Source organism: Acidaminococcus sp. HCP3S3_H5 (assembly GCF_052122235.1).
GTDB lineage: Bacteria > Bacillota > Negativicutes > Acidaminococcales > Acidaminococcaceae > Acidaminococcus.
Genome location: NZ_JBQKCS010000007.1, coordinates 57672 through 113689, shown reverse-complemented (window position 1 = coordinate 113689; position 56018 = coordinate 57672). Strand labels below are relative to the sequence as shown.

General features: G+C 58.3%; 55 protein-coding genes, 4 tRNA genes, 1 other RNA gene and 1 other annotated feature (2 of these 61 cut by a window edge). Of the genes, 10 read left to right on the top strand and 50 right to left on the bottom strand.

Annotated features, from left to right (window positions below):
- The 6 genes from ACTQY5_RS09655 to ACTQY5_RS09630 form a co-directional block, all read right to left on the bottom strand.
- Positions 1–43: the 5' portion of an acetyl-CoA C-acetyltransferase gene (locus tag ACTQY5_RS09655; protein ID WP_022487217.1), read on the bottom strand. Its footprint begins 1139 nt before the window's first position; 43 of the gene's 1182 nt are visible here — the first part of the coding sequence; its start codon is at positions 41–43; the stop codon falls past the left edge of the window.
- Positions 44–238: 195 nt separating this feature from the next.
- Positions 239–640, bottom strand: coding sequence for a zinc ribbon domain-containing protein (locus tag ACTQY5_RS09650; RefSeq protein ID WP_022487216.1), 402 nt, complete (start codon positions 638–640; stop codon positions 239–241).
- A 12-nt stretch (positions 641–652) separates the two neighbouring features.
- Positions 653–2179, bottom strand: a complete 1527-nt coding sequence (locus ACTQY5_RS09645; RefSeq protein WP_022487215.1) for a hypothetical protein — start codon at positions 2177–2179, stop codon at positions 653–655.
- A gap of 57 nt (positions 2180–2236) precedes the next feature.
- Complete coding sequence (nth, locus tag ACTQY5_RS09640; protein WP_022487214.1) at positions 2237–2866, bottom strand: endonuclease III; 630 nt, start codon at positions 2864–2866, stop codon at positions 2237–2239.
- Positions 2866–4227, bottom strand: coding sequence for a PFL family protein (locus ACTQY5_RS09635; protein ID WP_022487213.1), 1362 nt, complete (start codon positions 4225–4227; stop codon positions 2866–2868). The genes nth and ACTQY5_RS09635 overlap by 1 nt, the downstream gene beginning before the upstream one ends.
- A gap of 12 nt (positions 4228–4239) precedes the next feature.
- Positions 4240–4509, bottom strand: a complete 270-nt coding sequence (locus ACTQY5_RS09630; protein WP_022487212.1) for an ACT domain-containing protein — start codon at positions 4507–4509, stop codon at positions 4240–4242.
- Between the two features lie 592 nt (positions 4510–5101).
- On the opposite strand from ACTQY5_RS09630, the gene ACTQY5_RS09625 reads away from it, so the two are divergent.
- Positions 5102–5977: a phosphoribosylaminoimidazolesuccinocarboxamide synthase gene (locus ACTQY5_RS09625; RefSeq protein WP_022488227.1), complete on the top strand. Its 876-nt coding sequence runs from the start codon at positions 5102–5104 to the stop codon at positions 5975–5977.
- A 476-nt stretch (positions 5978–6453) separates the two neighbouring features.
- On the opposite strand, the gene ACTQY5_RS09620 is transcribed toward ACTQY5_RS09625, so the two are convergent.
- The 14 genes from ACTQY5_RS09620 to ACTQY5_RS09555 form a co-directional block, all read right to left on the bottom strand.
- Entirely contained in the window at positions 6454–7218 is a 765-nt protein-coding gene (locus tag ACTQY5_RS09620) for a 5'-methylthioadenosine/S-adenosylhomocysteine nucleosidase (RefSeq protein ID WP_441369133.1), read from the bottom strand.
- 4 nt (positions 7219–7222) lie between these two features.
- Positions 7223–7945: an SIMPL domain-containing protein gene (locus ACTQY5_RS09615; protein ID WP_308664642.1), complete on the bottom strand. Its 723-nt coding sequence runs from the start codon at positions 7943–7945 to the stop codon at positions 7223–7225.
- A 66-nt stretch (positions 7946–8011) separates the two neighbouring features.
- Positions 8012–8542 carry an RrF2 family transcriptional regulator gene (locus ACTQY5_RS09610; RefSeq protein WP_022487273.1) on the bottom strand — a complete coding sequence of 177 codons (531 nt, stop codon included), beginning with the start codon at positions 8540–8542 and terminating at the stop codon, positions 8012–8014.
- Positions 8543–8599: 57 nt separating this feature from the next.
- Positions 8600–9517 carry a thioredoxin-disulfide reductase gene (gene trxB, locus ACTQY5_RS09605; protein ID WP_022487272.1) on the bottom strand — a complete coding sequence of 306 codons (918 nt, stop codon included), beginning with the start codon at positions 9515–9517 and terminating at the stop codon, positions 8600–8602.
- The gene (locus ACTQY5_RS09600) at positions 9514–9840 is read right to left on the bottom strand and encodes a thioredoxin family protein (protein WP_022487271.1); all 327 of its coding nucleotides are present in this window, start codon (positions 9838–9840) and stop codon (positions 9514–9516) included. Before ACTQY5_RS09600 ends, trxB begins: the two co-directional genes overlap by 4 nt.
- Before the next feature lie 453 nt (positions 9841–10293).
- The gene (locus tag ACTQY5_RS09595) at positions 10294–11604 is read right to left on the bottom strand and encodes a Na+/H+ antiporter NhaC family protein (protein WP_022487270.1); all 1311 of its coding nucleotides are present in this window, start codon (positions 11602–11604) and stop codon (positions 10294–10296) included.
- A 60-nt stretch (positions 11605–11664) separates the two neighbouring features.
- A complete protein-coding gene (locus ACTQY5_RS09590) occupies positions 11665–12099 on the bottom strand; it encodes an OmpH family outer membrane protein (RefSeq protein ID WP_022487269.1) in 435 nt (144 codons plus the stop codon).
- 134 nt (positions 12100–12233) lie between these two features.
- Complete coding sequence (locus tag ACTQY5_RS09585; RefSeq protein ID WP_022487268.1) at positions 12234–12434, bottom strand: heavy-metal-associated domain-containing protein; 201 nt, start codon at positions 12432–12434, stop codon at positions 12234–12236.
- Between the two features lie 42 nt (positions 12435–12476).
- On the bottom strand, positions 12477–12767 hold the full coding sequence (locus ACTQY5_RS09580) for a metal-sensing transcriptional repressor (protein WP_022487267.1): 291 nt from the start codon (positions 12765–12767) through the stop codon (positions 12477–12479).
- Positions 12768–13211: 444 nt separating this feature from the next.
- Entirely contained in the window at positions 13212–15956 is a 2745-nt protein-coding gene (gene ileS, locus ACTQY5_RS09575) for an isoleucine--tRNA ligase (protein WP_229778394.1), read from the bottom strand.
- Between the two features lie 96 nt (positions 15957–16052).
- Positions 16053–16265: a binding site (T-box leader), on the bottom strand.
- 42 nt (positions 16266–16307) lie between these two features.
- Positions 16308–17090, bottom strand: coding sequence for a TrmH family RNA methyltransferase (locus ACTQY5_RS09570; protein WP_154487384.1), 783 nt, complete (start codon positions 17088–17090; stop codon positions 16308–16310).
- A complete protein-coding gene (locus tag ACTQY5_RS09565) occupies positions 17087–17746 on the bottom strand; it encodes a potassium channel family protein (protein ID WP_022487264.1) in 660 nt (219 codons plus the stop codon). The genes ACTQY5_RS09570 and ACTQY5_RS09565 overlap by 4 nt, the downstream gene beginning before the upstream one ends.
- Positions 17747–17762: 16 nt before the next feature.
- Positions 17763–19091: a TrkH family potassium uptake protein gene (locus ACTQY5_RS09560; RefSeq protein WP_154487386.1), complete on the bottom strand. Its 1329-nt coding sequence runs from the start codon at positions 19089–19091 to the stop codon at positions 17763–17765.
- 12 nt (positions 19092–19103) lie between these two features.
- Positions 19104–20117, bottom strand: coding sequence for an alpha-hydroxy-acid oxidizing protein (locus tag ACTQY5_RS09555; RefSeq protein WP_154487388.1), 1014 nt, complete (start codon positions 20115–20117; stop codon positions 19104–19106).
- 231 nt (positions 20118–20348) lie between these two features.
- Here ACTQY5_RS09555 and ACTQY5_RS09550 point away from each other — a divergent pair, with 231 nt between their 5' ends.
- Positions 20349–21500 (top strand): sodium ion-translocating decarboxylase subunit beta, encoded by a 1152-nt coding sequence (locus ACTQY5_RS09550; RefSeq protein ID WP_022487261.1) that lies wholly within the window; start codon positions 20349–20351, stop codon positions 21498–21500.
- Between the two features lie 13 nt (positions 21501–21513).
- Complete coding sequence (locus ACTQY5_RS09545) at positions 21514–21636, top strand: hypothetical protein (RefSeq protein ID WP_268234256.1); 123 nt, start codon at positions 21514–21516, stop codon at positions 21634–21636.
- An 89-nt stretch (positions 21637–21725) separates the two neighbouring features.
- Here ACTQY5_RS09545 and ACTQY5_RS09540 read toward each other — a convergent pair whose 3' ends face one another.
- The 7 genes from ACTQY5_RS09540 to ACTQY5_RS09510 are packed head-to-tail and all read right to left on the bottom strand — an operon-like array spanning position 21726 to position 27759.
- Positions 21726–22211 carry a GNAT family N-acetyltransferase gene (locus tag ACTQY5_RS09540; protein WP_022487259.1) on the bottom strand — a complete coding sequence of 162 codons (486 nt, stop codon included), beginning with the start codon at positions 22209–22211 and terminating at the stop codon, positions 21726–21728.
- The gene (locus ACTQY5_RS09535; RefSeq protein ID WP_441369132.1) at positions 22190–22999 is read right to left on the bottom strand and encodes an amino acid ABC transporter ATP-binding protein; all 810 of its coding nucleotides are present in this window, start codon (positions 22997–22999) and stop codon (positions 22190–22192) included. The genes ACTQY5_RS09540 and ACTQY5_RS09535 overlap by 22 nt, the downstream gene beginning before the upstream one ends.
- On the bottom strand, positions 22996–23715 hold the full coding sequence (locus ACTQY5_RS09530) for an amino acid ABC transporter permease (RefSeq protein WP_441369131.1): 720 nt from the start codon (positions 23713–23715) through the stop codon (positions 22996–22998). The genes ACTQY5_RS09535 and ACTQY5_RS09530 overlap by 4 nt, the downstream gene beginning before the upstream one ends.
- The gene (locus tag ACTQY5_RS09525; protein ID WP_022487256.1) at positions 23708–24433 is read right to left on the bottom strand and encodes an amino acid ABC transporter permease; all 726 of its coding nucleotides are present in this window, start codon (positions 24431–24433) and stop codon (positions 23708–23710) included. The genes ACTQY5_RS09530 and ACTQY5_RS09525 overlap by 8 nt, the downstream gene beginning before the upstream one ends.
- Before the next feature lie 21 nt (positions 24434–24454).
- Complete coding sequence (locus ACTQY5_RS09520) at positions 24455–25294, bottom strand: transporter substrate-binding domain-containing protein (RefSeq protein WP_441369130.1); 840 nt, start codon at positions 25292–25294, stop codon at positions 24455–24457.
- Positions 25281–26630, bottom strand: a complete 1350-nt coding sequence (locus tag ACTQY5_RS09515) for an MmgE/PrpD family protein (protein ID WP_308664264.1) — start codon at positions 26628–26630, stop codon at positions 25281–25283. Before ACTQY5_RS09515 ends, ACTQY5_RS09520 begins: the two co-directional genes overlap by 14 nt.
- A gap of 1 nt (position 26631) precedes the next feature.
- Positions 26632–27759, bottom strand: a complete 1128-nt coding sequence (locus ACTQY5_RS09510; RefSeq protein ID WP_441369129.1) for a glutathione S-transferase C-terminal domain-containing protein — start codon at positions 27757–27759, stop codon at positions 26632–26634.
- 911 nt (positions 27760–28670) lie between these two features.
- On the opposite strand from ACTQY5_RS09510, the gene ACTQY5_RS09505 reads away from it, so the two are divergent.
- From ACTQY5_RS09505 to ACTQY5_RS09495, 3 genes are all read left to right on the top strand, one after another.
- Complete coding sequence (locus ACTQY5_RS09505; protein WP_329777577.1) at positions 28671–28982, top strand: DUF4258 domain-containing protein; 312 nt, start codon at positions 28671–28673, stop codon at positions 28980–28982.
- A 6-nt stretch (positions 28983–28988) separates the two neighbouring features.
- Positions 28989–29216, top strand: coding sequence for a type II toxin-antitoxin system MqsA family antitoxin (locus ACTQY5_RS09500; RefSeq protein WP_022486611.1), 228 nt, complete (start codon positions 28989–28991; stop codon positions 29214–29216).
- A 456-nt stretch (positions 29217–29672) separates the two neighbouring features.
- Positions 29673–30446, top strand: coding sequence for an alpha/beta hydrolase family protein (locus tag ACTQY5_RS09495; RefSeq protein WP_154487392.1), 774 nt, complete (start codon positions 29673–29675; stop codon positions 30444–30446).
- Positions 30447–30452: 6 nt separating this feature from the next.
- On the opposite strand, the gene ftsY is transcribed toward ACTQY5_RS09495, so the two are convergent.
- The 7 genes from ftsY to ACTQY5_RS09460 all read right to left on the bottom strand — a co-directional run bounded on the left by ftsY (position 30453) and on the right by ACTQY5_RS09460 (position 37828).
- A complete protein-coding gene (gene ftsY / locus ACTQY5_RS09490; RefSeq protein WP_441369128.1) occupies positions 30453–31376 on the bottom strand; it encodes a signal recognition particle-docking protein FtsY in 924 nt (307 codons plus the stop codon).
- Positions 31373–34936: a chromosome segregation protein SMC gene (smc, locus tag ACTQY5_RS09485; protein WP_441369127.1), complete on the bottom strand. Its 3564-nt coding sequence runs from the start codon at positions 34934–34936 to the stop codon at positions 31373–31375. The genes ftsY and smc overlap by 4 nt, the downstream gene beginning before the upstream one ends.
- Positions 34937–34948: 12 nt before the next feature.
- Positions 34949–35500 carry a bifunctional pyr operon transcriptional regulator/uracil phosphoribosyltransferase PyrR gene (pyrR, locus tag ACTQY5_RS09480; RefSeq protein ID WP_022487722.1) on the bottom strand — a complete coding sequence of 184 codons (552 nt, stop codon included), beginning with the start codon at positions 35498–35500 and terminating at the stop codon, positions 34949–34951.
- Between the two features lie 15 nt (positions 35501–35515).
- Positions 35516–36508 (bottom strand): RluA family pseudouridine synthase, encoded by a 993-nt coding sequence (locus ACTQY5_RS09475; protein ID WP_441369126.1) that lies wholly within the window; start codon positions 36506–36508, stop codon positions 35516–35518.
- Positions 36430–36909, bottom strand: coding sequence for a signal peptidase II (gene lspA / locus ACTQY5_RS09470; RefSeq protein ID WP_441369125.1), 480 nt, complete (start codon positions 36907–36909; stop codon positions 36430–36432). The genes ACTQY5_RS09475 and lspA overlap by 79 nt, the downstream gene beginning before the upstream one ends.
- A gap of 38 nt (positions 36910–36947) precedes the next feature.
- Positions 36948–37130, bottom strand: a non-coding RNA gene (gene ssrS, locus ACTQY5_RS09465) — 6S RNA.
- A 50-nt stretch (positions 37131–37180) separates the two neighbouring features.
- Positions 37181–37828 (bottom strand): HAD family hydrolase, encoded by a 648-nt coding sequence (locus tag ACTQY5_RS09460; protein WP_441369124.1) that lies wholly within the window; start codon positions 37826–37828, stop codon positions 37181–37183.
- Positions 37829–38026: 198 nt separating this feature from the next.
- On the opposite strand from ACTQY5_RS09460, the gene ACTQY5_RS09455 reads away from it, so the two are divergent.
- Positions 38027–38581 carry a hypothetical protein gene (locus tag ACTQY5_RS09455; protein WP_308664269.1) on the top strand — a complete coding sequence of 185 codons (555 nt, stop codon included), beginning with the start codon at positions 38027–38029 and terminating at the stop codon, positions 38579–38581.
- Between the two features lie 288 nt (positions 38582–38869).
- Here the strand turns inward: ACTQY5_RS09455 and ACTQY5_RS09450 are convergent.
- The 5 genes from ACTQY5_RS09450 to ACTQY5_RS09430 all read right to left on the bottom strand — a co-directional run bounded on the left by ACTQY5_RS09450 (position 38870) and on the right by ACTQY5_RS09430 (position 39740).
- Positions 38870–38953: transfer RNA gene (locus tag ACTQY5_RS09450), tRNA-Leu, on the bottom strand.
- A 17-nt stretch (positions 38954–38970) separates the two neighbouring features.
- A tRNA-Lys gene (locus ACTQY5_RS09445) sits at positions 38971–39046 on the bottom strand.
- 3 nt (positions 39047–39049) lie between these two features.
- Positions 39050–39125: transfer RNA gene (locus ACTQY5_RS09440), tRNA-Gln, on the bottom strand.
- Between the two features lie 18 nt (positions 39126–39143).
- Positions 39144–39219 (bottom strand) — tRNA-His (locus ACTQY5_RS09435).
- Positions 39220–39311: 92 nt separating this feature from the next.
- Positions 39312–39740, bottom strand: a complete 429-nt coding sequence (locus tag ACTQY5_RS09430; protein WP_022487727.1) for a HutP family protein — start codon at positions 39738–39740, stop codon at positions 39312–39314.
- A 187-nt stretch (positions 39741–39927) separates the two neighbouring features.
- Between ACTQY5_RS09430 and ACTQY5_RS09425 the strand changes: the two genes are divergently transcribed.
- A complete protein-coding gene (locus ACTQY5_RS09425) occupies positions 39928–40158 on the top strand; it encodes a hypothetical protein (protein ID WP_022487728.1) in 231 nt (76 codons plus the stop codon).
- A gap of 279 nt (positions 40159–40437) precedes the next feature.
- On the opposite strand, the gene ACTQY5_RS09420 is transcribed toward ACTQY5_RS09425, so the two are convergent.
- The 5 genes from ACTQY5_RS09420 to cdaA form a co-directional block, all read right to left on the bottom strand.
- Positions 40438–41637, bottom strand: a complete 1200-nt coding sequence (locus ACTQY5_RS09420; RefSeq protein WP_441369123.1) for an NADP-dependent isocitrate dehydrogenase — start codon at positions 41635–41637, stop codon at positions 40438–40440.
- Positions 41638–41824: 187 nt separating this feature from the next.
- Positions 41825–42754, bottom strand: coding sequence for a manganese-dependent inorganic pyrophosphatase (locus tag ACTQY5_RS09415; RefSeq protein ID WP_308664271.1), 930 nt, complete (start codon positions 42752–42754; stop codon positions 41825–41827).
- A gap of 447 nt (positions 42755–43201) precedes the next feature.
- Entirely contained in the window at positions 43202–44836 is a 1635-nt protein-coding gene (locus tag ACTQY5_RS09410; RefSeq protein WP_154487398.1) for an NAD(P)/FAD-dependent oxidoreductase, read from the bottom strand.
- On the bottom strand, positions 44802–45773 hold the full coding sequence (locus tag ACTQY5_RS09405; RefSeq protein ID WP_154487400.1) for a CdaR family protein: 972 nt from the start codon (positions 45771–45773) through the stop codon (positions 44802–44804). The genes ACTQY5_RS09410 and ACTQY5_RS09405 overlap by 35 nt, the downstream gene beginning before the upstream one ends.
- Complete coding sequence (gene cdaA, locus ACTQY5_RS09400; protein WP_022487733.1) at positions 45760–46629, bottom strand: diadenylate cyclase CdaA; 870 nt, start codon at positions 46627–46629, stop codon at positions 45760–45762. Before cdaA ends, ACTQY5_RS09405 begins: the two co-directional genes overlap by 14 nt.
- A gap of 162 nt (positions 46630–46791) precedes the next feature.
- Here cdaA and ACTQY5_RS09395 point away from each other — a divergent pair, with 162 nt between their 5' ends.
- Positions 46792–48048: a M20 metallopeptidase family protein gene (locus ACTQY5_RS09395; protein WP_022487734.1), complete on the top strand. Its 1257-nt coding sequence runs from the start codon at positions 46792–46794 to the stop codon at positions 48046–48048.
- Between the two features lie 37 nt (positions 48049–48085).
- Here the strand turns inward: ACTQY5_RS09395 and argH are convergent, their stop codons facing one another.
- Genes argH through argB form a run of 5 tightly spaced genes read right to left on the bottom strand, consistent with a single transcriptional unit; the run spans position 48086 to position 53817 of the window.
- The gene (argH, locus tag ACTQY5_RS09390) at positions 48086–49504 is read right to left on the bottom strand and encodes an argininosuccinate lyase (protein WP_288311578.1); all 1419 of its coding nucleotides are present in this window, start codon (positions 49502–49504) and stop codon (positions 48086–48088) included.
- A complete protein-coding gene (locus tag ACTQY5_RS09385; RefSeq protein ID WP_022487736.1) occupies positions 49504–50724 on the bottom strand; it encodes an argininosuccinate synthase in 1221 nt (406 codons plus the stop codon). The genes argH and ACTQY5_RS09385 overlap by 1 nt, the downstream gene beginning before the upstream one ends.
- Before the next feature lie 36 nt (positions 50725–50760).
- Entirely contained in the window at positions 50761–51702 is a 942-nt protein-coding gene (gene argF / locus ACTQY5_RS09380; protein WP_022487737.1) for an ornithine carbamoyltransferase, read from the bottom strand.
- Between the two features lie 18 nt (positions 51703–51720).
- Entirely contained in the window at positions 51721–52911 is a 1191-nt protein-coding gene (locus ACTQY5_RS09375) for an aspartate aminotransferase family protein (protein ID WP_441369122.1), read from the bottom strand.
- 18 nt (positions 52912–52929) lie between these two features.
- Positions 52930–53817 carry an acetylglutamate kinase gene (gene argB, locus ACTQY5_RS09370; protein WP_022487739.1) on the bottom strand — a complete coding sequence of 296 codons (888 nt, stop codon included), beginning with the start codon at positions 53815–53817 and terminating at the stop codon, positions 52930–52932.
- 324 nt (positions 53818–54141) lie between these two features.
- Here argB and ACTQY5_RS09365 point away from each other — a divergent pair, with 324 nt between their 5' ends.
- Complete coding sequence (locus ACTQY5_RS09365; RefSeq protein WP_022487740.1) at positions 54142–54936, top strand: transglycosylase domain-containing protein; 795 nt, start codon at positions 54142–54144, stop codon at positions 54934–54936.
- Positions 54937–54966: 30 nt separating this feature from the next.
- Here ACTQY5_RS09365 and ACTQY5_RS09360 read toward each other — a convergent pair whose 3' ends face one another.
- Positions 54967–56018: the 3' portion of a glucose-6-phosphate isomerase gene (locus tag ACTQY5_RS09360; protein ID WP_441369121.1), read on the bottom strand. It continues 385 nt past the right edge of the window; 1052 of the gene's 1437 nt are visible here — the last part of the coding sequence; its start codon lies off the right edge, out of view — the gene reads right to left on this strand; the stop codon is at positions 54967–54969.

Genomic DNA, 56018 nt, shown 5'->3' with positions numbered 1-56018 from the left:
CGATAGCCGTTCTTACAGCACTTACAATGACAACTTCACGCATTTTCAAACCATCCCTTCTAGTTTTGAAATTGAAGCAAACAGTGTCAATCAGCCCGGCAGGACCATGAGGTAAGGGTTCCAGGACCCTGCCGGACTGGTTGGATCAGGAAAAATGCATTCAGGGTTTACTTATGGACTTGATTATACACTAATTATAGCGCAAAGGGAAGCCCCCGGTTTTCTGAAAATTGGCTTTTTACCATCGGATGAAAAAATTTCGAAAAAATGTCCATACCAGCAAAGCCCCCAGTCCCACCAGCAGGAAGCCCACCAGGGTGGGCAAAAGCAGCACCACGGCCAGGATCACCGCCGCTGCCGCCAGTACCAGCCGGCCGTTCAGCTTCACCAGTTCCCAGAGGGACCGCCATTTTTCCTTTTTGGCGGCTTTTTCCTGCTGCCGCCGGATATCCTCCTGGTCGTACACCTTCCAGTCTCCCCGGGGTTCTTCTTCGGTGCCCGTTTCAATGGTCATCCCGTCGAAGGCATCCCGTTCTTCCGCACTCATCACCTGGGCTTCCACATCCTCGTTGGGGGTGCCGCAGCCTGGACAGGCTTCCAGGTCATCGGGATATTCCAATCCGCAGTGTTTACAGATCATGGTCTACTACTCCTACGCATATCTTGAAAACATCATCAGGAACCCCATCTCGTTGAGATACCGGGGATCCGAAGGCTCCAGCTGCAGCCGGTCCCGGATTTCCGTATAGGCACGGGTCAGATCCCGGTGGGGCACTCCCCCGATTTCCGCCAGGAAAGGCAGTTTCCGGGCCGCCCGCTTCTCGTTGATCTCCAGGAAATTCTCCACCAGGGCCGCCGCCCACACCTGGGGCTCGTACTGGTACAGGGCAGGATACCCTTCCCGGAAATCCTCCCACATGTGCCGGACCAGCCTTACGTCGTTCTGGCCCCGGTCTCCCACCAGGAGGATCTCCTGGGCCAGGCACTCCACCATGTCCATGTCTTCCGCCAGAGGGCCGGGGATATAGCCCTGCTGCCTGGTTTCATAGGGGAACCGGCAGGCTGCCGGGTTCCGGGCCATTTTCAGCAGCAGGCTCCGGCACACCAGTCCGTGGCGGGCCATGAACTGGGGCCAGTCCGCCCCCGGGCACTGGACATCGTACCACCGGAGACATTCCTCCAGGAGTTCCCGGAGCCGTTTCCGGGCCAGGGGACGCAGGGTGCGGCTCTGGAGGCAATTCATGCCCATGCTCCGGTTGTAGAACACATGGCCCAGGATCACCCGGTCCCCCACCGGATCATCCCCGGTGAGATGGAAATTCAGGTTGTACATATCCCCGGTAAGGAAATCCCGGCACAGGAACCGGCTGTTGTCCATCATGTCCTCCACGGTGAACAGGGCCAAAAAGCCGGTGCTCAGTTCGTTGACCATCTGGGGATGGTCCGTGTCTCCCCACTGGCGGAACATTTCCAGGGGAGTCAGGTCGTTGCCTGTCAGGTGGTAATCCATCAGGAAATAATCCCAGAACCCCTGCCAGAAGTCCTCGCCCGGGTCGTTTTCCAGGTCCAGCATGCCCAGGGCCTGTTCATACAGGGTCAGGGCCCGCTGGAAATCCCCGTCGAATTCCTCCTTCTGGTAGAACCGGCGGAGCTCTTCCATGATCCCCCGGACCGCTTCCCAGGCGTTCAGGAACACCTGGCCTTCCGGAGGCGGGGCGCTTCTGGCCTCCCGGTCCTCTTCTCCCGGCAGGTAGTCCCCGTACTGGTCGATGATCCCCAGGGTGCCGTCGTCCCGGAGCAGCAGCTGGGCCGCCAGACGGGGGGCCAGGGCGCTGGCGATCCGTCCCTCCTGTTTCAGGAACAGGTAGAAGGACCCCAGGGTATCCAGAAAGTCCCGGACGGATTCACAGGACACCTGGAAATCCACCACGTTCCGGCCGCACCAGGCCACCAGATCCACAATGTCATCTTCTGTCATTTCATACAGATTGATTTCTCCGTTCTCTGCGTAGATGCACAGCATCAGCAGCTGGTTCCACTGATGCTGCATGGCGGCATCGGTGCTGCCCTGCCAGGCCAGATGGCGGAAATAGGCTTCCGCATCGGTCCGGGCCAGCACCTGGTCCCAGCCAGGGTCGTTGTTGTAAAAGGCTGCTATTGCGTCGTAGACATTTGCCATTGCTTCTCACCTTACTCCATCAAGATTTCCGTCGCTTTTCCGTCCGCGTTCCCCCGGTCAGAGGACACGGGAAGGACACAGGTCCACTACAGGGCACTGGGTGCACTGGGGCTTCCGGGCTTTGCACACCTTCCGGCCGTGCCAGATGAACCAGTGGTGGGCTTCCCCCCATTGGGCCCGGGGGATCAGTTCCATCAGGTCCTGTTCCACTGCCAGGGGTTCCTTGCCCTCTGACAGTCCCAGCCGGTGGGCCACCCGGAACACATGGGTATCCACGGCGATGGCCGGCTGGCCGAAAGCCACGCTGAGCATCACGTCGGCGGTCTTCCGGCCCACACCCGGCAGGCTCAGGAGACTTTTCATATCCTGGGGCACTTCCGAATGGAAGTCTTCCACCAGCTTCCGGCACAGACCCAGGATATTCCGGGCCTTGGACCGGAACAGGCCGCAGTCCCGGATCCTGTCTTCCAGCTGTTCCTGGGTCAGGGCCCCCAGTTTTTCCGGGGTGTCCAGTTCCGGGAACAGCCGGGCGGTGACCTTGTTCACCCGTTCATCGGTGCACTGGGCGGAGAGTACCACCGCCACCAGCAGTTCAAAGGGGGTCCGGTAATGGAGGGCCGTGCCCTGGCCCCGGTAGGTCTCCTCCAGTTTCTGGAGGATGGCCCGGACCCGTTCTTTCTTTCTCATCAGTTGGTCAGGCTCCGTACCGGTGCCGGGATCCGGCCGCCCCGATGGATAAACACATCAGGCTTGAAGGAATTCACGGCAATGATGGGAGCATAGCCCAGGAGACCGCCGAATTCCACCTTGTCCCCTACCTTCTTGCCGGGCACAGGGATCAGCCGGACGGCGGTGGTCTTGTTGTTGATCATGCCCACAGCTGCTTCGTCGGCAATGACGGCGGAGATGGTTTCCGCGGTGGTGTCACCGGGGACGGCGATCATATCCAGGCCCACGGAGCACACGCAGGTCATGGCTTCCAGTTTTTCGATGGTGAGAGACCCTTTTTCCACTGCCGCGATCATGCCCGCATCTTCAGACACAGGGATGAAGGCGCCGCTGAGGCCGCCCACGTAGCTGGAGGCCATCAGGCCGCCTTTTTTCACCGCGTCGTTGAGCATGGCCAGGGCCGCCGTAGTGCCCGGGCAGCCGCAGGATTCCAGGCCGATCTCTTCCAGGATGTGGGCTACGGAATCCCCTACCGCCGGGGTGGGGGCCAGGGACAGGTCGATGATCCCGAACTGGGTGTTCAGCCGTTTGGCCGCTTCCTGGGCCACCAGCTGGCCCACCCGAGTGATCTTGAAGGCAGTCTTCTTGATGGTTTCCGCCACCACCCCGATGTCTTCTCCCCGGACCGCTTCCAGGGCGTGCTTCACTACCCCGGGGCCGGATACCCCTACGTTAATGACGGTTTCCGGTTCGGTGACCCCGTGGAAGGCCCCGGCCATAAAGGGGTTGTCCTGGACCGGGTTGCAGAAGATCACCAGTTTGGCGCAGCCCAGGGCATCCTGGTCCGCGGTGAGACGGGCAGTTTCCTTCACCACCTGACCCATTTCCCGGACCGCGTCCATGTTGATGCCGGCCTTGGTGGAGCCGATGGCCACGGAAGAGCACACGATGTCCGTGGTGGACAGGGCTTCCGGGATGGATTTGATCAGAGTCCGGTCCCCGTGGGTATAGCCTTTTTCCACCAGGGCGCTGAAGCCGCCGATGAAGTTGACCCCTACGGCTTTGGCCGCGTCATCCAGGGCCTTGGCCAGAGGCACGTAGCTGTCGGTTTGGCAGGCTTCCCCCACCAGGGAAATGGGAGTGACGGAGATCCGCTTGTGGATAATGGGCACCCCCAGTTCCCCTTCCAGCTGTTCCCCCACCTTCACCAAGTCTTTAGCCTTGGTGGTGATCTTGTCATAGATCTTTTGGGCGCAGACCTTCACATCCGGATCCGCGCAGTCCCGGAGGCTGATCCCCATGGTGATGGTCCGCACGTCCAGGTTGTTCTGGGTGATCATCCGGGTGGTTTCCAGTACGTCTTTGATTTCGTAGAACATGGATGGGCCTCCTTAGATCCGGTGCATGGCCGTAAAGATCTGTTCGCTCTGGACCCGGATTTCCAGACCCAGTTCTTTGCCCAGGGCGGTGGCCTTTTCCTTCAGGTCTTCCACAGAAACCTGCGCGTTGTCCAGGTCACCGATCAGAACCATATTGAAGAATCCGTCATCAATGTTCTGGTTGATGTTCAGGATGTTCACATTGTTGTCAGCCAGCAGGGTGCTTGCCTTGGCGATGATCCCCACTTTGTCCACACCGACGATAGTCATAACAATACGCATAAATAACAACCTTCCTCTCTTAGAGACTCCGGAATTGCTTGATCAGCTGGAGTTTACAATTTATTATACGATAAATTTTCACCGGCTTCAATGTTACTGAAGGAATCCACAAGGATTTCACGATTTTCCGCGGAGGGTGGAGTAAAGAGGGGAAGAGGGGGGACGGTCGGCTTCCGTCCCACGGCAAAGGAGACCATTTGCCGGAGGCAAATGGTCTTGAACAGAAACGCAGCCCTCGCTGCTAACCCACCACCATTGCGCAGGCGCAACGGTCCCCCGCCCTTGTAAAGGGCGGATATACGCTCGGGCTGACGCCCCTTGCTTTATTTAATAAGAAAGTACAAGGGCATATGCCCGCGTGCTTTCTATCCGCCCTTTTCAAGGGCGGGGGACCAGCCGCAAGGCTGGTGGTGGGTTAGCAGCGCCAGCTGCGTTTCCATTCCATTCCACTTACCCACCTACCCACTCCCCATTCCGTACCATATGAAACAAACATTCCCACCTATAATGAGAAAATTATTCGACGAAATCCCCTGGCTGTGATATGATAGGGATACAGGATTTTACTGTCTATATTCAAGGAGGATGGATCATGCAGGAATACAAACCCGTTAAATCTGGGAAAGTTCGTGAAATCTACGATCTGGGCGACAGCCTGATCATGGTGGCTTCTGACCGGATCTCCGCGTTCGACCACATTCTGAAAAACACCATTACCGACAAAGGGGCCGTCCTGACCCAGATGTCCAAATTCTGGTTCGACTATACCAAAGACATCATCCCCAACCACATGATCAGTGTGGACCCGGCGGATATGCCTGAATTCTTCCGGACTCCGGAATTTGCCGGCAAGAGCATGAAATGCCGGAAACTGAACATGATCCCTGTGGAATGCATCGTCCGGGGCTACATCACCGGCAGCGGCTGGGAATCCTACAAGGAAAACGGCACCGTCTGCGGCATCAAAATGCCCGAAGGGCTGAAGGAATGCCAGAAGCTCCCTGAACCTCTCTTCACCCCCAGCACCAAAGCAGAACTGGGCGACCATGACGAAAACATCACCGAAGAACAGTGCGTCACCTACCTGGAAAAGATCTTCCCGGGGAAAGGGGCCGAATACACCAAGGCCATCAAGGACGCCACCATCGCCCTGTACAAGAAATGCGCCGACTATGCCTATGAAAGAGGCATCATCATCGCCGACACCAAATTCGAATTCGGCCTGAACGAAAAAGGCGAAGTGGTCCTGGGTGACGAAATGCTCACTCCCGACAGCTCCCGGTTCTGGCCCCTGGCAGGCTACGAAGCCGGCAAGAGCCAGCCTTCCTACGACAAACAGTTCGTCCGTGACTGGCTGAAGGCCCATCCCAACAGCGACTACCTGCTGCCCCAGGATGTAATCGACAAGACCATCGCCAAATACAAAGAAGCCTACGAAATGCTCACCGGAAAGAAGTTCGGGGAGTAATTGGAAAAAAGGCGCTGCGGAAGCAGCGTCTTTTTTTGTCAGCATTCAATGGCCGAAGGAAACCATCTGCCAAGGGCAGATGCTGCTGAATGGAAACGCAGCCTTCGGCTGCTAACCCACCACCATTGCGCAGGCGCAACGGTCCCCCGCCCTTGTAAAGGGCGGATAAAAACCCGGGACATAAAGTCCCTCGTTTTGGAGTACACCAAGTTCTTCGTTTTAGAGTACACGGATTTATTGGGCTTGGTGCCCTGAGCAATGGGCGTCAGCCAGAGCGTATATCCGCAAGAAGGCCGGAATACTGGTCGAAAGCTGTAGGCTGCAATGGGCCCCAGGCCCGAGCATATATCCGCCCTTTTCAAGGGCGGGGGACCAGCCATCAGGCTGGTGGTGGGTTAGCAGCGCCAGCTGCGTTTCCATTCAAAAAATTTGCCTGCAAATTTTTCCTTCGGCCCGCGGCCCCTGCTCTTCCCTCTTCACTCTGCACTCTTCACTACCCTTACCACCCACTCCTGCACCGCCCGGGCGGTTTCCGGGTCGAAGGGGCGCCTGGTGCGGTTGTTGTTGGAGATCACCCGCAGGGCGGCAAAGGGAATTCCCATCCTTCCGGCGGTATCCCCGGCTCCGGCAGTTTCCATCTCTTCGCACAGAGCCCCGGTGTTCGCCTCCAGGTCCCGGATAGTGTCCGGGCAGTCGTTCCACCGGTCTGCAGAGGCAATGGTCCCCAGCACCACCCGGCCCCGGGTGTAGGCCGTGCCCCAGCTGTCCAGCCACCGGACCGCCTCCCGGTCACAGGGATGGAAAAAGGGCCGGTCCCCGGTGAACTCACTTTCCTTGCTTTCCCCTTCCAGGGCCGCCAGGTCCAGGTAATAATCCTTCCCGTACCGGGACTGGAACAGGGCGTTCCCGTTGAACCACCGTTCCCCCACCACCAGGTCAAAAGGCTCCAGGTCCACCGGATATCCCCCGGCAGTCCCCTGGTTCAGCACCAGGGCAGGCTGGAACAGGGTGCAGCCAAGGGCCGTGGCAGCAGCTGCGGCGGCGGTGCCGATCCCGGTCCGGCTCACCACTGCCTGTTGCTTCCCCAGTTTCCCGGTCCAAAAAAGGAAATCCCCCTGACGGACTTCCTGGACGTTTTCCAGGGCCTCCCGGAGCACTGCCACTTCCAGCTCCATGGCCCCCTGCAATAAAACCGGCTTTTCCTGTTGGAGAAAAGCCGGTTTTTTGTTGCTCCCTGCCATCCTGTTACTCCAGGGTCAGGGCGAACAGGGTGTCCACCTGCACGGTCACCGTCAGCGCTTTGGGCGCCAGCTGGGTGGAAGCGGCGGCACTGTCCGCCATTTCCATTTTGTTCATCCGGGCCAGGAGCACCGGCTGGGCTGCCGCTATGGAACTGGAGGGAATGCTGGCCTGCCGGAGCACGCCGAGACCTCTGCCCCCGGCATTGGCCACAGCCTGGGCGGTATACCGGGCGTTTTCCACGGCCTGGCCCAGCAGCTGCCGTTTGATCAGGTCCTCATTCTGGAGGCCGAACCGGACTCCGTTCAGCCGGTTGGCGCTTTCCAGCCCCTTGTCGATCAGGTTCCCCAGCTGGTCCAGGTTCTTTTCCTTCACTTCCCAGGCCCCGTACACCTGGTAGCCGGCCAGTTTCTGGCCGCCGTTTTTCGGATATTCATACCGGGGAGACACATTGTAGCTGATGGTGGCAATATCGTCCCGGGCCACCCCCTGGGCCAGCATGCTGTTGATGAATTTCCGGCTGGCTTCTGCCCCTGCCTGCCGGACTTCTTCCAGGGTGGCGCCCTGTTTTTCAAAGGCGAAGTTCACCGTGGCCATGTCCGGATCCACGGTTTTGCTGGCGGTGCCAGTGATCTGGATGGTGTCCAGAGGCTGGTCCGCAAAGGCCGGTGCTGCATGGAGACTGAAAGCCAGGACAGCTGCTGCCAGGAATGCTCCGATTTTTTTCATAGGATCACCTCATAAGAAAATTGTGAACATCGATATTATACCACACTTTTGCAGAAAAATGACCGGTCAGTCACAAGTTTCCTGTTGTTTTTGTTTTTCTCCGGCGGACTCCTCCTCCAGAGCCTTCTGCCAGGCCGGGCAGTCCCCGCTGATGGCCCCGTGGCATTCCTTCTGGCTGTGGCGCTGGGTTTCCACGATTTCTTCCGTTACATCCCCCAGGGTGATCCCCTTCAGATGATCCATGCACAGCCGGTCCAGTTCCCGGTACAGGGAATCGAACACGGAAGACATGCCGCTGGAGATGAAGCAGTTGTTCTCCTCGTTGCCGCTGCGCCATTTGGTATCCACGAACACCGTGCCCATGCCTTGGGCGATTTCATACAGGGAGACCTTTTCCAGTCCTTCGCAGGGGCAGTAGCCCCCCACATGGCCTTCCCGGGTGGTGATGATCCCCATTTTCTTCAGTTTGCCCATGATCTTCCGGACCCGGGCCGGATTGGTGCAGATGTTTTCGGCCAGTTCCTCGCTGGACGCCAGGCACCCCCGGTGGGACAGGTAGACCAGCGCATGGACGGCCACAATAAAATCACTTTTCATAATTGCTCGCAAAGCAGGCCGGACTGTGCCAGCCTGCTTCCCTCCTCTTGTATTCCTTTATTTTTCGTTGAGATATTCCTCGGCGAAATGGACGGCCACGGCCCCATCCGCTGCTGCGGTGATGATCTGGCGCACGGCCTTGGTCCGCACATCCCCTACGGCGAACACCCCGGGGACGGAGGTTTTGGTGTCTTCCCCCGCCACAATGTAGCCGTTTCTGTCCGTTTCCACCTGGCCCTTCACCAGGTCGTTTTCCGGCAGCTGGCCGATGGCCACAAAGAGCCCGTCCACCGGCAGGACGGATGTTTCTCCGGTCTTCACGTTCTTCAGTTTCAGCCCGGTAAGCTTCTTGTCCGCCTGGAGCCCGGCAACCACACTGTTCCAGATAATCTCCACCCCGGCATCCTTCAGCCGCTGGAGATAGACGGGAGTGGCCCGGAGGGTATCCCGGCGGTGGATCAGGTATACCTTGCTGGCCAGTTTGGCCAGGTACAGGGCGTCCCCTACGGCCGTATTGCCCCCGCCGTTCACCGCCACCACCTTGTCCTTGTAGAAGCTGCCGTCACAGGTGGCGCAGTAGGCCACACCCCGGTTCACCAGGCCGTCCTCCTGGGGGATCCCCAGTTTCCGGGGATGGGCCCCGGTAGCCAGGATCACCGTCCGGCCCAGGAAAGTGCCTTCGGAAGTTTCTGCCACTTTGGGGTTGGCGGAAAGGTCCAGCTTGGTCACTTCCGCATACACCGTTTCCGCACCGGCCTTTTCCGCCCCTTCCTGCATCCGTTCTCCCAGTTCGAAGCCGTCCACCACTCCCGGGAATCCGGGATAGTTTTCCACATCGCTGGTGGTGGCCATCTGGCCTCCGGGAGAGAGTTTTTCCAGCACGGCGGTGGAAAAGCCGCTCCGGGCCCCGTAAAGAGCCGCCGTATAGCCTGCAGGGCCCCCGCCGATGATCAGGATGTCATAGATTTTGCTCATAATACCCCTTTCTCCTGGAGCCAGGTCTTCACCGCCGCCTTGGAAGGCGGGTTCACCAGCAGTTCGCTGCACTGGCCTTCCTTCACCAGCATCAGGCTGGGGATGGTTTCGATCTTGAACTGTTCCGCCAGTTCCCGTTCTTCGTCGATGTTCACGGCCCCGAAAGAAACCTTGTCGGCGATTTCCATGGCCAGCTGGCCCAGAGCCGGTTTCAGCCGTTTGCAGTAGCCGCACCAGGGGGCGGAAAAGCCCACCACCATGGGTTTGCTGCTGTGGAGCACCTCTTTGTCAAAATTGTCTTTGGTAATATGTAAGAAATCCATAAAAATAACCTCCTTGAAGGACCCGTTGGGATCTGTGATACTGTAATTTTAGCAAATACAGTTAAGAAAGTCAAGAGGGGGATGTTGCACATAACGTGCAACATCCCCCTGGTCGGAAGTCAACAGTCATCGGACGAAGGAAGGAATCTGCAACTGCAGGTTCCTGTGAATGGAAACGCCGCCTCCGGCGGCTAACCCACCACCATTGCGCAAGCGCAACGGTCCCCCGCCCTTGTAAAGGGCGGATAATGAGTACTCGGGATTATGCACTTGTACTGAAAAAGCAATGGGCGTCAGCCCGAGCGTATATCCGCCCTTTTCAAGGGCGGGGGACCAGCCGCCAGGCTGGTGGTGGGTTAGCAGCGTTAGGCTGCGTTTCCCTTCCAGGAACCCGTTCCCGGGTTCCTTCCTTCGTCCGCTGACCGCTGACAGGCTGCAGCCCCCGGCAGCCTTTTATTTCCCCTCATGGGTCCCCAGCTGGATGGTCACGCAGGCGGCGATCAGCAGGGCGTACACGTAGTAGCAGTACTTCATCACGTCCAGAGGCGAAGTGCCTGCTAGCTGGGTGACGATGAGCATGCCTCCGTCGTGGGGCATGACGCACAGAAAGCTGCAGGCGAAAATATCCACCAGGCTGGCCAGCCGTTTGGGCGCGATGTCATACTTCTTCCCGATCACCTTGGCAATGGGACAGGTGACGATAATGGCAATGGTGTTGTTCACCATGGCAGCGGACAGGAGCCCGCTCAAAAGCCCGATGCCGTATTCCGCCCCTTTCCGGCCGTGGATCCAGCCGGTGATCTTCCCCACCAGCCATTCCACGCCCCCGTAGTACCGGACCAGGCCGATGATCCCGGACACCAGGATGGCCACCATGCTGATGGAGAACATGTCCGCCATGCCATCTCCCAGCCCCTTGGCCCAGCCGAAAATGTCCACGGTGCCCTGAAGGAGCCCGATGCACCCGGTAAGGAGGATCCCCCCGAAGAGCACCAAAGCCACGTTGATCCCCATCAGGGCCAGCACCAGCACCACCACATAGGGCAGCACCTGGAGCAGGTTGTAATCCCCCACCTGGATGCCTCCCTGGACCTGGCCGCTGACCAGGTAGAACAGCACCAGGCTCACCAGGGCTGCCGGCAGGGCAATGGCAAAGTTCATCCGGAACTTGTCCTTCATTTTGGATCCGCACCCTTCCGCCGCCGCAATGGTGGTGTCAGAGATCATGGACAGGTTGTCCCCGAAATAAGAGCCGCAGATCACCGCAGCGCACACGGCGGCCGCGTTGAGTCCCGCCCCCTGGGCCACCCCGATGGCCACCGGAGCCATGGCGGCAATGGTGCCCATGCTGGTGCCGATGGCAGTGGAAATGAAGCAGCACATCAGGAACACCCCGGGAATCAGGAAGGACGGCGGCACGAACTGGAGACAGAAATTCACCACGGAAGTCTTCCCCCCGATGGCAGCCGCTGCCCCCTGGAACCCCCCGGCCAGGAGATAGATCAGTACGATCATCATCACCCCGGAATCTCCCATGCCGGTGCAGAAGACTTTCAGTTTTTCATCGATGGGGCCCTTTTTCCACAGCATAAAGGCCACCAGGGTCCCGGCCAGAAGGGCCACGTGCCGGGGCAGGAAGCTGAAGGGCTTGGGGATCCCCAGCAGGGTAAAGGCCAGCCCGCAGCCGATGTACAAAGCCAGGAAGACAATGAGGGGCAGGAAGGCCACACCCCCCAGGTTGCGGCTGTCGTCATTTTGGTTCATTGTTTTTTCCTTTCCAAATGCAAAAAAGGTGCTGCCAGGCAGCACCTTTCCGTGTCCGATTTATTTTGCTCCTACGGCCTTCATCACATCGTTGGTGATGTCCACGCCGCCGTCAACTACGGCACCGGCGCTGAGAACCGTGTTGATGCCCTTTTCCTTGGCCACTTTGTGGACTGCGGTCAGGATCTTCTTCCGGATAGGATCGAACAGATCCTGTTCTCTCTTGGCAATCCGTTCGGTCAGGGTGTTGTCCAGGGCCCGTTTGCCGTTATCGTCCAGGCTGGGGGCCTTTTCCTGGAATTCCTTCTGGGCGTTCTGCTGTTCCAGGCTCATGGCAGCCCGGGCAGAGGCGAAATCAGGATGGTGGGAGAATACGGTATTTAAATCCACATAACCGATGGTTTCGGCAGCATAGGCCGTAGCCGGAACCAGGGCGCCAGAGCAGCCAACGCACACCAGCAGGGCCATAACCAGGGCCATCAATTGCTTTTTCACTGAAAATCATCCTTTCTTCTGTAAGAATCCTTCTAAAGCAACAGCGAATCTAACAGGAGTCATTATATCATGAGTGGTTTTCGGACGCAAGCGAAAAAGGGGGTGTGGATTTTCCACACCCCCGGCCCCGGCTCTCACGCCAATTCATACCCTGCTTCTTCGATGACCTTCTTGAATTCATCCTGGGGGATGTCCCGGTCAGCGGTCACTTTGGCAGTGCCTTTTTCCAGGTTGACGTCCACACTGGATACGCCGGCCATGGCGGCCAGGGCATCATGGACGTGTTTCTGGCAGTTGACGCACATCATTCCATTGACTTTCAGTTCTTTTTCCATTACAGTTCCTCCTTCAATTTCCACAGGCAGTACGCCGTTTTTTCATTTCATCAGTTTCTGCAGGGTTTCGCACAGTTCGTCCACTACAGAATCGTCCCCGGCCCGGATGTCGTTGACCACACAGCTTTTGATGTGGTTGGCCAGGAGCTTTTTGTTGAAGGCATTGAGGCCGCAGGTGATGGCACTGACCTGGGTCAGGATGTCCACACAGTACCGGTCTTCTTCCAGCATTTTTTTCACTCCCCGCACCTGGCCTTCAATCCGGTTCAAACGGGTGATCAGGTCCTGATAATCCTTCCCATTCTTGTCCCGCATTGTCTTCAGATGTTCCATGGTACTATACCTCCGTTACGTATATTGTAGCCATGGAAAAAGGGATTGTCAAGTGACAATCCCTTTTTGGTCAGCAACCGATGGAAGCCAAACGCAAATGCGTTTGGCCACGATGGGAAACGCCGCCAAGGCGGCTAACCCACCACCATTGCGCCAGCGCAACGGTCCCCCGCCCTTGTAAAGGGCGGATAAAAACTCGGGACATAAAGTCCCTCGTTTTGAGGTACGCGCAATCCTTCATTTCAGGGTATGCAGACTTGCTGCCCTGGTGCCCCAAGCAATGGGCCGGAGGCCCGAGCGTATATCCGCCCTTTTCAAGGGCGGGGGACCAGCCGCAAGGCTGGTGGTGGGTTAGCAGCCCCCGGCTGCGTTTCCCTTCAACGCCAAACGCCTGCCGCGTTTGGCCTCATCCGGCCATTGACCATTGACTATTGACAACCAGTGTCACTCCACCGCCTCACAGCACTTGGCACACAGGGTGGGATGCTTGGGATCCTGGCCTACGGTCTTGCTGTAGCACCAGCACCGTTCACATTTCTCCCCTTCGGCAGCTTCCACCAGCACCTTCAGGTCGTCCCGGCCGGTGGCTTCCCCGGCATCGGTGAGCCCTTCGTGGACTTCCGCCTGGGACACGATCAGGAGCGCCGGCAGATCCTTTTCCACGGCCTTCAGTTCCGCCAGGGCATCCCCGGTGGCGAACAGTTCCACCTTGGCATCCAGGGAATGGCCGATGGTCTTGGCCCGGCGAGCCCCTTCCAGCACCTTGGTGATTTCACCCCGGATGGCGATGAAGGCATCCCATTTGGCCTTCAGGTCTTCCTTCACATATTCCGGATGAGCCTGGGGCCAAGGCAGCATCTGCACGCTCTTGGGCGCGTCAGCCGGCTTGTTCATATATTGGTACACTTCTTCCATGGTGAAGCTCAGCACAGGCATCAGCATCACCATCAGTTCCCGGAGGATCTGGGTCATGGCAGTCTGGGCGGACCGGCGGGCCTTGCTGTCCTTCCGGCTGGTGTACAGACGGTCTTTGATGATGTCCAGATAGAAGGAGCTCATGTCCACGGTGCAGAAATCGTGGATGGCATGGAACAGCACGTGGAAATCGTAGGTTTCATAGGCTTCGGTCACGTCCTTCTTCAGGGCTTCGAAGCGCATGAGGGCCCACTGGTCCAGTTCTTCCATGTTGGCAAAGGCCACCTTCTGGGTTTCGTAATCGAAATCATGGGTGTTCCCCAGGATGTACCGGATGGTGTTCCGGACTTTCCGGTAGGCTTCCGCCAGCTGCTTCAGGATTACCGGGGAGATCCGCACATCCTGCTTGTAGTCGGAAGAAGCCGCCCACAGCCGGACGATATCCGCCCCGTACTGGTCGATGACTTCCTGGGGCACCACCACGTTCCCCAGGGATTTGGACATTTTCCGGCCTTCCCCGTCCAGCACATAGCCGTGGGTCAGCACGCTCCGGTAGGGAGCCTTGCCGGTGACGGCCACACTGGTCAGAAGAGAGCTCTGGAACCAGCCTCTGTGCTGGTCACTGCCTTCCAGGTACATGTCTGCCGGCCAGCTCAGTTCCGGACGGCGCTTGCATACCCCCATGTGGGAGGAGCCGCTGTCGAACCACACGTCCATGATGTCCTTTTCCTTCCGGAAGTGGGTGCCCCCGCATTTGGGGCATTTGGTCCCTTCCGGCAGCAGTTCTTCAGCGGTGTGGTTCCACCAGGCGTCGCTGCCTTCTTTATCGAAAATGGTGGCGATTTTTTCCACCGTGTCTTCGTCGATCAGAGGTTCCCCGCAGTCTTCGCAGTAGAAGATGGGGATGGGCACGCCCCAGACTCTCTGCCGGGAAATGCACCAGTCATGCCGGTCGGCCACCATGTTGTGGATCCGGGATTCGCCCCAGCTGGGGATCCACTGGACGTCTTCGGAGATGGCTTTCAGGGCCTTGTCCCGGAACCCGTCCACGGAAGCGAACCACTGCTCGGAAGCCCGGAAGATGATGGGGTTCTTGCAGCGCCAGCAGTGGGCATACTGGTGATGGATGGTCTTTTTGCCCAGGATGGCGTTCTGTTCCGCCAGATGTTTGATCACCAGGCCGTTGCTGTCAAAGACGAACTTGCCCTGGAACAGTTCCCCGGCTTCTGCGGTGAAGCAGCCCTTCTGGTCCACCGGGCACAGGATGGGCAGCTTGTATTTCAGACCGGTGAGATAGTCCACGTCCCCATGGCCGGGAGCCGTATGGACGCAGCCGGAACCGGCTTCCTTGTCCACATAGTCCGCCAGCACCACCAGGGATTTCCGGTGGTTGTATTCCGGGAAGGGATGTTCGCATTCCGCATATTCAAAGGCACGGCCTTTGGTGGTCCCCAGCACAGGGCCGAATTCCACCCCGCATTCCTGGGCCACTTTGTCCACCATGTCGGCGGCCATGATCAGCACTTCCCCGTTGTATTCCACCCAGGCATAGTCAAAGTCCGGGTTCAGGGCCACAGCCACGTTGGCAGGAATGGTCCAGGGGGTGGTGGTCCAAATCACCATATAAGCTTTTTTGCCCTTGGCGGCTTCCGGAGTCAGCCCGTTGTCTTTTACCAGGGGCATCTTCACGAAAATGGTAGGCGTCTTCTGGTCGGCGTATTCGATTTCCGCCTCGGCCAGGGCAGTTTCGCAGTGAGGGCACCAGTATACGGTCTTCTTCCCTTTATAGATGTAGCCCTTGTTGGCCATGGTGCCGAACACCCGGATCTGTTCCGCTTCGAAATGAGGATCCAGGGTTACATAGGGATGGTCCCAGTCACCCAGCACGCCCAGCCGTTTGAAGTCCTTCCGCTGGGTGTCGATCCACTGAAGGGCATATTCCCGGCACATTTTCCGCAGTTCCACCGGGGACAGCTTGTGACGGTCCACCCCGGTGGCCTTCAGGCAGGCATGTTCGATGGGCATGCCGTGGGTATCCCAGCCGGGGACGTAGGGGGTGTCATAGCCCTGGGCGTATTTGTATTTGATGATGATGTCCTTCAGGACCTTGTTCAGAGCATGGCCCATGTGGATCTTGCCGTTGGCGTAGGGAGGTCCGTCGTGGAGGACGAACTTCTTGTGGCCTGCATGGAGTTTCTGTTTCTCTCCATAGATATCATTTTTGTACCAGAAATCCAGGAAATCCGGTTCCCGTTTGGGCAGCCCTGCCCGCATGGGGAATTCCGTTTCCGGAAGATTCAGGGTTGCTGCGTACTTGTCGTCTTTCTTGCTCACTCTTGCACACCTCCAAAAAAATAAATCCCGTCCCCCGAAAGGGACGGGACAAAAGGGCCCGTGGTACCACCCTCATGACAGCTTTGCTGCCACTCTTGTATGGGATAACGGTCATAACCCGGGTCCCCTACTGCTGGTTCAAAGACCGGCTCCAGAGTGATCTTCCGCAAAAGGCCTCCTGTCCGGGCTCCCACCCTCCCCGGATCGCTGTACCAGCCAGAAGCGTACTGTCTCTGTCATCGCCTGTTGGTTTGAAATTCGTGTTTATTATACACTTCTTAGACCCGGTGGTCAACTGGAAAAGGAGCGGGCCGCCTGGAACATTACGATGCCCCCGGCTACAGCCACGTTCAGGCTTTCCGCCTGGCCGGCCATGGGGATCTTCACCTTCTGGTCCGCGGCTTTGAGGAGCTCTGGGGACACCCCTTCCGCCTCGCTGCCCAGCACCAGGGCGGTCTTGGCCGGCCACTGGAGCTTCGTCATGTCTTCCGCCCCTTCCAGGGCCGTGGCCCACAGGGCGTATCCGTTTTTCCGGCACCAGGTTTCCAGGTCCGCCGGCTCCACCCCGGTAAGCACCGGCAGGTGGAACAGGGACCCCATGGTGGACCGGACCACCTTGGGATTGTACAGGTCCGCCGTATCCTTCAGCAGCACCACCCCGGCGGCCCCCAGGGCATCGGCAGTGCGGATCAACGTCCCCAGGTTCCCCGGGTCCCGGATCTGGTCCAGCACCAGCACGAATCCCCGGTCCGGGGCAAAATCCCCCAGGTCCCGGGGCCGGATCTCCACCAGGGCCGCCACACTCTGAGGGTCTTCGGTGGCGGTGATCTTCTGGAGCACCGGCAGGGGCACTTCATACCAGGGCAGGCTGCTTTCTTCCGCCTTTTGTTCCCAGCCTTCCGGCAGCCGGGTAAAGAACAGGGCCCGGATATTCCATTGGGAAGCCAGGGCTTCTTCCACTGCCCGTTTCCCTTCCAGCAGGAACAGGCCTTCCTTCTGGCGGTATTTTTTCATTTTCAGGGAAGCCGCCCGCTTCACCAGCTCATTTTTCAGCGAAGTGATGGTACTGATCATATGCCGTCCTCCAGGGCTTCCACACTTTTCCGGCTGCCGATGACCACCAAAAGGTCCCCTTCCGCAAGGGGCTTGGTGGGTTCCAGGGTCATTTCCGTGGAGCCGTCCTGGTGTTTGATGGCCACCACGTTCACCTGGTACTTCCGGCGCACGTCCATTTCCGCCAGGCTTTTCCCAGCCATTTTGGGGCTCAGGTTCACTTCCATCAGGCAGATGTTGTCGGACAGTTCCACAAAATCCAGGATATTGGTGTAGGCCAGGTTGTGGCCCACCCGGCGTCCCATGTCCCGTTCCGGATAGATGATCTTGGTGGCTCCCAGCTTCTTCAGCATCTTCCCGTGGATGGGATTGGAGGCCTTGGCCACAATGGTCTTCAGCCCCGCTTCCCGGAGCAGCATGGTGGCCAGCAGGCTGGGTTCCAGGGTGCCGATGGCCACGATCCCCACGTCGAAATTCCGGATTCCCAGGCTGTTCACCGTCTTTTCGTCGATCACGTCGCAGACCACCGCATGGGTCAGTTTGTCCGCCATGTTTTCCACCACATCTTCATTGTTGTCCACGCCCAGGACCTCGTGACCCAGGGCAGTGAGGGTTTCCGCCACACTGCTGCCGAACCGGCCCAATCCCCAGACGATAAATTGCTGTTTGTTTTTCATGATATCCCCATAACTCCTAACCGATGATGATATGTTCCTTGGGATAATGGATGTGTCCCGAAGGTTTGTTGGCCGCCAGAGCCAGGGCGAAGGTCATGAACCCTACCCGGCCTGCATACATGGACAAAATCAGGATGATCTTGCTGGCGGTGCCGATATGCTGGCTGAGCCCGGTGGACAGTCCCACCGTGGCATAGGCGGACACCACTTCGAAAGCCGCCGCCAGAAAGCTGGTGTCCTCCAGGCAGGTGAGAGCCAGGGTGGCAAAGGCCACCCACAAAAGGGACAGGCTGGTGATGGCGAAGGCCTGGAACAGGGTCTCCTCCCCGATCCGCCGTCCGAAGATTTCACATTCGCTTTTGCCCCGGACCACCTGCCAGATGTTCAGCAGCAGCAGGGCAAAGGTGGTGGTCTTGATGCCGCCCCCGGTGGATGCCGGGGATGCCCCGATGAACATGAGGAAAATGGTGAAGATCATGGTGGGCACCCGGAGGCTGTTCAGGTCCACAGAATTGAACCCGGCGGTCCGGGGGCTCACCGACTGCATGAAGCTGGCCCAGAAGGCATCCCCGGTGCTGAGGCTGCCCAGGGTGGCAGGATTCCGGCTTTCCAGCAGAGCGAACCCGATCATCCCGATGCCGATCAGAAGCCCGGTCACTGTCAGCACCATTTTGCTGTGGAGTTTCAGCCGCTGGAAGCACCGTTTCTGGAGCACATCCCGCATCACCGCGAACCCCAGGCCCCCCAGGATGATCAGCAGACCGATGGACAGGTTCACCACCGGATCCCCCACAAAAGCCGTCAGGCTCTGGTAGTGGCCGAACAGGTCGAACCCGGCGTTGCAGAAGGCAGACACCGCGTGCCAGTAGCCGTAGTAGATCCCCCGGAGGCCGTACTGGGGCCAGAACCGGAAGGCCAGCACCGTGCCGAAGAACCCTTCGATCACCGCCGTGTATTTGGCGATCCGCAGGCTCATCCGCACCACCCCATCCAGTTCGTCCTGGTTCAGGGAAGCCTGGATGTTCAGCCGGGATTGCAGGTCGATCTTTTTCCGCAGCAATACGGAAAACAACGTGGCGAACAGCACCAGTCCCAGGCCCCCCAGCTGGATCAGGGCGATGATCACCAATTGGCCGAAGGTGGAAAAATACGTCCCTGTATCCACCACCACAAGGCCGGTGACGCAGGAGGCGGAAGTGGCGGTGAAGAGAGCGTCCACAAAGGACAGCCCTGCCCCTTCCCGGCCGGCAAAGGGCAGCATCAGCAGCAGGGCCCCGGCCAGGATCAGCCCGGCGAAAGTCAGGGCGATCAGCTGGGAAGGGGAAAAATGTCTAATCTGGTTCAAAGCCCCTCCACCTTATTTCCGGACCATTTCCGAAGAGATTTCCTTCAGGGAAGCGGCGCCGCACATTTCCATGGTGTCCGCCAGTTCCGCCCCCAGTTTGTCCGCCAGGAGTCTGGCGCCTTCCTTGCCGCCCCCATAGACCGCGTTTACGAAGGGACGGGCAATGAGCACCGCGTCAGCCCCCAGGGCCAGGGCCTTGAACACATCCACCCCGCTGCGGATGCCCCCGTCCACAAAGATCTTCATGGTGCCGCCTACGGCTACGGCGATTTCTTCCAGGACTTCCGCCGTTGCCGGGCTCTGGTCCAGCACCCGGCCCCCATGGTTGGACACCACGATGGCAGAAGCACCGGCTTCCCGGGCCTTCAGGGCCCCCTTCACGCTCATGATCCCCTTGATGATGAAGGGCAGACCCGCGTCTTTGATGATGGCTTGCATTTCTTCCACGGATTTGCTGCCCGCAGGGGGGACGAAATTCTTCAGGAAGGGCAGCCCGGCCGCATCCACGTCCATGGCCACGGCAAAGGCCCCGGATTGTTTCACCAGGTCCATTTTTTCAGCGATCATCTGGGCGTTCCAGGGTTTCACCGTAGGCACCCCCACGCCTCCGCAGGCCTTGATGGCAGCGGTGGCTCCCTGCATCACCTGGGGATCCATCCCGTCCCCGGTAAAGGCGGCGATGCCCGCTTCCGCGCACCCGGGCACCAGTTCCGCATTGTAGGTCACATCATTGTATTTGTCGCTGTAGTGCATGGCCACAGCTCCCACCGGCCCGGCGAAAATAGGATATTTGAAGGTCCGTCCGAACAGTTCGATGGAAGTGTCCACCGGCCGTTTTTCGCAAAGGGTATCCATCACCACACGGATGTCCTGCCATTTGGCATAGTTCCGAATGGCCGTATCCCCCACTCCTTTGGCCCCGGGGCCGGGAATGGTGTTCCGGCAGGCAACCCCGTTGCACACCGGGCAGCCCTTGCATTTACCCAGACATTTTCTGGCATTTTCCATAACTTCCTTGAAATCCATTTCTGTCACTCCCCTGTAGTAGGAGGCACCGCCTCCAGATTCGAATCCTATTATACCACACTTCCCCCTTGCGCTCCCCCTCAAAATACGCTATAATACCCACATACAAATGGATAAAACCTTCCTGCGTATGGCACAGGGGCAGGAGGGATCATGAGGACCTGGCATTGAAAAATGTCCGGTCCTCTTTTTTGGTGTTCTACCTGGCACATTCTACAATGAGGTGATTGTATGTCAAACGCAAGCCAAGTACTGCAGGAACTGTTTTCCGGGGTCTTCGCCATGGGCGACTGGACCATCTGGGTCATGCTGGCCATCGGGGCCATCCTGATCTGGCTGGGGGTCCGGAAGGGCTACGAGCCGGTGCTCCTTTTCCCCATGGGGGTGGGCTGCATCCTGGCCAACATCCCCGGCCATTTTGCCGTCATGCCCACCGGGGGCGGTGAACCGGGCTTCCTTACCGTCCTGTACAACATGGGTATCGCCAACGAACTGTTCCCGGTGCTGATCTTCATCGGCATCGGCGCCATGTGCGACTTCACTCCCCTGATCCGGGCTCCCTACATGATGCTGTTCGCAGCCGCCGCCCACCTGGGGATTTTCGCCGCCACCCTCTGTGCCACCCTGGTGGGCTTCCCCTTCAACGAAGCCGCTTCCATCGGGATCATCGGCGCCGCTGACGGCCCCACCACCATTTTCGTGGCCCAGAAATTCGCCACCGAGATGCTGGCTCCCCTTACCGTCACCGCCTTCTGCTACATGTCCCTGGTGCCCATTATCCAGCCTCCTGTGGTGAAGCTGCTGACCACCAAAGAAGAACGGCGGATCCGGATGCCCTATCACGAAGAAAAGCCCGTATCCCAGACAGCCCTGTTCCTGTTCCCGCTTATGGTCACCCTGATCGCCGGGATCATCGCTCCCATTTCCGTACCCCTCATCGGGGCCCTGATGTTCGGGAACCTGCTGAAAGTGTCCGGCTGCTGCGACAGCCTGTCCAACTGTGCCCAGAATGAACTGACCAACCTGGTGACCCTGCTCCTGGGGATCACCGTAGGAGCCACCATGACCGCGGAAAACATCCTGACCCTCCAGGTGCTGAAGATCCTGGCCCTGGGTGCGGTGGCCTTCATCTTCGACACGGTGGGTGGCCTGCTGTTCGCCAAAATAGCCAACCTGTTCCTGAAAAAGAAGATCAATCCCATGATCGGGGCCTGCGGCATTTCCGCCTTCCCCATCTCCGGCCGGGTCATCGCCCGGATGGCCCTGAAGGAAGATCCCACCAACTTCATCATCCAGTCCGCCATCGGAGTGAACGTGGCCGGACAGGTGGCCAGCGTGGTAGCCGGCGGCCTGGCCATGGCCCTGATCCCGGTGTTAATGTAAAGGAGGCAGAAACATGGATTCCGTAACCGCAGCCCTGCAGCTTCTCGTCATCGCCTACCCCACCCTGTTCGTGGTCATGGCCCTGTTCGCCGGCCTGACATGGGGCCTGACGAAACTGTTTCCGGCGAAAGAATAAGGTGTGCTGCGAAGCAGCACACCGGTCGCGGATCGCGGCCTCAAAAAGGAGGCTGCTGTACGTTCTGTGCAGCAGCCTCCTTTTTCTTCTCACATCTTCTTTTCCAAATACACCGTCTTGTGCTTCTTCCCGGGCAGCTGCTTTTCCCCGATCACCTGGAACCCCAGGTGCAGGTACATGGCTTTCAGCCAGGGATGGGTATCCGCCGTGCCCAGGGTTACCGCCGGGGCCTTCAGCTGCTTTTTCAGCACCTCTTCCTCCACCCAGTGGAGGATTTTTTTTGCGTACCCCCGATGGGCATAATCCGGGTCCGTAATGAACTGGCCGATATGGGGCAGTGCCTTGGGCCCCGGGTGCCCTCCCCAGGGCATCCGCAGGGAAATGGCGCTGATCAGCTTCTCTCCCTCGAACCACCCGTAGGTGGGCTGGGTGGCCAGCCACCGTTTTTCATCCTCCAGGGTGGCGTCCATGGCGGAAAAGCTGATGGGATACTGCCGGTCCGTCTGGTAGCTCCGGTGGAGCACATCAAAATAGATTTCCGCATCCTCCACGGTCAGCTGACGCGCGTATGCCACAGCCCATCCCCTCCTTCCTGTTCCAACACATGGCAGGCCAGGCAGCTGTTGTTCAAAAACCGGTTCAGGAACTGCCGGGTCCGCTGTTCTTTCGGGTGGCTCAGCACCTGGTCCGCCGTTCCCTGTTCCACAATCAGGCCGTTTTCCATGAAGATTACCTGATCGGCGATTTCCCGGGCAAAGGCGATTTCGTGGGTGACGATGATCATGGTCACCTTCCATTCCCGGGCGATTTTTTTGATCACCGTGAGCACTTCTCCCACCAGCTCCGGGTCCAGGGCGGAGGTGGGTTCGTCAAAAAGGATCACCTTGGGATTCATGGCCAGGGCCCGGGCGATCCCCACCCGCTGCTGCTGTCCCCCGGACAGCTGGATGGGATAATAATCCTGGAACTGGTCCATATCCACCTCGTTCAGGCAGGCCAGGGCCTGTTCCCGGGCTTCCTGCCGGCTCTTTTTCTGGACGGTCACCAGCCCCTCCATGACGTTTTCCAGCACGGTCATGTGGGAAAACAGGTTGTACAGCTGGAACACCATGGCCGTGTTCCGGCGCACCTGGAGGATCTCCTTTTTGGAGGCATGGGCCATATCCACCGGCTTGTCCTCATCCAGCTGGAGGGTCCCCCCGTCCGCCTGGCCCAGAAAGTTGATAGTCCGCAAGAAAGTGGTCTTCCCGCTGCCCGAGGGCCCCAGGATCACCGTCACGCTGCCGGTGGGCACCTCCATGCTCACATCCCGGAGCACCGTCCGGTTCCCGAATTTTTTCAACACATGTTCCAACCGGATCACAATGCATTCCCCCTTCTGAACCGGCTCAGACGAAATTCCAGCCGGTCAAACACAAATTCAAAAAATACCCCCATGGCCCAGTAAATACAGGCCACTGCCATATAGGCTTCGAAATACTGGGAGTTGTCTTCACAAAACAGTTTCGCCGCTCCGAACAGTTCAATCACCGTGATCACGAACACAATGCTGGTGCTCTTCATGGTGGACAGGAACTGGTTGGCGAAAAGAGGCAGGGCGAACACCGCCGCCTGGGGCAGGATCACCCGCCGGTAGGCCTGGAGCCAGGTCATCCCGATGGACTGGGCTGCTTCCAGCTGGCCTTCCGGGATGGACTGGAGAGCCGCCCGGAAGATTTCCGTCAGATAGGCCCCGGTGTGGAGGGTAAGCCCCACCACCGCGATCTGGAGAGCCGTCACCTTCTCCACATGGAACACCACATGGCCTTTCTGGGCCAGGGCCATCAGCAGGAGAGGCACCCCGTAATACACCAGGTACAGCAGCACCATGTTGGGCAGGCTCCGGCACACCAGCACATACAGCCGGGCCAATTGGGACAGCACCGGCACCTTCCGGATCTCCACCAGGCAGCAGATGAGGCCCAGGATGGCTCCCAGGACCACACTGGCCAAAGTCATCCCCAGGGTCACCTTCACATAGGGAAGCACCGCCTGAAGGGCGGCCCAGAAATATTCTCCGTCCAAAAACGGTTCATTCATTGAGAGCCACCTCCTTCAGCTGGGTCTTCCGGGCCCTTTGGGCCACATTGAAATGACTTTCCACCTGCCGGCCCGCCACCGTCAGGGCAAAGATCAGGATGCCGTACAAAATGGCGGCGTCCACATACAATTCCAGATACCGCTGGCTGTTGCCCCCCATCAGATCCGCCTGGCGCATCATGTCCACGATCCCCACGTTAAAGATCAGGGCGGTGCTTTTCAGGGTACTGATGATTTCGTTCAAAAGGGGAGGAATGGACAGCACCAGGGCCTGGGGCAGGATCACCCGGCGGTATACCTGGCAGCTGGTCATCCCCAGGCTGGCGGCCGCTTCCTTTTCTCCCGGGGCCACTGCCAGGATGCTGGACCGGAGGATTTCCGCCCCATAGGCCCCCACATGGAGGACGAAGATCACCAGGATGAACAGCATGGGAGGCAGTTCATTCACATCCAGCCCCATTTTCTGCAGCAGTTCCGGCACACCGAAATACACCACGAACAGCTGGACCAGGAAGGGGGTGCTCCGGATAAAGGAAATGAACACCCGGGTCAGCAGGTTCAGTCCGGGAATCTTCTTCACCCGGATCACCGCCAGCCCCATCCCCAGGAAAATCCCCAGGACCCCGGACACCAGAGTAATGAACAGGGTCACCGGCAGATAACTGGCCAGTGTGGGGAACGAGTCCACCATGTACTGGACGCTGAAAAAACTTCCCATGCTTGCTTTCATCCTTTCTTCTTATTGAGGCTGGACCGTGTAGTCCTTGCCCAGGTATTTGATGGAAATCTGCTTTAAGGTTCCATCTTCCTTCATCTGTTTCAGTACCTTGTCGATTTTGTCCGCTACGGTCTGCATGGCCGGCTCCTTCCGCAGGAGGAAGTAGGTGGGCACGGACTGCATGACGCCGCCCACTGCCTGGACCGGCAGGTTCTGTTCCTTCCGGGCCACATTCACCACGTATTCATATTCCCCGGCGGCATCGGCCCGGCCGGTGGCCACCAGGTTCAGGTTTTCTGCAGCTCCCTTGTCAGAATAGATAGGATCGATTCCCGGATTGTGGGTCTTGTTGAATTCCTTCACCAGATCGTTGAATTCCGAGTTGGAGGTGACTGCCACTTTTTTCCCGGCCAGGTCGTCGAAGCTCTGGATATCCGTCCGGCCTTCCTTTACCACCAGTTTCCGGGCGGTATAGTTGTTGCTTTCTTTCGTATAGATGTATTTCTTCTCCCGGGTGGGATTCCGGCGCATCTGGTTGGCGATCATATCCACCTGCTTGGATTTCATGGCCACAAAGGCCGCATCCGGGCTCATGGGCTTGAATTCAAAATGGAGGCTGGGATCCCGCTTTTCCACTTCTTTCAGCACTTCCACGTCAAAGCCGGTCAGGTTCCCTTTATCGTCCGTAAAGGAGAAGGGCTTGGCCGTACCCCGGGTGGCCACCACAATGGCCTTTTTGTCCCCGCCGGTCTTGCTGCTGTCCTTGGCAGCCTGCTGACCGCCGCAGCCGGCCAGTCCAAGGGCCAGGAGCCCGGCAGCTGCCAGGGCCAGTACTTTTTGGAATTTCTTAGTCATGTTCATATCCCCTTTCATCATACAACAGAGGCAGGATCTCCCCCAGGTTTCCCCGGGGCCAGTCTGCCATTTTATCCAACAGTTTCCGGGTCCAGGCTTCTCCTTTGGCCCGGATCAGCTTCTCTTCCAGATCCTCTTCGGAAAATGGATGCTGGGGGCTGCCCAGAGGATCCGGCACTTCCGCTTCCACCGGCTCTCCTTCCAGGGTCACCGCGGTGACCACTGTCCGGCGGACGGTTTTCTCCACAGGAGGCAGGTCGTTGGCCCGATGGAATTTGGGGAGAGCCTGCCGGAAGGCTTCCGGCACCTGGGGCAGATTGAAGAGGCTGTCCTCTTCCCCGCCCCGGGTCAGGATCTGCCATCCCACGTATTCTATGGAAAATTTCCCTTCCTTCCCGGTTTCCGGGGCCGGATAGTGGAGGGCTTTGTCCGCTCCCGGAGGAAAATGGAAAGTCACTTCCCGGAGTTTGTCCAGGGTGTACCCCCGCCGGAACAGTTCCCGGCAGGCGGCGGCTCCTCCAATGGCGGCACTGCAGTAGGGATGGAGCTTCATCCACAGGCCCGGAGCAAGGATCTGCCCCGGGTTCAGCCATTTTTGCTCCAGTTCTTCCGGATCCAGGGTCAGGCTGCCGAACACCTGCTGCCAGCCGTTGTCGTTATTGAAAGGCCGCAGGCTGGCGGTGACCCGGGTGTACCGGATCATCTCCCAGGCAAACATCGCGTTCCGGGCGGCGAACCCGGCGTGGAGAGGCTTTCCATCGCTGCCGGCTTCCAGCCCCAGGCCCGCCGACTGGGTGGCCCCCAGGGACAGGAGATTGGCGGCAGCTTCCGGTCCCAGCTGCTTCAGGCTGGCCAGGGCCCCGGCCCCTCCGATGGAACCCAGGGTCCCGGTGGAATGCCAGCCCTGGCGCTTGTGCTGAGGATTCAAATACCCTCCCAGGATCCCTTCCAGTTCCGCCCCCACATTGTAGGCGGTGAGGAAGGCTTTCACGGGCACTTCAGGAGTACTTTCCGCCAACAGCACAGAAAACAGTACGGTGCTGAAATGACCGGCAATGCTGGACTGGGCATCGTCCAGATCCAGGTAATGAGACTGGAACCCGTTGAAAAAGGCCGCCATAAAAGGATGGCTGGTGCCTGGCAGACCCAGGAGATGGGCTCTGCCTGGAAAGGTTTCTACCCACCGGGCCATTTTCTGTACCTGGGGTTCCCGGGCCGCCTGAAGAGCGGAGGCCAGGTAATCCAGGAAAGCTATCTTGCTTTGCCGGAAAAGATCCGGACGCCGGTCCAGATCCGTCTGGCGGATCAGGTGGACCAGCGTCGCCGTTACTTCATCCATCATCTTACTTCCCAAACTTCTCCGCCCGGTCATTGGGTTCTTCCCAGATGCTCATGTCCGGGCCTTTGGGGACGATCCGGGGGAAATCTTCGTAGGGGGTGTGGTCCACATAGTAGAACCGCTTCCGCATGGAGTCGAAGTCGGTGTTCCCGCCGAAGGCCGGATTGCTGTACAGGTCCTTGGCGTAGTTCCACAGGTTGGGATAATCCACCAGGCGCTTCTTGTTCACGTAGTACTTCTGGTAGAACACCAGGTCGAACCGGCTCAGGGTCACGAACAGCCGGATGTCCGGATCGGTGATGGTGTCTCCCATGAGATACCGGCGGGTGGCCAGACGGTTTTCCAGCCAGTCCAGACGGTTGAACACCTTGTCATAGTAGAATTCGTAATCCTTCTGGCTGGTGACCAGGGCGGCCAGGTTCACCGCCAGGTTCACGTCGGCGTAGATGATGTCGTTGAGAGCATCGATGTCGTCCCGCAGGTCTTCCGGATAGATGTCGGGATCGTCGGGGCTGATGTACTTGGTCCAGGCCACGGCGATTTCCGTAGTCAGGTCGTGGTAGTCGTTGTTCACTACAGCACCGGTGGTCACGTCCACAATGGCAGGCACCGTGGAGCGCTGGTCATAGGCGGGGTTCCCTTTCCGATAGGCTTCTCCCAGGGAGTGGATCTTCAGCACCGGGTCCACATTGTCCGGATCCAGGGTGAAGAACCAGTCCCCCACCACCCCGGCGGGACGGAGAGGATCCACCACCCCTTTGGAGATCACCTTGTCCAGGCCCAAAAGGTCGATGGCAATGGCCACCCGGTTGGCCCAGGGGCAGTGCTTGGACCAGACCAGACGGTACCGGCCCGGTTCCACCGGCAGCTGGTCCGGACCATCCCCGAAGGGAGTGGTGAACTGAGGTTCCTCATCGTCGGCGTATTTCTGCCGGCGGTTGAAGTTGGAAGCGTCCTGGCCTTCATATTCCTTCTGGACCGTATGGGCCCGGGGGTTGCTGGAATGGAATTCGGAAAAGTCGATGGGGCAGGGATTCATAGCCCGTTTTACAGTAATGTCCTTCCAGGCGGCGGCGATTTCCGGATCCTTGATCCGGGCCAGTTTGGCGGCGTGGATGTCGATTTCAGTCATGATGATTCTCTCCTTTGTACAGAACCCGGGATTGCGGGGTTAATGTATAGTATTTTTATATGGATTAGGAGTAAAAAAAAGAAAGCTCCCGTCCCTATTGGGACGAAAGCTTTGGCTCCGTGGATCCACCCAGTTTCGCTGCCCTGTTGCCAAGTGCAGCCTCAGAGGCAGGACAATCCTCCTGCCTGACAGGGTAACGGCTGTCAGTCGGAAAGTCTACTGAGGGCCGGGCCCCGTTGGACTTTGCACGCTCAGAAAGGCACTTCAGATCCCGTAGTCATCCCCGCTTCCACTGTCCGGGTTCGCTGCCTGCATTCCAGGGTCCTACTCTTTTTCGTCATTGCGTTTGTTTTGAAATTATGGGAAGATGATACCATTGAATTGATAGTATGTCAATAGGAATTAAAGAAAATGTGGTTAGGTGATTAGGTGATTAGGTGGTTAAGTGGTTAAGTGATTAACGGGTCCGCGGCTGATGGATGCCAGATGCTCAAGCATCTGCCTTCGAACACGAAAAACCGGCGGCCGGGATGGGCTTCCCTTCGGGAAGCCCCTACCACGTTGGGGTCAAAGATGCAACAGAAAATCAGAGAAACGGGGTTGTCAAAAAATCCGTTCCTGTGACCGTTGTATCCAACATCCGACCCCAACGGCGTAGGGGCGAGCCCCAGGCACGCCCGTCCCGGCCGCCGTTTTTATACGTTCCCAGGAACCCGCCCCGTGGGTTCCCTCCTGCCGCTAGAGACTAGAGACTAGTGACTGTCAGCTCATGACCACCTGCCCCCGGCAGATGATTTCCATCGGCGTGAGACGTGAGACGGAAAAGCGGCCCTGTTCCCTTCTTCAGGTTACAAACTCATTCTGTTCCGATCCATGTTATAATATTAAAAATAACAGAAGGGAATAAAAAGATGCTGACCATAGAACTCATACAGTCATTATGTCATCAAGGTAAAATACAATGGACAAATCATGTAATGCAGCGTCTAATCAAACGCAACATATCTCGGGAAGATGTTAAAAATGCCATTGCCTCAGGAAAAGTGATTGAATATTACCCTGACGACTTTCCCTATCCCAGCTGTCTAATTTTAAGTCTTGCCTTGAAAAGTGGGCCTCTGCATATTGTTTGCGGAGTTGGAGATGGTATTCTCTGGATTATCACTGCCTATAGGCCTGACCCGTTGCAATGGGATGATACTTTCTCTCACAGAAAGGAGTAGTCTGAAATGAAATGTTTTTTATGCAAAGGAACCCTTGAAAATAAACTGACAACCTTCATGGTCGATTTGGGAAACTGCATTGTTATTGTCAAGAACGTACCCTCTCAAGTTTGTACACAATGTGGTGAAGTTTCTTATTCTGATGAAGTGGCCGCCCGTCTGGAACAACTTGTCGACCAGGTCAAAAATTCACTGACCGAAATTGCAGTAATCAATTATCCATCTGCTGCGTGAATAGGTTGGAAAAGGCCGCCGGAAAATCCGGCGGTCTTTTGGTTCATCGTGAGTCGTTCATCGTTTCGGATGCCAGATGTTGCCGCATCTGCCTTTGAACGTGAAACCCTCCGGCCGGGATGGGCTTCCCTTCGGGAAGCCCCTACCACGTTGGGGTCAGAGATGCAACAGAAAATCAGAGAAACGGGGTTGTCAAAAAATCCGTTCCTGTGACCGTTGTACTCAACATCCGACAGCAACGCCGTAGGGGCGAGCCGCAGGCCCGCCCATCCCGGCCTGCGGTTTTGATACGTTCCCAGGAACCCGCCCGGCAGGTTCCCTCCTGCCGCTAGAGACTAGAGACTAGTGACTGTCATCTGACCGGGGCTGTTGCCAACCAGCAGCCTCTCCCCCTTGCCCCCGTCCCCCATCTGTTCTATACTAATACCCGTGACCAATAGGAAAGGATGCCTGTCAATGGAAAAATACATCGATATCAATGAAAACGGCCTGAGCGTCCGGTGCAAGCTGTTCTACCAGAAGGACTTCCGGAACATTCCCAACCTGGCCATCTGCACCCACGGGTTCGGGGGCAACAAGGAGAACCATTCCGCCGCCAAGTTCGCCCAGCAGCTGATCACCAAGTACAAGGGATACGGGGCCCTGGTGTTCGACTGGCCCTGCCATGGGGCGGATGCCCGGAAGAAGCTGGTGCTGGAGGAATTCATGACCTACCTGACCCTGGTGGTGGACTATGCCCATAAAGAACTCCACGCCACCACCCTGTACAACTACTCCACCAGCTTCGGGGCCTACCTGACCTTGAAATACATGGCGGAAGTGGGGAATCCCTTTAAAAAGGTGGCTCTCCGGTGCCCGGGGATCCACATGGCCCAGCTGGTAAAGAACTACCTGAGCCCGGAAGAAATGGAAAAGCTGGAAAAGGGCAAGGAAGTCCAGGTGGGCTATGAACGGAAGATGAAAATGGACAAACAGTTCGTGGAAGACCTGGAAAAATCCGATGTGCGGAAGTACGAGTACTTTGACTGGGCCGATGACATGCTGATTCTCCACGGGACCAAGGACAAGCTGGCCCCCATCGAGGATTCCCGGGAATTTGCAGAAAACAACGTAATTACCTTCATCCCGGTGGAAAATGCCAACCACACCTTCTCGGATCCCAAGACCAGCGATTTCGCCGCCCATACCATAGTAGAATTCTTCGGACCGGACACAAAAAAAGAGGACTGACTTTCGTCAGTCCTCTTTTTTTGTCTCAAACAAGGCTTCCACAAACTGCTGGGGATCGAAGGGGCGGAAATCCATCATCCCTTCTCCCACGCCGATCCACTTTACATCCAGCCCCAGTTCTTCCTTGATGGCGATCACCACGCCCCCTTTGGCGGTGCCGTCCAGCTTGGTGAGCACCACCCCGGTCACATGGGCGGTTTCCAGGAAGATCTTGGCCTGGCTGATGGCGTTCTGGCCGGTGGTGGCGTCCAGCACCAGCAGGGTCTCATGAGGCCCGTCGGGGATCTCTTTCCGAATCACCCGGTAGATCTTGTCCAGTTCCTTCATGAGATTGGTTTTGTTGTGGAGCCGTCCGGCGGTATCCACGAACAGCACATCCGCCTTCCGGGCAATGGCTGCCTGGACCCCGTCGTACACCACTGCCGCCGGGTCCGCACCGTCCCCGTGGGCGATCACGTCCACCTGGGCCTTCTTCCCCCAGATCTGGAGCTGTTCCGTAGCCCCGGCCCGGAAGGTGTCCGCAGCGCACATCATCACCTTGTAGCCCATCAGCCGGTAATAGTTGCTGAGCTTGCCGATGGTGGTGGTCTTCCCCACCCCGTTCACCCCCACCACCAGCACAATGGAGGGATGGCCTTTGAACCGCATCCGGGGCCCGTTGGTCTTCAGCAGGTCCGCAATGTAGTTTTTCAGGAAGGGCAGGGCCTCTGCCGGGGATTTGATCTGCCGGGTGGCAGCGGCCTTCCGAAGGGCGGCCATGATCTTTCCCGTGGTCTTGATCCCCACGTCCCCGGCCACCAGGATCATCTCCATCTCATCCATGAAGTCCTCGTCCAGGTCCACACTGGCCCCCACCAGGTCCTCCATCCGTTCGGTGAAGTTTTTCCGGGTCTTGCTGAGCCCGTCTTTCAGTTGTTCCATAAAACTCATGATTCGGCTACCTCCGATAATTTCACAGACAGCACCCGGGACACCCCGGATTCTTCCATGGTGACACCGTGGAGCACGTCCGCGGCTTCCATGGTCCCCTTCCGGTGGGTGATCACGATGAACTGGGTCTTCTGTCCGTATGCTTTCAGGAATTGGGCAAAACGGTCGATGTTGGTTTCATCCAGAGGGGCGTCGATTTCGTCCAAAATTACAAACGGCGCCGGCTGGTAGGTCAACAGGGCAAAGAGCAGGGCGATCACGGTGAGCGCCCGTTCTCCCCCGGAAAACAGGGACAGGTTCCGCATCTTTTTTCCTGGTGGCTGGGCCTCGATGTCGATGCCCGATTCCAGGAGATTCTTCTCATCCAGGATCCGCAGCCGGGCCCGTCCCCCGCCGAACAGCTTCTCGTAACAGTCGGCGAAATACCCGTTGATCTTGGCGAAGGCCTCCCGGAACCGGCGGGTCATGTCGCTGTTGATGCCGCTGATCACCGTTTCCAGCCGGTCCCGGGCCTGGACCATGTCCTCATACTGCTTCTTCAAAAAGTCGTACCGGTCTTTGGCCGCCCGGTATTCCTCCTGGGCCGCCTGGTTCACCGGTCCCAGGTCCGCCAGTTCCCGGGCCGCCCGGGCTTCCCGTTCCTTCAGTTCCCCTTCGGGCAGGTCATAGGGAAGGGCTTCCTGCCGGGCGGTTTCCTCCGTGAGCCCGTAGGCTTCCTGGAGCTGCTGCCGGCAGTGTTCCCCTTCTGCCGCCTTCTTTACCTGGTCCATTTCGCTGTTGTGGATCTTCTGGCGGAGGCTGGCCTCCTGGCCCTGGAAGATCACCCCCTGCTGGGTCAGCTCCTGGCGTTTCTGCAGCAGGGCTTCCCGTTCTTCCAGGAATTTCTGCCGGGCCCCGTCGCTGCCGGCCAGTTCCTGTTCCAGGGCGGAAATCTGCCCGCCCAGTTTATCCAGGGCCTTTTCACAGCTGCCGATGGTCTGTTCCAGCTGCCGGGATTCCTCTTCTCCCCGGGTGATCTCTTCCTGGGTTTTCTGGCCCATCCGGTCCATGGACTGGATCCGGTCGTTCAGGGCCTGGAGCTGGCTTTCCCCGGCATTTACGGCAATCAGGGCATCCTGGTGCCGGCGGGCGGCCCCTTCCAGTTTCGTCCGCTGTTCCACCAGCCCGTCGCTGAGGGCCTGGGCCGCTTTTTTCCCTTCCACATCGGCATTTTCCAGTTGTTCCACCTGGGGTGCCAGTTCCTTCACCTGCTGCTGGAGTTCCAGAAAAGCCTCCGCCCCCTGGCGTTTTTCCGCCAGGAGCAGTTCCAGGTTCTCCTGCTGGCGTTTTTTCTGGGTTTCTTCCTGCTGGACCCGGGCGGACGCCCCGGCCTTTTCCACTGCGATTTTCTGGAGGGCATCCAGGGCCTCCTGGCGCTTCTCCTTTACCCGGCGTCCCTTGTCCGCCAGGCCGTCCAGAGCCTGTTGGAACTCCTTCCCGGCGGTTTCCAGCTGGACTGTTTCTTCCGTAAGACGGCGGATCTCCTGCTTCCGGGACAGGAAGCTTTTCCCCTGCTGTTTCTGGCCCCCGCTGAGGGAGCCTCCGGCGTAGACCACGTCCCCTTCCAGGGTCACGATCCGCACCCGCATATCCGCCTTCCGGGCCGCTGCCAGGGCATGGTCCAGATTGTCCGCCACCAGCACCTGTCCCAGCAGGAACCGGACCGCCGGCTGGAGGGCAGGATCGCACCGGACCAGATCCCCGGCGATGCCGATGATCCCCGGACATCCCAGGGCCGCTTTTTCCCGGGCGCCCAGGGCCCGGGGCCGGAGGGTATCCAGAGGCAGGAAGGTGGCCCGTCCCCCCTGGACCTTTTTCAGATGGGCAATGGCTGCCTGGGCCGTGGGGGCATCCTGGGTGATGATGTTCTGGAGGGCACCTCCCAGGGCGGTTTCCAGGGCCGTCACATAGGCATCCTCCACAGTGAACAGCTCCGCCACCACACCGCAGATTCTTTCCCGGAAGGGTGCCCGGGCCTCCAGCACCGTCCGGACCCCTTTGCTGAACCCTTCATGCTCCCGCTCCATGGCGGCCAGCACCTGGAGCCGTGCCTTTTTCTGGTTCAGGGTCCGCCGGTTCTGTTCCAGGGCCCCTTCCTGTTCCCGGTAGGCCCGGATGCTCTGTTCCAGGGCCCCGTTCAGCTGCCGGGCGGTTTCTTCCAGCTGCTGTTTCCGGTCTTCCAGGGTTTCCAGGCTGTCCTTTTCCCCCTGGAGGGCGGCGGTCACTTCCTGGAGAGCCTCTTCCGCCTCCCGGACCTTTTCCTTCAGGCTTTCCTGCTGCCGGTGGATCCGGTCCTGTTCCTGGCGGACCCCTGCCAGTTTGTTCCGGGTCATCACCAGGGTCCGCATGCTGTCAAAGGCCTGTTCCTGCCAGGCCTTCAGTTTTTCTTCCCCCTGGCGGACGGTTTCCGTCAGGGTCTCCTTTTCAGCGGCGGCGCTTTCCAGGCGCTTTTTGGCCCGGTACTGGGTTTCTTCCAGCCGGTCGTATTCCTCCGTCACCAGGTCCAGGTTCTCCTGGTTCCGGGCCAGTTCCTCTTCCAGGGCGGACCGGTTTTTGGCCAATTGGTCCATCCGGTTCCGGCTCTGCTGGATCCGTTCCTCCTGGACCGCCTTCTGGCTCCGGTACCCGGCGGCTTCCTTTTCCCGGGCCAGGATCTGTTCCTGGTAGGCGCTGTAGGCGTTTTCCCGTTCCTGGAGCCGCTGTTCCAGGGCTTCCTGCTGTTTGCCCAGGGCCCCGGACAGTTCCGCCAGTTCCTTCAGATGGGTTTCCAGCAGGGTGAGTTTTTCCGTGAGCCGGGCCTTTTCTTTTTCCAGAGAAGCCAGCTGGCCCAGCAGCCGGGTCACCTTCACCTGCCGGAGCCGGGCGCTGATGGCTTCATACTGCCGGGCTTTTTCCGCTGCTGCTTCCAGGGGCACCAGCTGGTTTTCGATCTCGCTCTGGATATCGTGGATCCGCAGCAGGTTGGCCGCCGTGTCGTCCAGTTTCCGGAGGGCTTCCTTCTTCCGGATCCGGTACTTGGCGATTCCCGCCGCTTCCTCGAAAATGGCCCGCCGGTCTTCCGGACGGCTGTTGAGGATCTCGTCGATCTTGTTCTGACCGATGATGGACAGGGACCCCCGTCCCAGCCCGGTATCCGCCAGAAGGGACACCACGTCCTTCAGCCGGCAGTTCTTCCCGTTGATGGAATATTCGCTGTCCCCGCTCCGGAACACCCGGCGCTGGAGGCTCACCTCGTCGAAATCCACCGGCAGGGTGTGGTCCGTGTTGTCGAACACCAGGTCCACTTCCGCCATGCCCATGGGACGGCGGCCGCTGCTGCCGGCGAAGATCACGTCCTCCATTTTGGTGCCCCGGAGGTACTTTACGCTCTGTTCCCCCATGACCCACCGGATGGCGTCGGAGATATTGCTTTTGCCGCTGCCGTTGGGGCCCACAATGGCGGTGATCCCCGGCTCGAATTCGATATTTACTTTGTCTGCAAAGGATTTGAACCCATGGGCTGAGAAACTTTTTAAACGCACGGCAGTCCCTTCTTATCCCTGGATGTCGGACAGGGCCACTTCGTCGCTGCCGTCGATTTCCGTCAGGGACACATCCACGGTCTCACTGTTGCTGGTGGGCACGTTCTTCCCCACATAGTCCGCCCGGATGGGCAGTTCCTTGTGGCCCCGGTCCACCATCACCGCCAGCTGGATGGCCTTGGGCCGGCCCATGTCGATCAGGGCGTCCAGGGCGCTGCGGATGGTCCGGCCGGTGAACAGCACATCGTCCACCAGGATCACCGTCTTTCCGTTCAGGTCGAAATCGATGTCCGTTTCACTGATCACCGGGTTGTACCCCAGGGTGGACAGATCGTCCCGGTACAGGGTGATGTCCAGGGAGCCCACCGGCAGCTTCACGCCCTCGATGGCTTCGATTTCCTGCCCCAGCCGGTTGGCCAGAGGCACTCCCCGGGTGCGGATCCCCACCAGGGCCACATTGTCCACCCCTTTGTTCCGTTCCACAATCTCGTGGGAGATCCGGACCAGGGCCCGGCGCATGGCATCGGCATCCATAATGGTTTTTTTCTTCACAGAAACGCTCATGTTACTTCCTCCTTGTCAATGGAACTGCCCGTTCCGGAGACGGGTCAGGATGGTCTGCATATCAGCCGGCACCGGGGCAGTGAAGGTCATCCACTCTCCGGTCCGGGGATGGCGGAAGGTCAGCTGCTCCGAATGGAGGGCCTGTCCGCTGATGGAAAAGCAGGTCTTCTGGGGGGCGTATTTGGGATCCCCCACCAGAGGGTGGCCGATATAGGTCATGTGGACCCGGATCTGATGGGTCCGGCCGGTCAGGAGCCGGCAGCGGACCACGGTGAATTTTCCGTACCGCTCCAGCACCTCATAATCAGTAGCCGCCCAGCGGCCCCCTGCAGGCACCACCGCCATCTTCTTCCGGTCCCGGGGATCCCGGTCCAGCTGGGTCTCGATGTGCCCATGGTCCTCTTTCACGTTCCCCCGGACAATGGCCAGGTAGGTCCGTTTGGCTTCCTTTTTCTGGATCTGCTCCGCCAGGGACTGGTGGGCCAAATCGTTCTTGGCGCAGATCATCACCCCGCTGGTGTCCTTGTCCAGCCGGTGGACGATCCCCGGCCGGATCACCCCGTTGATCCCGGAAAGGTCCCTGCAGTGGTACAGCAGGGCGTTCACCAGCGTCCCGTCCGGGTTCCCCGCCGCCGGGTGGACCACCATCCCCCGGGGCTTGTTCACCACGATCACATCCTCATCTTCATAGAGGATGTCCAGGGGGATGTTCTCCGGTTTGGCCGCCAGATCCACCGGCGGGGGCACCAGCACCTGGAACACATCCCCTTCTTTCACTTTGGTATTGGCCTTGGCCGGTTTCCCCTGCCGGGTCACCCGGCCTTCCTGGATGTCATGCTGGACGGCGGACCGGGTGCAGTCCAGCCGGGCGGCCAGGAACACGTCGGTTCGGAGGCCCTTTTCTTCCGGCCCCGCCGGTTCTGTTACGATCAGACGGCTCCCGTCCCCGGTTTGTCCTTGGGTTCCAGTTGCCGGGTTTTCCCGGTTTCGTTCTCCAGCATACTCCATACGATCAGCCCCACTCCCACACAGATAAAGATATCGGCCACGTTGAACACCGGCCAGAAATGAAAGTCCACAAAATCGATCACATACCCGGTGGCGATCCGGTCGATCAGGTTCCCCAGGGCGCCTCCCAGGAACAGTCCCGTCCCCAGCCGGGCCTTGGGTCCCTCCCGGTGGATGTGGTCCCGGAAATAGAAGACGGCGCCTGCCGCCAGAAGGGTGATCACCACAAAGAAAACCCGCTGGTATTCCAGCAGGCCGAAAGCCGCCCCCGGGTTCAGCACATAGGTGCAGCTCACCACCCCGGGAATCACCGGGAAGCTCATGCCGACGGTCATGGTATGGGTAATGAAAAATTTGGTGATCCGGTCCAGCAGGACCACCAGGAAAATCTGGATGAGCATCCGCGTTCACGGCTCCTTTATTTTGGTATAAAAAAAGAAAGAGCCCTACAATGCCGTACCAATTCCGAGTTTTGAACCTGCCTAAGCAGGTGGGTGCCCTCCCTGTCATATCTGATGTCCCCTCGAAAGGGCATATCATCAACGGCCGGAGTTCACGGGCTCCCTTATAGAGAGTGTTGGCTCAAAACATATGGAATTCGACTCGCACATCGGAGGGTTGCTCTTTTATCTGTATTATACCGCCTGAACCCTATATTGTCCAGTGTTTTCCCTATCCCTTTATTTTCTCCAGGATTTGTTCCGGTCGGTCGATGAGGGCAGTGGGCCGGAGGGCCGCCAGTTCGTCCCGGTCCCGGAACCCCCAGGTCACCAGGAAGCAGTCCATCCCCACATTGTCCGCCGTCATTTTGTCCACTTCTGAATCCCCCACATACACCGCCTGGTCTTTGGGGATCCCCAGTTCCTCCAGGGCCCGGACCACCGTATCCGGAGCCGGCTTCCGGCGGACTCCCTGGCTTTCTCCCATGGCCACTTTCATGGTTTCCGGGAAATACCGGTCCCGGAGAGACAGCACCGCCGGATGGGCCTTGTTGGACACAATGGCCAGCTTCACCCCCAGGGCCTGGAGGTCTTTCAGCAGTTCCGGGATCCCATCATAGGGCCGGGTGGCCTCATTGCAGTGCTTCAGGTAATAGGCCCGGAAATCCTGGAACACCCGCTGGAATTTGTTCTCGTCCTCCTGGGGCAGGGATTTCCGCAGCAGGTTCTCCAGGCCGTTTCCCAGGGCCCGGCGCACCTGGAGCCTGGTCCTGGGGGCACAGCCGTATTCCCGGCAGGCCTCGTTCACGCTGTTCCACAAATCCGTCAGGGTATCCAGCAGGGTCCCGTCCAGATCAAACACCACCGCCTGATATTTCACGTTACGCACACTCCTTGGTTTCGTTCATCGTTTATCGTGGATCGTTCATCGCTCATCGTCCGTCGTTGTTCAAAGCCAGCCTCGCCGGCTTCCGACCGCCGCTGACCGTTGACCGATTGTCCCCCACAGGGAAGATGATACCACATCCTGCCAAACTATGATACAATAAAAGGACCAAACAGAAGGAGAGTGCATTCCATGAAAATACTGCGTTCTTTGTTCCTCACTGCCATCCTGGTGGTCAGCGGAATCTTCACCGCTTTTGCCTCCCCGGAAGCCCCTACGGATCAGGAAGTGATCCAGGCCTTCCAGGAAGCCAACACCGTCTATGAATGGTTCGAACATCATCCCCTGAAAACTGACGGCAAAGGGGAAAAAGACACCGGGTACATGATCTACTACACAGTGGCTGACAAGAACTACCCCAACATGATGGCCCTAAAGGCCAAGGTCAACCAATGCTTCACTGAAGCCCTGGCCGGTTTCATCATCAGCGACAGCCGGATGTACCGGGAATTCGACGGAAAACTGTACGTGGCTCCCAGTGCCAAAGCCCGGGACCTGCGGAAAGGGACCTCCACCATCAACATCGTGCGGGAATCCCCCACCCGGATCAACCTGGAAGTATCCACTCCCATGATGGAAGACCCGGCCCACGGCAAAACCAACATAGTGGAAACCAGAAAGACCATTTTCCCCTATGTAAAGACCCTGAAGGGATGGAGATTCTCCTATTTTGAATCGCTGGAATAAAAAAAGAAAGGCTGTTGCCAACGCAACAGCCCTTTTTAGTCGGAAGTCTGGAGTCGGGAGTCAGAAGCCTCTGGATAGGATCCGCCTGGCTGGACGGATCCTTTTGATTATGTAAAACCAGAATCGAAATCAATCTGAGCGATCATTTCGTCTAAAGGTTCTACACATTCAAAAATTTGCCTGCAAATTTAACATTCGGCTCCAGACTTCAGACTCCAGACTTGAGCCGCTACGCGGCTCTACAGCTAGGGGCTGTTGCTCATGCAACAGCCCCTTTTTTAAGTATATTGGTGCGGCTGACAGGGCTTGAACCTGCACGTCTTGGACACCAGATCCTAAATCTGGCGCGTCTGCCAATTCCGCCACAGCCGCATTTGGGTATAAAAAAATGGTGATCCACCCGGGACTCGAACCCGGGACACCCTGATTAAAAGTCAGGTGCTCTACCAACTGAGCTAGTGAATCACTTGGCTGGGGCAGCTGGACTCGAACCAACGCATGCGGGAGTCAAAGTCCCGTGCCTTACCGACTTGGCTATGCCCCAAAAAGGTAAAAAAAAAGGTGGGGTGGATAGTGGGGATCGAACCCACGCGTGCCGGAGCCACAATCCGGTGTGTTAACCGCTTCACCATATCCACCATATTACCTTGCCGCCATCCGACGACTCACTTATTCTAGCATAGGAAAGCGAAAAATGTCAACAACTTTTTTTCACTTTCCCAGGCTTTTTTCAATCGATGCCTGCCAGGCTCCGGTGAGCCAGCCCCACGCCCAGTTCATTCAGGTTCAGGACCCCCACACTCATGTACACCGCCACACAAAGGTGCTCCCCGTACCGGGCCACTCCGATCTTGCCCCCTACATTGAAGCCGATGGCCTTGTCCATCATCTGTTCCAGGGCTTCATGGGCTGCCCCGGCCACCGTGCCTGCTCCCACATGGGTGTCGGTGACGATGTTCTGCCGTTCCGAGGCCACCACCGCCCGTTCCACGATTTTCTTGATGGAAGGCAGGAACTCTCCTCCAAAATCTACAGCCGCCGCCCGGAACCCCTGTTCCCGGAGCCGCTCCTTCAGCCGGTCCTCTTCTTCCCGGGTGGCCGTCAGCGCCATCCGCAAAGCCGCCCGTCCCACATCGATACTGGCAATAGGTCTGTTCATACTCTCACATCCCTTTCCTGCAAATCTACCCCACCATTATACCAAAGAATCCCTTGTCAGGGAATGGCAGGGCTGTTAGAATGAGAAACGACACCCGTAGGGGCCCCACGCCGGGCGGCCCGCCTTTATGCACCGCCCGGTCCCCCCTTCCCGCTTCCCTTGATTATCCTGAAAGGAGGACATCATCATGTCCGTCATTATGTCCGAAGAACTCCGTGCCGGCATCATCCTGGGCGACCGGGACAACGACCAGTACCTGTATATGCCCGGCAGCGAAATCGGCGCCGACAACCCCATGTGCATCTTCGAAGAGCACGGGAACAAAACCGACCTGCACCTGGAAGAGGCCGTGGAACTAGCCAAGCGCCTGACCCTGAAGCCCACAGAACACCCGGTGTACGGGAAAAGGGCCTATTGAAAAAGGGGCCGTTGCATGCGCAACAGCCCCTTTAGTCTGAAGTCAGGAGTCCGAAGTCGGAAGCCTCAGGAGAGGATCCGTCTAGCTGGACGGATCCTTTTGATTCTGTAAAACCAGAATTGAAATCAAGCTGAGAAATCATTTCGACCTAAGGTTCTACATATTCAAAAATTTGCATGCAAATTTAACATTCGGCTCCAGACTTCAGACTCCAGACTTGAGCCGCTATGCGGCTCTACAGCTAGGGGGTGTTGCACATAACGTGCAACACCCCCTTCCTTACATCCTCTCCCGGATGGCTTCCAGGAATTCTTCGCTGTTGACCTTCTTTTTATCCGGCAGGGTGGATACAGCTACCAGATCCCCGGTCATGATCCCTTCTTCAAGGGTCTGGATGGTGGCTTTTTCCAGCCGGTCGGCAAAATCCACCAGGTCCGGCAGCTGGTCCATCTGGCCCCGTTTCCGCAGGGCCCCGGTCCAGGCAAACAGGGTGGCCACCGGGTTGGTGGAGGTCTTTTCCCCTTTCAGGTACCGGTAATAGTGGCGCTGTACCGTGCCGTGGGCCGCTTCGTATTCATAGCAGCCGTCCGGGGACACCAGCACGGAAGTCATCATGGCCAGGCTCCCGAAGGCGGTGGCCATCATGTCGCTCATCACGTCCCCGTCGTAGTTCTTGCAGGCCCAGATCATGCCCCCTTTGGACCGGACCACCCGGGCCACCACGTCGTCGATGAGGGTGTAGAAATATTCGATGCCGGCGGCTTCGAACTTTTCCTTGTATTCCCGGTCGTAGATATCCTGGAAAATATCCTTGAACCGGTGGTCATAGATCTTGGACACCGTGTCTTTGGTGGCAAACCACAGGTCTTCCTTCTGTTCCAGGGCATAGTTGAAGCAGGACCGGGCAAAATTGCTGATGGACTTGTCCGTATTGTAGACTCCCTGGACGATCCCGGCATCCTGGAAGTCCATAATGGTCCGGCGGGTCACCTTCCCGTCCGCTCCGGTAACCACCAGTTCCGCCTTGGCCGGGCCCTCCACCCGGATTTCCGTGTTCTTGTAAATGTCCCCGTAGGCGTGCCGGGCAATGGTAATGGGCTTTTCCCAGGTAGGGATCAGAGGCCGGATGCCCTTCACCATAATGGGCTTCCGGAACACCGTCCCGTCCAAAATGGCCCGGATGGTGCCGTTGGGGCTGGCCCACATCTTTTTCAAGCCATATTCCTTTACCCGGGCTGCGTTGGCCGTAATGGTGGCGCATTTCACCGCCACCCCGTACTTTTTCGTTGCCAGGGCTGAATCGATGGTCACCTGGTCATCTGTATCATCCCGGTGCTTCATGCCCAGGTCGTAATATTCCGTTTTCAGGTCCACATAAGGAAGGATCAGGATATCCTTGATCATCTTCCAAAGGATCCGGGTCATTTCATCCCCGTCCATTTCCACCAGAGGGGTGGTCATCTTGATTTTATCCGCCATATCATATTCTCCTTTCCCAAACAAAGACAGCACTATGTACTGTATGTATCATACCACAGATGGGATAAAGGGAAAAATACGAAAAAACGGGGTACGGTATAGGATATATTGATGGGTAGGTGGTAGGTGGTATTGACCATTGACAAAAAAGGTGCTGCACGCTTTTTGTGCAGCACCTTCACGCTCTTTACCCCTTAAACGCGTCGGTCAGAGGCGGTACGATCTGTTTCTTCCGGGACAGTACCTTGGGCAGGTGGTAATGGCCGTCGGCTTCAGCCTTCCCGAAGGCCTTGTCCAGGATGTCCTTGTTCTTGCCGGCCCACAGCAGCTCGGTGACTTCATCCATAATGTCGGTGACCATCAGCAGGGTGGTGTCCGCTTCTCCTCCGTCCACCATGGCCTGGAGGGCTTTCTGGAGTTCCGGCCATTTGGCTTTGGCAGCTTCCCCGTTCATCACGTTCACCTGGGCCACAGTGACTTTCCCCTGAGGGAAGTCGAATTCCTTCATGTCCCCATGGCAGATTTCTTCCGCACTCATGGAGTTGATGGCGGAACCGGCCTGGAGCATTTCCAGGGCATAGGCCTGGGGATCAGCGATTTTCGCGATCTTGGCCAGGGCACCGGCAGCTTCCTTGTCCTTTTCCGTGGTGGTGGGAGACTTGAAGTACAGGGTGTCAGAGCTGATGGCGGAGAACAGCAGCCCGGCGATTTCCTTGGGCAGGGTCAGACCGTTTTCCACAGCCACATTGTACAGGATGGTGGCAGTGCACCCTACCGGCTGCATCCGGACGAACAGGGGATTGGCGGTGACAATGCCCCCCAGACGGTGATGGTCGATGATTTCCAGCAGGTTGGCCTTGTCCAGCCCGTCCACAGCCTGGCTCATTTCATTGTGGTCCACCAGGATGATCTTCTGGCCTTCGTCCACCTTTTCCACCAGTTCCGGAGCCGCCACTTTCCAGTGGTCCAGCACAAACTGGGTTTCCGGGTTCACCTTCCCGGCCCGGCAGGCGGTGACCTTTTCCCCCAGCTGGGTCTTGATCCAGGTGTAGCTCAGGGCAGAGCAGATGGAGTCCGTATCCGGGTTCTTGTGCCCGGTGATGATGATGTTTTCCATAAAAGCATCTCCTTGTATATTACTGTCAATCAATTTATTATAGCACAGTTTTGAAAGCCCATGGAAGCCAAACCCCATGGGCTTTTGGCATTGAACGAAAACGCAGCCCAAGGGCTGCTAACCCACCACCATTGCGCAGGCGCAACGGTCCCCAGCTGCGGCATAAGCGACCTCGCTATCCGCTAAAGCGGATGCTCCCTGCTTACGCCCTTGAAAAGGGCGGATAGTGGCACACAGGCCATGCTCTGGTGCCGCCTAGGCAATGAGCCCGAGCCCCCAGCGGCTATCCACCATACACATGGGAGCGGACTGTATAACTGTCGAGGCCCCAGCGGATATCCGCCCTTTACAAGGGCGGGGGACCAGCCGTCAGGCTGGTGGTGGGTTAGCAGCGCCAGCTGCGTTTCCCTTCACAGGAACCCGGAAGCCTGGTTCCTTCCAATGGTTTCAACCTTCAGCCTTCTGACTCCCGACGGGTACCCCAAACCTCCCCATCAGCCTTCTGGCCTGATGGTACCCGTCCATGGCGGCGCTCATGATGCCGCCGGCGTAGCCGGCCCCTTCTCCGGTGGGGTACAGCCCCCGGCAGTTCACCGACTGGCCGTCCTCTCCCCGGAGGATCCGCACCGGAGCCGAAGTCCGGGTCTCCACCCCGATCATCAGCCCCTGGGTGCTGAACCCGGGCAGCTTCCGTTCAAAATCCCGCAGCCCATGTTCCAGGGATTCCGTCACAAAGTCCGGCAAAATCTTCCGCAGGTCCGCCGGCACAAGGCCCGGCCGGTAGCTGGGACGGAACTTCACCTTCAGGTCCGGAGCAGTCCGTTCCAGGAAGCTCCGGCTGGTCTGGGCCGGGGCCCGGTAATCCCGGCTCACCTTCCAGGCCAGGTGTTCGTACTTCCGCTGGAATTCCATGCCTCCCAAAGGACCGGCCGGGAAATCCCCCGGGTCCACGCTGACCACCAGGGCGCTGTTGGCCAGTCCCGTATCCCGTTTGAAGGGGCTCATGCCGTTTACCACCAGTCCCCCCTGTTCCGAAGCAGAGGCCACCACCTGGCCCCCCGGGCACATGCAGAAGGAATACACCGCCCGGCCCGTTTCCTTGTCATGGAAGATCAGAGCATAATCCGCCGCCCCCAGCTGGGGATGATTGGCAAACTTCCCGTACTGGGCCCGGTTGATGAGAGCCTGTTCGTGCTCGATCCGCACCCCCACTGCAAAGGCCTTGGCCTCCAGATGCACGGACCGTTTCAGCAGGGTTTCATAGGTGTCACGGGCACTGTGGCCGCAGGCCAGGATCACCCCGTTGGTGTCCACCCATTCTTTCCCGTTCAGTTCCACCGCCGTAAGGCCCTGTTCCGGATCCACCCGGAAGTCCGTCACCTGGGTCTCATACCGAATCTGGCCCCCGGCCTTTTTGATCCGGCTGATAAGCCCGGTGACCATAAGCCGCAGCTTGTCCGTGCCCACGTGGGGCTTCTGTTCCGTCAGGATCTCTTTGGGCGCCCCGGCTTCCACAAAAGTCCGGAGCAGGTGGCCCATAATGGGGTCGTTGACCCGGGTGGTCAGCTTCCCGTCAGAAAAGGTGCCGGCGCCTCCGGCGCCGAACTGCACATTGCTCACCGGGTCCAGTTTCCCGGTCTTCCAGAACTGTTCCACGTCCTTCACCCGGTGGGACAGGTCCCTGCCCCGTTCCACCACCAAAGGAGCGTACCCGTGCCGGGCCAGTTCCAGGGTTGCCACAAGGCCTGCCGGCCCCAGGCCGATCACCACCGGACGGCCCTGGAGCTTTTCGGTGCCGAACACCGCCGGAGGTTCCGGTTTTTCTTCCCACAGGGTCACCTGGGGATCCCGGAGGAGCTTCTGGAGCACCCCTGTGGGCACATCCACTGTGGCCTTCACATGGTATACCAGGCAGATATTGCTTTTCCGCCGGGCATCCACGGCCTTCCGGACCACTTCCACCTGCCGGAGGGCTTTTTCCGGCAAATGGTATTTCTTCCCTACGATCTGCACCAGGGAATGGCGGCTGTCCAGCCCCACCCGCAGGTTATTGATTCTGATTTCCGTCGGCTTTGCTGCCATCCTGCTTTTCCGTTCCTTTCTGCAAGGTAATTTCCACAATGACGCTGTGCTGGTCCGCCAGCACCTGATCCGGGATCTGGAGAGGCATCTTCAGTTCCACATCACTGGTCACATTGTTGAGGACAATGGGGGCGGTAAGGATTTCCCGGATGCCTCCCAGCACCTTGGGTTCCGCCGTAAGCCGCACACTGTCCGGAGTGATCTTCACGCTCTTTAAGGTGACCCCTTCCGGCAGCTGTCCGGACATGTTGGCCTTCACCGGGAAGTCGTTGGTCCCCAGCTGGCGCACAATGGTCACGGTGGTCTTGATCTTCCCGGGCACCACCTTCACGTCATACATTTCCCGTCCGGTCCGGTCCACTGCCACCGCTGTGGCATCTGTGGAGAAGTTCCGGTCGTGATGGCTGATATCCACCATCACCAGTACCTTGTCCACCTGGGAGATCCGGGCACTGGCCCCTTTGATAATCACCTGGGTGGGAGACAGATCCATCTGGCTTACGGTGACCCCGCTGTTGGGAACCCCTACGATCCGGGGTTCCAGGGTCATGGTCTTTTCCGCCAGGGAGTCCGTTTCCAGCTGGAGCAGGCTGGGGGTCACTTCCGCCACTTCCCCCATCCGGGTAGTGGCCTGGACGTTGTAGGTGTTCCGTCCCTTGGGGGCGTCGGTAAAGTCGATGAAGGCCTTGACGTCCCCTTCCCGGAGTACGGCGATCTGGGACCGGGTGCCGCTGACCTTCACATTCACCGTTTCCGGCAGGTCCTTCACCACCATGTCTTCCGCCAAGTTCTGGGCCGTCAAAGGAACCTGGAAGGTCTTGGTGGTGATGGGGTTCTGTTCGTTCATCACATACACCCACAGGATGCAGGCACAGACCACGGACATGATCCGCACCAGCCAGGAATTCCGGTTGGGGGTCTGGTTATTTTTCACCATGGCCGCTGCCTCCTTTCTGGTCGTCGGACGGGGCATGTTTCTTCCCCAGTTTGGCCAGGATGGTATCCTTCCAGTTCAGCATAGGAGTCTTCATCACCGGCCGCAGCAGGTCCTTCACATCCCGGTGGGTCAGGTACCGCTGGAGGGCGCCCCCCCGGGCCAGGGAAATGGTCCCGGTTTCTTCGCTGACCACCAGGATCAGGGCATCGGTCTGTTCGGAAAGGCCGATGGCCGCCCGGTGCCGGGTCCCCAGTTCCTGGCTCAGGTTCCGGGCTTCCGTCAAAGGCAAAAGGCAGCTGGCCGCTGCGATCCGGTCTCCCCGGATGATCACCGCCCCGTCGTGGAGGGGGGTGTTGGGGATGAAGATGTTCTCGAACAGGGCCGTACTGATCAGCCCGTCAATGGGGATCCCGGTTTCGATGTAGTCATCCAGCCCGGTTTCCCGCTCGAACACCATGAGTGCCCCGATCTTGTTCCGGCTCAGGTCGTCGGCAGTGGTGGCCACCGCTTCCAGCATGTTCTCCACCTGCATTTCGTTGAGCACCGTGCTCCGGCGGAACAGTTTCCCCCGGCCGATCTGCTCCAGGGCCCGGCGGAGTTCCGGCTGGAACACCACCGGCAGGGCGATCATCACCACGGTCATGAATTTTTCCAGGATCCAGTTGATCACATACAGATTCAGCCACTTGCTGATCAGCATGATCGCCAGCAGCATCAACAGCCCTTTCACCAGGGACGCCGCCCGGGTGTTCTTCAGCATCTGGTACAGTTTATTGAGAAAAAACGCCACCACCAGGATGTCGATTACATCCAGCATGGTCACGGTGTGGATCAGGCCAATTACATGTCCTCCCATACTTCATCCTCCTTACCGCCAATTTCTCTATCTTCATGGGTACAGAAATCCACTTCAATACAATATTATAATTATACGCTGAAGACGAAAAAATGACAATCATCCGTGGTATACTGAAGGAAAATCCCATTTTCACAATCTGCTGTAGAAAGGAATCTGCTTATGAATATCCTTGCCCTGGCCCAGGCGGAATTTCCTGAAACCCTCCGCCTCCGCCGCCATTTCCATGAAAACCCGGAGCTCAGCTGCCGGGAAGTGAACACCATCGCTTTTTTGGAAGCCTACCTGAAGGACCTGGGGATTCCCACCATCAACGTCCCTGACGGAGGGCTTCTGGGGATCATCGACAGCGGAAAGCCCGGAAAGACCCTGCTCATGCGGGCGGACACCGACGCTCTCCCCATTGCCGAAAGTCCGGAAAATCTGAAAGGTCCCAAAGTCTGCCTTTCCCAGGTGCCCGGGGTGTCCCATGCCTGCGGCCACGACGGCCACATGGCCATGCTGCTTACCGCCGCCCGGATCCTGGTTTCCCACAAGGAAGCCTTTGCCGGGAAAGTGGTGCTGTGCTTTGAACGGGGAGAAGAAGAAAGCGGAGACATCCAGAACCTGCTGCCCTATATTGTGAAGGAATCCGGCCTCACCATCGACGGCTGCTACGCCACCCATGTGCGGTGGGACCTGCCGGCAGGGAAAGTGTCCATCACCCCCGGGGCGGTCATGGGAGGCGGCTGTTCCTTTGTGATCCGGCTGAAGGGGACCTTCGGCCACGGAGCCCGGCCGGACCTGGCCAACAATCCTATGGACTGCTTTGCCGCCCTGTACCAGCAGCTGAACGAATTCCGCCAGCGGAAGGTGGATCCCTTTGAATGCCTCACCTTCTCCCTGGGGTTCGTCCACAGCGGAGAAAAGTACAATGTGATCCCGGAAGACCTGACCTTCGGAGGCACCGCCCGGTTCTTCAACTACCAGAAGGCCGGGAAGCCCTTTGAGGACTTCCTGAAGAAGGCCCTGGCCGCCAACGCTGATATTTACGGCTGTGAAGGGGAAATCCTGCACATGCCCGAAGCCCTGTTCGAAGCCCGGAACAATACGGCCTGCGCCCAGTTGGGCCGGAAGGCGGTGGCGGACGCCCTGGGACCGGATGCCCTTCAGGATCCCCAGCCCTGGATGGCCTCGGAATCCTTCGCCCTGTTCCTCCAGGAATATCCGGGAGTCCTGGCCTTCACCGGCATCGCCAACCCGGAAAAAGGCTGCGGGGCCAACCACCACACCCCGGAATTCGACATGGATGAAACCGGTCTCACCACTGGTGCCGCCATGGGAGTGGCCTACGCCCTGGCCTTTTTGAACACAGACTTCGACCCCCAGTTCACCCCCAACCCGGAACCCGTAGAGCGCCTGGCAAAACGGAACGTATAAAGGGGTGCTGCACGCAATGTGCAGCACCCCTTTTTTCTTATATCCGTTCTTTCAATTCTTCCAGCACTTTCTTCTGCTCTTCCACCGCTTCTTTTCCCATTTTCACCTGTTCGGCGTTGTTCTGGGGAGCAGGGCCGCCGTAGCTGGTCCGGGCTGCCACGCAGTTTTCCGGTTTCAGGCATTCCAAAAGGTCCGCCTCGAAGAGAGGACACATTTCCTTGTATTCTTCCAGTGTCAGCTGACCCAGCAGCTTGTGTTCGGCAATGGCCTTGGCCACGGCCTTCCCCACAACGGCATGGGCCTTCCGGAAGGGCATCCCCTTCCGCACCAGGTAGTCCGCCAGGTCCGTGGCGTTGGAATAGTCCTTGTGGACCGCTTCCGCCATCTTTTCCTCGTTGACCTTGGTGGTGAGGATCATGTCCCGGTACACCTGGAGGGAGAACTTCACCGTGTCGATGGCATCGAAGAACCCTTCCTTGTCTTCCTGGAGGTCCTTGTTGTAAGCCAGGGGCAGCCCCTTGAGGGTGGTCAGAAGGGCGGTCAAGTGGCCGTACACCCGGCCGGTCTTCCCCCGGACCAGTTCAGAGATGTCCGGATTCTTCTTCTGAGGCATCATGGAAGAACCAGTGGCAAAAGCGTCATCCAGCTCGATGAACCCGAATTCCGTGGAAGACCACAGGCACATTTCCTCGCTGAGCCGGGACAGATGCATCATGAGAAGGGACGCAAAGCTGAGGAATTCCAGCACATAATCCCGGTCGCTGACCGCATCCATGCTGTTCCCGTACACCTGGGAGAAATGGAGCTCCTCCGCCACCTGGAACCGGTCGATGGGCAGAGTGGTCCCGGCCACGGCACCGGCCCCCAGGGGCATGATGTCCGCCCCGTCCCACACTCCCTGGAGCCGGCGGAAATCCCGGCGGAGCATGTTGAAGTAGGCCAGCATGTGATGGGCAAAGGTAATGGGCTGAGCCCGCTGGAGATGGGTATACCCGGGCATCAGGGTCTTCAGGTGCTTTTCCGCCATGGTCAGCAGGGCTTCCTCAAAGGCGATCAAAAGCTCCATGATCTCGGTGACTTCCCGTTTCATGTACATGTGCATGTCCAGGGCCACCTGGTCGTTCCGGCTCCGGGCCGTATGGAGCCGGGCCCCGGCGTCCCCGATCTTGTCCGTCAGGGCCGCCTCGATGTTCATGTGGATGTCTTCCAGCTCCGTGCTGAAGTTGAATTTCCCGGCCTGGATCTCTTCCAGTATCTCCTTCAGCCCTTTTTCGATGGCTGCGGCGTCTTCCTGGCTGATGATCCCCACCTTGGCCAGCATGTGGGCATGGGCAATGCTCCCCCGGATGTCCTCATGATACAGCCGTTTGTCGTAATCGATGGAGGCGTTGAAGGCATCCACCAGGGCGTTGGTGTCCTTGCTGAACCGGCCTCCCCACAGTTTCGTCTTGCTCATTATTTCAGTTTCCCCTGTTTCATGAGGGCTCTTACCGTAAGAGGCAGCCCGAACAGGTTGATGAAGCCCTGGGCATCAGCCTGGTTGTACACTTCGTCTTCCCCGAAGGTGACGTATTCCTTGCTGTACAGGGAATAGGGGCTGGTGGTGCCGGCGGAGATGATGTTGCCTTTGTACAGCTTCATCTTCACGGTACCGGTGACGGTCTTCTGGGTTTCATCCACAAAGGCCTGGAGGGCTTCCCGCAGAGGAGAGAACCACATGCCGTCGTAAACCAGTTCCGCATACCGGATGCCGATCTGTTCCTTGTAGTTGTAGGTGGCCCGGTCCAGACACAGGTTTTCCAGTTCGTTGTGGGCGTAGTAGATGATGGTGCCGCCAGGAGTTTCGTAAACCCCACGGTCCTTCATGCCCACCAGCCGGTTTTCCACCATGTCGGCAATGCCGATGCCGTTCCGTTTGCCGATTTCATTCAGGGTTTCCATCATTTCCACCGGTTCCATCTTCTTGCCATTGACGGCCACAGGAACCCCCTGTTCAAAGTCCAGGGTCAGGTATTCGTCCTTGTCCGGAGCGGCTTCCGGAGTCTGGCTCATGATGTAGATTTCAGATTTGGGTTCGTTGGAGGGATCTTCCAGGTCGCTGCCTTCGTGGGACAGGTGCCAGATGTTCCGGTCCATGCTGTAGTCTTTTTTCTTGGTCACAGGGACCGGGATATTGTGGGCGGCAGCGTAATCGATGGCGTCATCCCGGGATTTGATCTGCCATTCTCTCCAGGGAGCGATGACTTTCAGCTGGGGAGCCAGGGCCTTGATGCCCAGTTCGAACCGGACCTGGTCGTTGCCCTTGCCGGTAGCCCCGTGGGCAATGGCGTCCGCCCCTTCCTTCAGGGCGATGTCCACCAGATATTTGGCGATGATGGGCCGTGCAATGGAGGTGCCCAGCAGGTATTTCTTTTCATAGACGGCACCGGACTTCACCATGGGCCAGGCGTATTCTCTCAGGAATTCATCCCGCAGGTCCAGGATATAGGCCTTGCTGGCACCGGATTTAATGGCTTTGTCATGGACGGGAGCCACTTCTTCCCCCTGCCCGATGTCTGCAGTCACCGTGATCACTTCACAGTTGTTGTAGTTTTCCTTCAGCCAGGGAATGATGCAGGAAGTATCCAGACCGCCGGAATAGGCCAGGACTACTTTTTTGATGTCTTTTTTATCCATTGTACGTCTCTCCTTTATTCGTTCTATCTTTTTATTTTACAGCACCGCGTCGCTCATCAGCAAGGCCATAATGGCTTTCTGCACATGGAGTCGGTTTTCCGCCTCGTCGAACACTGCAGAGTGAGGTCCTTCGATTACATCGTCGGTGATTTCCTCCCCCCGGTGGGCGGGCAGGCAGTGGAGCACCATGGCGTCCGGACGGGCCAGGTCCAGCAGATGCTGGTTGATCTGGTAGTCGTGGAGGGCCTTTTTCCGTTCTTCCCGCTGGGCTTCTTCCCCCATGCTGGCCCACACATCCGTATAGAGCACATCCGCTCCCTTGGCCGCGTCTTCCATGTCTTCCTGGACGGTGATGGTGCATCCGGTAATGGCCGCATCCATCTTGGCCTGGGCCACGATGTGAGGATCCGGCTGGTAGCCTTTGGGGCTGGCGCAGACCATGTTCATGCCCACCTTGGCGCAGGCGAACATAAGGGAATGAGCCATGTTGTTCCCGTCTCCCACATACACCAGCTTCCGTCCCTTCAGCACATCCTTGTATTCCAGGATGGTGAACATGTCCGTCAGGGCCTGGCAGGGATGGAGCAGATCCGTGAGCCCGTTGATCACCGGCACCGTGGCGTAGTCCGCCAGTTCCTTCACCGCTTCATGGGAGAAGGTGCGGATCATGATCCCGTCCACGAACCGGGACAGCACCCGGGCGGTGTCCTTTACCGGTTCCCCCCGGCCGATCTGGGAAGTGGCTTCGCTCATGTAGATGGGATGGCCCCCCAGTTGATGGAACCCGGTTTCAAAAGAGACCCGGGTCCGGGTGGACGCCTTGGAAAAGATCATGGCCAGGGTTTTCCCCTTCAGGTATTCATGGGGTTCTCCCAGCTTCTGTTTTTTCTTCAGTTTTCTGCTCACATCCAGGATGGTGGCCACTTCCCCCACCGACAGATCATGGATGGAAATCAAATCCTTGTTTCTCAAAGCCATAGTATACCTTCTTTTTTATCAGAATTCTGCCAGAAGCTCATCCAGTCCCTTCAGCAGTGCGTCGATATCTTTTTCACCGATGATCAGCGGCGGCACGAACCGCAGCACGTTCCCGGCGGTGCAGTTGATGATGAACCCTTTCTTCAGGGCTCCCTGTACCAGGCTGGCACCCGGTTTGGCCAGTTCCAGCCCCAGGATCAGTCCCAGGCCCCGGACGTCTTTTACCTTATCCGGATACTTGGCTTTCAGTCCTTCCAGGCCCTTCTTGAAATAGGCCCCGGCTTCCGCCGCCTTTTTGTCCAGTTCCAGGTCCTTCATGGCCTTGATGGCTGCATAGCAGGACGCGCAGGACAGGGCGTTGCCCCCAAAGGTGGAACCGTGGTCCCCGGGTGCGAACACATGGGCCAGTCTTTCCTGGACCACGAAAGCCCCCATGGGGAAGCCGCCGCCGATGGCTTTGGCCAGGGTCATGATGTCCGGTTTCACCCCGCTGTGCATCCAGGCGAACCAGTACCCGGTCCGGCACACCCCGGTCTGGATCTCATCGAAGATCAGCAGGGCATCGTGCTTTTCGCACAGTTCCTTCACCTTTTCCAGATAGCCGGCAGGAGGCACATGGACGCCCCCTTCGCCCTGGATCGGTTCCAGGAGCACCCCGCACACCTGGTCATCCATGACCTTTTCCAGGGCTTCCGTATCCCCGAAGGGCACGTAGATGAACCCTTCCGGCAGAGGATTCAGCCCTTCATGGTAATGATCCTGACCGGTGGCGGTAAGGGTCTCCATGGTCCGGCCGTGGAAGGAATCCTTGGCAGTGACGATCTTGAACTTTTTCGGGTCCTTGCTGTTCCCGTATTTCCGGGCCAGTTTAATGGCCCCTTCGTTGGCTTCCGCCCCGCTGTTGCAGAAGAACACCCGGTCGAACCCGGTGACTTCGCACAGCTGCTTGGCGGCTTTGGCCTGGATTTCATAATAGAACAGGTTGGACCCGTGCATGATCTTGGCTGCCTGTTCACTGACCGCCTTCACCAGAGGAGGATAAGCGTAGCCCAGGGCATTCACCGCGATCCCGGCCAGGAAATCCGTGTATTTATTCCCGTCCGTATCATACAGGTAAACCCCTTCCCCGTGGTCCAGCGCAATGGGGCTCCGGCCGAACACCGGGAGATAATATTTATCAGTGGTTTCCATGATTTCTTTGGTATCCATTGTATCGCTTTTCCTCCTTCAGTCTCTTACGACTTCCGTACCCACACCCTCGTCGGAGAAGATTTCCTGGAGAATGGAGTGTTCCTGGCGCCCGTCGATGATGTGGGTCTTCACCGCCCCGCCGCTGAGGGCGGAGATGCAGGCCTTCACCTTGGGGATCATACCCCCGTCGATGCTGCCCTTCACGATCAGTTCCTGAGCCTTTTCGAAGGTCAGGGTGGACAGGAAGGTGCTTTCGTCCTTGTGGTCCTCGTAGATGCCCTTTACGTCGGTGAGCATCAGCAGTTTTTCCGCTTTCAGGGCACCGGCCACTTCCCCGGCCACGCTGTCCGCGTTGATGTTGTAGGTTTCCCCGTCAGGGCCGATGCCTGTGGGAGCGATCACCGGGATGTAGTCGTTGGCCAGCAGCAGGTTGATCAGGTCCGTGTTCACCTTTTCCACCGTGCCCACATAACCGATGTCCACCAGGTTCACTTGGCCGTTTTCATACACATCCGCCAGATGCTTCCGGGCTTCGATGAGTTTGGCGTCCTTGCCGTTGAGGCCTACGGCCTTGCCCCCCAGGACGTTCAGCCGGCGGACCAGATCCGTGTTGGTCTTCCCCACCAGGGCCAGTTCGGCGATTTCCACCGTTTCCTTGTCGGTGACCCGGAGGCCGCTGACGAATTCAGATTTCTTCCCGGCGGCCTTGAGCATGGCAGTGATTTCCGGACCGCCGCCGTGGACCACCACCGGACGCATGCCGGCGAAGCGGAGAAAGACGATGTCCTCCAGGACTTTATTCTTCAGATCATCGTTGAGCATGGCATTGCCGCCATATTTCACGACCACTGTTTTGCCCTTGAAAGCGCTTAAATATGGCAGTGCTTCAACTAATATGTTCATTTCGTTATTCTTGATCTGCATTGCATTTCCTCCTAATCCAAATTCAGGTATTTGGGATTTTTGTCCGGAATCCGGAACCATATAGAATACGCTTTATCAGGACACGCCTTCCATCCCTGCCTTATGTTGCATTATTATACGCTTTAATGTATAAATTTGCAACTCTTTTTCACAACTTTTTCCAGAGCAGGCCATGTCCTGATATGTGTCTTCATTATAGTACGAAAGAGAGTCTTACAGCCACCTTTTTTCCAAAAAGACCGTACAATTTTGTGAACCCGATTCCATTGGATTTTTCCCGCCATATCCATTACAATGGAAGGAGTAAAAAGGGGGAACATGCGTATGCGGAAACTGTTGTGCATCCTGGTGATCCTGGCGGGGGCCCTGTGCTGGCACATGACCCGGCCGGACACCATCCATGAAAAAGTGGGCGGGCCGGCCCGTCCTGCCTCCCAGGAGACCCGGACCTTCCCCGCCGGCACCCCCCGGCCCCCGGAAGAACTTCCTAGTTCCCTCCAGCTGGTGTGGGAAGGGTGGCACATACGGGAAATCGCCCACAGCCGGATCCCCCGGGAAGACTGGGTCCCTCTGAAGCAGATGTCCCCCTGGCTGCCCAAGGCCCAGGTGGCGGTGGAAGACAAACGGTTCTACTCCCACCACGGGGTGGATCCTGACGGGATCATCCGGGCCACCCTGGTGAACATCCAGAACGACGAAGTGGTGGAAGGAGCCAGCACCATCACCCAGCAGCTGGTGAAGAACCTGCTGCTCACTTCCGACCAGTCGGTGAAGCGGAAAGCGGCGGAAGCGGCCCTGGCCCTGTTGGTGGAAGCCCGGTGCAGCAAGGAAGAAATCCTGGAAATGTACCTGAACACCACCTTCCTGGGGTCCGGTGCCACCGGGGTGAAGCAGGCTTCCCAGGTATACTTCGGCAAAAAGCCCAAAGACCTGAGCCTGCCCCAGGCCGCCACCCTGGCCGGTCTCCCCTATGCCCCCACCGCCCTGAACCCCTACGCCAACTGGCAGGGCAGCAAAAAGCGCCGGAACCTGGTGCTGAACCGGATGGCAGAACAGGACATGATCACCCCGGAGCAGCTGGAAGACGCATTGAACGAACCTTTGGGAATAGGGAAATGAAAAGGGGTGCCGCTGGGCGGCACCCCTTGTTTATCTTTTCTTCAACTTTTCCCCCATCAGCCGCTTGTAGATTTCCACACCCGGCTGATCGTAGGCATCCACATTGGCCAGTTCCCCTTCGTAAGCGATGCTCAGCATCAGGAAGTAGAACAAATGGCCCAGCATGTATTCATTTACATCCGGCAGCCGGTACAGGGCGTTCAGCCGCTGGTCACTGGCCAGAGCCTCTTCGTTGGATTCCATGGCCACTTCCAGGGCCTGTCCCATATCCAGCCCCTCATACTTGTCATATTCCGTGATTTCCGGGAAGGGATTCCGGATATGGACCCGCCCTTTCTCGCTGTCCACAAACAGGAACTGGACCGCCTTGTCCCGGCGCCCGTCCTGGTGGAGCTGGGTCTGGGAATGCATATCCGTGGTGCCGATGGCCACCACCGGCGTCCGTCCGTAGAACACCGTGTTCCCGTCCCGGTCCTTCCGTTTCCCCAGGGATTCCGCCAACAGCTGCACATACCATTCTCCCAGCGCCTTCAGCCGCAGGCTGTAGGGCATGATCACTTCCATCACTGCCCCGTGGTTTTTAGCCCCCAGGTACTTCAGCACCGCATTCAGGAGAGCCGGGTTGGTGTCCAGGTCACTGCCCTGGCAGGCCTGGTCCATCTCCCGGGCACCCCGCAGCAGTTCCTCCAGGTCCATGCCCAGGACGGCCCCCACCACAAGGCCCGGTGTGGACAGGACGCTGAACCGTCCCCCCACCCCGTTGGGCACGTCGAACATGGACCAGCCGTACTTCCGGGCCAGCCGGTTCAGGGGCCCCTTTTCCATCCGCTTGTCCGTAACCACGGCACAGCTCACCTGGAACAGGCTTTCCTCACCTGTCAGGAAGCTGTAATAATGAAGGAAAGCAGCGGTAGGTTCCAAAGTGGTGCCGGATTTGGAAATGGGCACCAACAGCACCCGCAACGGACGGTCCAGGTCCTTCCGGCATTTGTCCGCCAGTTTCACCAGCCCGTCCCGGATGTTGTCCGCATCTTCCGGATCCACATTGTTGCCCCCGAAGAACACCGCAGGCATAGGGTCCA

Coding starts and splice junctions, on each gene's coding strand:
- ACTQY5_RS09550 (WP_022487261.1), top strand. CDS start 20,349: ATGTCAAACGCAAGCCAAGTACTGCAGGAACTGTTTTCCGGGGTCTTC.
- ACTQY5_RS09395 (WP_022487734.1), top strand. CDS start 46,792: ATGAATATCCTTGCCCTGGCCCAGGCGGAATTTCCTGAAACCCTCCGC.
- ACTQY5_RS09405 (WP_154487400.1), bottom strand. CDS start 45,773: ATGGTGAAAAATAACCAGACCCCCAACCGGAATTCCTGGCTGGTGCGG.
- ACTQY5_RS09600 (WP_022487271.1), bottom strand. CDS start 9,840: ATGGATTTCTTACATATTACCAAAGACAATTTTGACAAAGAGGTGCTC.
- ACTQY5_RS09555 (WP_154487388.1), bottom strand. CDS start 20,117: ATGGATTTCAAGGAAGTTATGGAAAATGCCAGAAAATGTCTGGGTAAA.
- ACTQY5_RS09525 (WP_022487256.1), bottom strand. CDS start 24,433: ATGGGAAGTTTTTTCAGCGTCCAGTACATGGTGGACTCGTTCCCCACA.
- ACTQY5_RS09515 (WP_308664264.1), bottom strand. CDS start 26,630: ATGATGGATGAAGTAACGGCGACGCTGGTCCACCTGATCCGCCAGACG.
- ACTQY5_RS09650 (WP_022487216.1), bottom strand. CDS start 640: ATGATCTGTAAACACTGCGGATTGGAATATCCCGATGACCTGGAAGCC.
- trxB (WP_022487272.1), bottom strand. CDS start 9,517: ATGAGCAAAATCTATGACATCCTGATCATCGGCGGGGGCCCTGCAGGC.
- ACTQY5_RS09505 (WP_329777577.1), top strand. CDS start 28,671: ATGCTGACCATAGAACTCATACAGTCATTATGTCATCAAGGTAAAATA.
- ACTQY5_RS09645 (WP_022487215.1), bottom strand. CDS start 2,179: ATGGCAAATGTCTACGACGCAATAGCAGCCTTTTACAACAACGACCCT.
- ACTQY5_RS09595 (WP_022487270.1), bottom strand. CDS start 11,604: ATGAACCAAAATGACGACAGCCGCAACCTGGGGGGTGTGGCCTTCCTG.
- ACTQY5_RS09585 (WP_022487268.1), bottom strand. CDS start 12,434: ATGGAAAAAGAACTGAAAGTCAATGGAATGATGTGCGTCAACTGCCAG.
- ACTQY5_RS09415 (WP_308664271.1), bottom strand. CDS start 42,754: ATGGAAAACATCATCATCACCGGGCACAAGAACCCGGATACGGACTCC.
- argF (WP_022487737.1), bottom strand. CDS start 51,702: ATGGCTTTGAGAAACAAGGATTTGATTTCCATCCATGATCTGTCGGTG.
- ileS (WP_229778394.1), bottom strand. CDS start 15,956: ATGCGGGCAGGGCTGCCCAAACGGGAACCGGATTTCCTGGATTTCTGG.
- pyrR (WP_022487722.1), bottom strand. CDS start 35,500: ATGAGCGTTTCTGTGAAGAAAAAAACCATTATGGATGCCGATGCCATG.
- ACTQY5_RS09455 (WP_308664269.1), top strand. CDS start 38,027: ATGAAAATACTGCGTTCTTTGTTCCTCACTGCCATCCTGGTGGTCAGC.
- ACTQY5_RS09425 (WP_022487728.1), top strand. CDS start 39,928: ATGTCCGTCATTATGTCCGAAGAACTCCGTGCCGGCATCATCCTGGGC.
- ftsY (WP_441369128.1), bottom strand. CDS start 31,376: ATGAGTTTTATGGAACAACTGAAAGACGGGCTCAGCAAGACCCGGAAA.
- ACTQY5_RS09430 (WP_022487727.1), bottom strand. CDS start 39,740: ATGAACAGACCTATTGCCAGTATCGATGTGGGACGGGCGGCTTTGCGG.
- ACTQY5_RS09410 (WP_154487398.1), bottom strand. CDS start 44,836: ATGGCAGCAAAGCCGACGGAAATCAGAATCAATAACCTGCGGGTGGGG.
- ACTQY5_RS09615 (WP_308664642.1), bottom strand. CDS start 7,945: ATGAAAAAAATCGGAGCATTCCTGGCAGCAGCTGTCCTGGCTTTCAGT.
- ACTQY5_RS09420 (WP_441369123.1), bottom strand. CDS start 41,637: ATGGCGGATAAAATCAAGATGACCACCCCTCTGGTGGAAATGGACGGG.
- ACTQY5_RS09475 (WP_441369126.1), bottom strand. CDS start 36,508: ATGGAGTATGCTGGAGAACGAAACCGGGAAAACCCGGCAACTGGAACC.
- ACTQY5_RS09530 (WP_441369131.1), bottom strand. CDS start 23,715: ATGAATGAACCGTTTTTGGACGGAGAATATTTCTGGGCCGCCCTTCAG.
- ACTQY5_RS09385 (WP_022487736.1), bottom strand. CDS start 50,724: ATGGATAAAAAAGACATCAAAAAAGTAGTCCTGGCCTATTCCGGCGGT.
- ACTQY5_RS09620 (WP_441369133.1), bottom strand. CDS start 7,218: ATGGCAGGGAGCAACAAAAAACCGGCTTTTCTCCAACAGGAAAAGCCG.
- ACTQY5_RS09495 (WP_154487392.1), top strand. CDS start 29,673: ATGGAAAAATACATCGATATCAATGAAAACGGCCTGAGCGTCCGGTGC.
- ACTQY5_RS09565 (WP_022487264.1), bottom strand. CDS start 17,746: ATGAAAAACAAACAGCAATTTATCGTCTGGGGATTGGGCCGGTTCGGC.
- cdaA (WP_022487733.1), bottom strand. CDS start 46,629: ATGGGAGGACATGTAATTGGCCTGATCCACACCGTGACCATGCTGGAT.
- ACTQY5_RS09365 (WP_022487740.1), top strand. CDS start 54,142: ATGCGGAAACTGTTGTGCATCCTGGTGATCCTGGCGGGGGCCCTGTGC.
- ACTQY5_RS09610 (WP_022487273.1), bottom strand. CDS start 8,542: ATGAAAAGTGATTTTATTGTGGCCGTCCATGCGCTGGTCTACCTGTCC.
- ACTQY5_RS09520 (WP_441369130.1), bottom strand. CDS start 25,294: ATGAACATGACTAAGAAATTCCAAAAAGTACTGGCCCTGGCAGCTGCC.
- ACTQY5_RS09510 (WP_441369129.1), bottom strand. CDS start 27,759: ATGACTGAAATCGACATCCACGCCGCCAAACTGGCCCGGATCAAGGAT.
- argB (WP_022487739.1), bottom strand. CDS start 53,817: ATGCAGATCAAGAATAACGAAATGAACATATTAGTTGAAGCACTGCCA.
- ACTQY5_RS09375 (WP_441369122.1), bottom strand. CDS start 52,911: ATGGATACCAAAGAAATCATGGAAACCACTGATAAATATTATCTCCCG.
- ACTQY5_RS09625 (WP_022488227.1), top strand. CDS start 5,102: ATGCAGGAATACAAACCCGTTAAATCTGGGAAAGTTCGTGAAATCTAC.
- nth (WP_022487214.1), bottom strand. CDS start 2,866: ATGAGAAAGAAAGAACGGGTCCGGGCCATCCTCCAGAAACTGGAGGAG.
- ACTQY5_RS09545 (WP_268234256.1), top strand. CDS start 21,514: ATGGATTCCGTAACCGCAGCCCTGCAGCTTCTCGTCATCGCCTACCCC.
- ACTQY5_RS09500 (WP_022486611.1), top strand. CDS start 28,989: ATGAAATGTTTTTTATGCAAAGGAACCCTTGAAAATAAACTGACAACC.
- lspA (WP_441369125.1), bottom strand. CDS start 36,909: ATGCTCATCCAGATTTTCCTGGTGGTCCTGCTGGACCGGATCACCAAA.
- ACTQY5_RS09635 (WP_022487213.1), bottom strand. CDS start 4,227: ATGTTCTACGAAATCAAAGACGTACTGGAAACCACCCGGATGATCACC.
- ACTQY5_RS09630 (WP_022487212.1), bottom strand. CDS start 4,509: ATGCGTATTGTTATGACTATCGTCGGTGTGGACAAAGTGGGGATCATC.
- ACTQY5_RS09570 (WP_154487384.1), bottom strand. CDS start 17,090: ATGATCAGTACCATCACTTCGCTGAAAAATGAGCTGGTGAAGCGGGCG.
- argH (WP_288311578.1), bottom strand. CDS start 49,504: ATGAGCAAGACGAAACTGTGGGGAGGCCGGTTCAGCAAGGACACCAAC.
- ACTQY5_RS09580 (WP_022487267.1), bottom strand. CDS start 12,767: ATGGAACATCTGAAGACAATGCGGGACAAGAATGGGAAGGATTATCAG.